48 protein-coding genes and 2 pseudogenes (1 of these 50 running past the window's edge) are annotated in these 57671 nt (G+C 52.1%); 21 read left to right on the top strand and 29 right to left on the bottom strand.

Going from position 1 to position 57671, the window contains the following annotated elements; translation table 11 throughout:
* Positions 1 to 31 precede the first annotated feature (31 nt).
* The 6 genes from hupB to bolA all read right to left on the bottom strand — a co-directional run bounded on the left by hupB (position 32) and on the right by bolA (position 7601).
* Complete coding sequence (gene hupB / locus HP572_RS02985; protein ID WP_005976031.1) at positions 32 to 304, bottom strand: nucleoid-associated protein HU-beta; 273 nt, start codon at positions 302 to 304, stop codon at positions 32 to 34.
* A gap of 197 nt (positions 305 to 501) precedes the next feature.
* On the bottom strand, positions 502 to 2883 hold the full coding sequence (gene lon, locus HP572_RS02980; protein WP_205552797.1) for an endopeptidase La: 2382 nt from the start codon (positions 2881 to 2883) through the stop codon (positions 502 to 504).
* A gap of 192 nt (positions 2884 to 3075) precedes the next feature.
* Positions 3076 to 4350, bottom strand: coding sequence for an ATP-dependent protease ATP-binding subunit ClpX (gene clpX, locus HP572_RS02975; protein WP_205552798.1), 1275 nt, complete (start codon positions 4348 to 4350; stop codon positions 3076 to 3078).
* A gap of 163 nt (positions 4351 to 4513) precedes the next feature.
* Positions 4514 to 5137 carry an ATP-dependent Clp endopeptidase proteolytic subunit ClpP gene (clpP, locus tag HP572_RS02970; protein WP_240584747.1) on the bottom strand — a complete coding sequence of 208 codons (624 nt, stop codon included), beginning with the start codon at positions 5135 to 5137 and terminating at the stop codon, positions 4514 to 4516.
* A 530-nt stretch (positions 5138 to 5667) separates the two neighbouring features.
* Entirely contained in the window at positions 5668 to 6972 is a 1305-nt protein-coding gene (tig, locus tag HP572_RS02965; protein WP_010304174.1) for a trigger factor, read from the bottom strand.
* Between the two features lie 314 nt (positions 6973 to 7286).
* Positions 7287 to 7601, bottom strand: coding sequence for a transcriptional regulator BolA (gene bolA / locus HP572_RS02960; RefSeq protein WP_010304170.1), 315 nt, complete (start codon positions 7599 to 7601; stop codon positions 7287 to 7289).
* Between the two features lie 325 nt (positions 7602 to 7926).
* Between bolA and HP572_RS02955 the strand changes: the two genes are divergently transcribed.
* The 8 genes from HP572_RS02955 to HP572_RS02920 all read left to right on the top strand — a co-directional run bounded on the left by HP572_RS02955 (position 7927) and on the right by HP572_RS02920 (position 17025).
* Positions 7927 to 8505: a lipoprotein gene (locus tag HP572_RS02955; RefSeq protein WP_010304166.1), complete on the top strand. Its 579-nt coding sequence runs from the start codon at positions 7927 to 7929 to the stop codon at positions 8503 to 8505.
* A 59-nt stretch (positions 8506 to 8564) separates the two neighbouring features.
* Positions 8565 to 10052, top strand: coding sequence for a muropeptide MFS transporter AmpG (gene ampG / locus HP572_RS02950; RefSeq protein WP_240584746.1), 1488 nt, complete (start codon positions 8565 to 8567; stop codon positions 10050 to 10052).
* 425 nt (positions 10053 to 10477) lie between these two features.
* A complete protein-coding gene (gene cyoA, locus HP572_RS02945) occupies positions 10478 to 11440 on the top strand; it encodes a cytochrome o ubiquinol oxidase subunit II (protein WP_240584745.1) in 963 nt (320 codons plus the stop codon).
* A gap of 4 nt (positions 11441 to 11444) precedes the next feature.
* A complete protein-coding gene (cyoB, locus tag HP572_RS02940) occupies positions 11445 to 13436 on the top strand; it encodes a cytochrome o ubiquinol oxidase subunit I (protein WP_240584744.1) in 1992 nt (663 codons plus the stop codon).
* Complete coding sequence (locus tag HP572_RS02935; RefSeq protein WP_039557136.1) at positions 13426 to 14040, top strand: cytochrome o ubiquinol oxidase subunit III; 615 nt, start codon at positions 13426 to 13428, stop codon at positions 14038 to 14040. Before cyoB ends, HP572_RS02935 begins: the two co-directional genes overlap by 11 nt.
* A complete protein-coding gene (locus HP572_RS02930) occupies positions 14040 to 14372 on the top strand; it encodes a cytochrome o ubiquinol oxidase subunit IV (RefSeq protein ID WP_039490482.1) in 333 nt (110 codons plus the stop codon). The genes HP572_RS02935 and HP572_RS02930 overlap by 1 nt, the downstream gene beginning before the upstream one ends.
* A 14-nt stretch (positions 14373 to 14386) precedes the next feature.
* A complete protein-coding gene (cyoE, locus tag HP572_RS02925; RefSeq protein WP_039557134.1) occupies positions 14387 to 15277 on the top strand; it encodes a heme o synthase in 891 nt (296 codons plus the stop codon).
* 383 nt (positions 15278 to 15660) lie between these two features.
* Positions 15661 to 17025: an MFS transporter gene (locus HP572_RS02920; RefSeq protein ID WP_240584743.1), complete on the top strand. Its 1365-nt coding sequence runs from the start codon at positions 15661 to 15663 to the stop codon at positions 17023 to 17025.
* 55 nt (positions 17026 to 17080) lie between these two features.
* Here the strand turns inward: HP572_RS02920 and HP572_RS02915 are convergent, their stop codons facing one another.
* Positions 17081 to 17572, bottom strand: coding sequence for a YajQ family cyclic di-GMP-binding protein (locus tag HP572_RS02915; RefSeq protein WP_205552808.1), 492 nt, complete (start codon positions 17570 to 17572; stop codon positions 17081 to 17083).
* A gap of 188 nt (positions 17573 to 17760) precedes the next feature.
* Between HP572_RS02915 and panE the strand changes: the two genes are divergently transcribed.
* Together panE and yajL are read left to right on the top strand one after the other, a co-directional pair.
* On the top strand, positions 17761 to 18669 hold the full coding sequence (gene panE / locus HP572_RS02910) for a 2-dehydropantoate 2-reductase (protein WP_240584742.1): 909 nt from the start codon (positions 17761 to 17763) through the stop codon (positions 18667 to 18669).
* Positions 18632 to 19222, top strand: a complete 591-nt coding sequence (yajL, locus tag HP572_RS02905; RefSeq protein WP_240584741.1) for a protein deglycase YajL — start codon at positions 18632 to 18634, stop codon at positions 19220 to 19222. Before panE ends, yajL begins: the two co-directional genes overlap by 38 nt.
* A gap of 36 nt (positions 19223 to 19258) precedes the next feature.
* On the opposite strand, the gene thiI is transcribed toward yajL, so the two are convergent.
* Positions 19259 to 20707 carry a tRNA uracil 4-sulfurtransferase ThiI gene (gene thiI / locus HP572_RS02900; protein ID WP_240584740.1) on the bottom strand — a complete coding sequence of 483 codons (1449 nt, stop codon included), beginning with the start codon at positions 20705 to 20707 and terminating at the stop codon, positions 19259 to 19261.
* Between the two features lie 252 nt (positions 20708 to 20959).
* On the opposite strand from thiI, the gene xseB reads away from it, so the two are divergent.
* The 3 genes from xseB to dxs are packed head-to-tail and all read left to right on the top strand — an operon-like array spanning position 20960 to position 24000.
* On the top strand, positions 20960 to 21208 hold the full coding sequence (gene xseB, locus HP572_RS02895) for an exodeoxyribonuclease VII small subunit (protein ID WP_010282080.1): 249 nt from the start codon (positions 20960 to 20962) through the stop codon (positions 21206 to 21208).
* Positions 21205 to 22116, top strand: coding sequence for a (2E,6E)-farnesyl diphosphate synthase (gene ispA / locus HP572_RS02890; protein ID WP_240584739.1), 912 nt, complete (start codon positions 21205 to 21207; stop codon positions 22114 to 22116). Before xseB ends, ispA begins: the two co-directional genes overlap by 4 nt.
* A gap of 18 nt (positions 22117 to 22134) precedes the next feature.
* Entirely contained in the window at positions 22135 to 24000 is a 1866-nt protein-coding gene (gene dxs, locus HP572_RS02885; RefSeq protein WP_205552816.1) for a 1-deoxy-D-xylulose-5-phosphate synthase, read from the top strand.
* A gap of 235 nt (positions 24001 to 24235) precedes the next feature.
* On the opposite strand, the gene pgpA is transcribed toward dxs, so the two are convergent.
* The 6 genes from pgpA to nrdR form a co-directional block, all read right to left on the bottom strand.
* Positions 24236 to 24772 (bottom strand): phosphatidylglycerophosphatase A, encoded by a 537-nt coding sequence (gene pgpA / locus HP572_RS02880; RefSeq protein WP_010299080.1) that lies wholly within the window; start codon positions 24770 to 24772, stop codon positions 24236 to 24238.
* A complete protein-coding gene (gene thiL / locus HP572_RS02875; RefSeq protein WP_095993932.1) occupies positions 24747 to 25727 on the bottom strand; it encodes a thiamine-phosphate kinase in 981 nt (326 codons plus the stop codon). Before thiL ends, pgpA begins: the two co-directional genes overlap by 26 nt.
* A 68-nt stretch (positions 25728 to 25795) precedes the next feature.
* Positions 25796 to 26215, bottom strand: coding sequence for a transcription antitermination factor NusB (gene nusB, locus HP572_RS02870; protein WP_205552817.1), 420 nt, complete (start codon positions 26213 to 26215; stop codon positions 25796 to 25798).
* 24 nt (positions 26216 to 26239) lie between these two features.
* Positions 26240 to 26716 carry a 6,7-dimethyl-8-ribityllumazine synthase gene (ribE, locus tag HP572_RS02865; RefSeq protein WP_010282064.1) on the bottom strand — a complete coding sequence of 159 codons (477 nt, stop codon included), beginning with the start codon at positions 26714 to 26716 and terminating at the stop codon, positions 26240 to 26242.
* A 110-nt stretch (positions 26717 to 26826) separates the two neighbouring features.
* Positions 26827 to 27963, bottom strand: a complete 1137-nt coding sequence (gene ribD / locus HP572_RS02860; RefSeq protein WP_240584738.1) for a bifunctional diaminohydroxyphosphoribosylaminopyrimidine deaminase/5-amino-6-(5-phosphoribosylamino)uracil reductase RibD — start codon at positions 27961 to 27963, stop codon at positions 26827 to 26829.
* Positions 27964 to 27998: 35 nt separating this feature from the next.
* Positions 27999 to 28448, bottom strand: a complete 450-nt coding sequence (gene nrdR / locus HP572_RS02855) for a transcriptional regulator NrdR (RefSeq protein ID WP_010282042.1) — start codon at positions 28446 to 28448, stop codon at positions 27999 to 28001.
* 218 nt (positions 28449 to 28666) lie between these two features.
* Here nrdR and HP572_RS02850 point away from each other — a divergent pair, with 218 nt between their 5' ends.
* Positions 28667 to 29236, top strand: a complete 570-nt coding sequence (locus tag HP572_RS02850; RefSeq protein WP_205552822.1) for a DUF3251 domain-containing protein — start codon at positions 28667 to 28669, stop codon at positions 29234 to 29236.
* Between the two features lie 72 nt (positions 29237 to 29308).
* Here the strand turns inward: HP572_RS02850 and secF are convergent, their stop codons facing one another.
* The 5 genes from secF to queA all read right to left on the bottom strand — a co-directional run bounded on the left by secF (position 29309) and on the right by queA (position 34936).
* The gene (gene secF, locus HP572_RS02845; protein ID WP_240346531.1) at positions 29309 to 30220 is read right to left on the bottom strand and encodes a protein translocase subunit SecF; all 912 of its coding nucleotides are present in this window, start codon (positions 30218 to 30220) and stop codon (positions 29309 to 29311) included.
* A gap of 72 nt (positions 30221 to 30292) precedes the next feature.
* Positions 30293 to 32140: a protein translocase subunit SecD gene (secD, locus tag HP572_RS02840; RefSeq protein ID WP_072012398.1), complete on the bottom strand. Its 1848-nt coding sequence runs from the start codon at positions 32138 to 32140 to the stop codon at positions 30293 to 30295.
* Between the two features lie 27 nt (positions 32141 to 32167).
* Complete coding sequence (gene yajC / locus HP572_RS02835) at positions 32168 to 32500, bottom strand: preprotein translocase subunit YajC (protein ID WP_010282033.1); 333 nt, start codon at positions 32498 to 32500, stop codon at positions 32168 to 32170.
* Positions 32501 to 32626: 126 nt separating this feature from the next.
* Entirely contained in the window at positions 32627 to 33772 is a 1146-nt protein-coding gene (tgt, locus tag HP572_RS02830) for a tRNA guanosine(34) transglycosylase Tgt (protein ID WP_010299058.1), read from the bottom strand.
* A gap of 96 nt (positions 33773 to 33868) precedes the next feature.
* Positions 33869 to 34936: a tRNA preQ1(34) S-adenosylmethionine ribosyltransferase-isomerase QueA gene (gene queA, locus HP572_RS02825; protein WP_240584737.1), complete on the bottom strand. Its 1068-nt coding sequence runs from the start codon at positions 34934 to 34936 to the stop codon at positions 33869 to 33871.
* A gap of 236 nt (positions 34937 to 35172) precedes the next feature.
* Between queA and HP572_RS02820 the strand changes: the two genes are divergently transcribed.
* The 3 genes from HP572_RS02820 (at position 35173) to HP572_RS02810 (ending at position 38066) form a co-directional block, all read left to right on the top strand.
* Positions 35173 to 35754, top strand: coding sequence for an ACP phosphodiesterase (locus HP572_RS02820; protein WP_039472344.1), 582 nt, complete (start codon positions 35173 to 35175; stop codon positions 35752 to 35754).
* 211 nt (positions 35755 to 35965) lie between these two features.
* Positions 35966 to 36568, top strand: coding sequence for a peroxiredoxin C (locus HP572_RS02815; RefSeq protein ID WP_010299049.1), 603 nt, complete (start codon positions 35966 to 35968; stop codon positions 36566 to 36568).
* Positions 36569 to 36791: 223 nt separating this feature from the next.
* On the top strand, positions 36792 to 38066 hold the full coding sequence (locus HP572_RS02810; RefSeq protein WP_240584736.1) for a mechanosensitive ion channel family protein: 1275 nt from the start codon (positions 36792 to 36794) through the stop codon (positions 38064 to 38066).
* 274 nt (positions 38067 to 38340) lie between these two features.
* Here the strand turns inward: HP572_RS02810 and proY are convergent, their stop codons facing one another.
* The 6 genes from proY to phoB form a co-directional block, all read right to left on the bottom strand.
* The gene (gene proY, locus HP572_RS02805) at positions 38341 to 39717 is read right to left on the bottom strand and encodes a proline-specific permease ProY (RefSeq protein ID WP_240584735.1); all 1377 of its coding nucleotides are present in this window, start codon (positions 39715 to 39717) and stop codon (positions 38341 to 38343) included.
* 141 nt (positions 39718 to 39858) lie between these two features.
* A complete protein-coding gene (gene brnQ / locus HP572_RS02800) occupies positions 39859 to 41178 on the bottom strand; it encodes a branched-chain amino acid transport system II carrier protein (RefSeq protein WP_205552832.1) in 1320 nt (439 codons plus the stop codon).
* A gap of 477 nt (positions 41179 to 41655) precedes the next feature.
* Positions 41656 to 42762, bottom strand: coding sequence for a cobalamin-independent methionine synthase II family protein (locus tag HP572_RS02795; RefSeq protein WP_193397573.1), 1107 nt, complete (start codon positions 42760 to 42762; stop codon positions 41656 to 41658).
* A 246-nt stretch (positions 42763 to 43008) separates the two neighbouring features.
* Positions 43009 to 43947 carry a PstS family phosphate ABC transporter substrate-binding protein gene (locus HP572_RS02790; RefSeq protein ID WP_240584734.1) on the bottom strand — a complete coding sequence of 313 codons (939 nt, stop codon included), beginning with the start codon at positions 43945 to 43947 and terminating at the stop codon, positions 43009 to 43011.
* Between the two features lie 15 nt (positions 43948 to 43962).
* A complete protein-coding gene (gene phoR, locus HP572_RS02785) occupies positions 43963 to 45285 on the bottom strand; it encodes a phosphate regulon sensor histidine kinase PhoR (RefSeq protein WP_240584733.1) in 1323 nt (440 codons plus the stop codon).
* A 27-nt stretch (positions 45286 to 45312) separates the two neighbouring features.
* Entirely contained in the window at positions 45313 to 46002 is a 690-nt protein-coding gene (gene phoB / locus HP572_RS02780) for a phosphate response regulator transcription factor PhoB (RefSeq protein ID WP_005975981.1), read from the bottom strand.
* Positions 46003 to 46296: 294 nt separating this feature from the next.
* Here phoB and sbcD point away from each other — a divergent pair.
* Both sbcD and HP572_RS02770 read left to right on the top strand, forming a co-directional pair.
* Positions 46297 to 47536: pseudogene (gene sbcD / locus HP572_RS02775) on the top strand (exonuclease subunit SbcD).
* Positions 47533 to 51217 (top strand): annotated as a pseudogene (locus HP572_RS02770) (SbcC/MukB-like Walker B domain-containing protein). The pseudogenes sbcD and HP572_RS02770 overlap by 4 nt, the downstream one beginning before the upstream one ends.
* Before the next feature lie 18 nt (positions 51218 to 51235).
* Here the strand turns inward: HP572_RS02770 and mak are convergent.
* Positions 51236 to 52147 (bottom strand): fructokinase, encoded by a 912-nt coding sequence (gene mak, locus HP572_RS02765; protein WP_240584732.1) that lies wholly within the window; start codon positions 52145 to 52147, stop codon positions 51236 to 51238.
* A 289-nt stretch (positions 52148 to 52436) separates the two neighbouring features.
* On the opposite strand from mak, the gene rdgC reads away from it, so the two are divergent.
* Positions 52437 to 53366: a recombination-associated protein RdgC gene (gene rdgC, locus HP572_RS02760; RefSeq protein WP_205552842.1), complete on the top strand. Its 930-nt coding sequence runs from the start codon at positions 52437 to 52439 to the stop codon at positions 53364 to 53366.
* 108 nt (positions 53367 to 53474) lie between these two features.
* Here rdgC and HP572_RS02755 read toward each other — a convergent pair whose 3' ends face one another.
* Complete coding sequence (locus HP572_RS02755; protein ID WP_240584731.1) at positions 53475 to 55265, bottom strand: methyl-accepting chemotaxis protein; 1791 nt, start codon at positions 55263 to 55265, stop codon at positions 53475 to 53477.
* Between the two features lie 536 nt (positions 55266 to 55801).
* On the opposite strand from HP572_RS02755, the gene HP572_RS02750 reads away from it, so the two are divergent.
* Positions 55802 to 56548, top strand: coding sequence for a GntR family transcriptional regulator (locus HP572_RS02750; RefSeq protein ID WP_205552846.1), 747 nt, complete (start codon positions 55802 to 55804; stop codon positions 56546 to 56548).
* On the opposite strand, the gene HP572_RS02745 is transcribed toward HP572_RS02750, so the two are convergent.
* Both HP572_RS02745 and HP572_RS02740 read right to left on the bottom strand, forming a co-directional pair.
* Positions 56522 to 57499 carry a PfkB family carbohydrate kinase gene (locus HP572_RS02745; RefSeq protein WP_240584730.1) on the bottom strand — a complete coding sequence of 326 codons (978 nt, stop codon included), beginning with the start codon at positions 57497 to 57499 and terminating at the stop codon, positions 56522 to 56524. The two genes, HP572_RS02750 and HP572_RS02745, sit on opposite strands and share 27 nt — an antisense overlap.
* Positions 57499 to 57671, bottom strand: partial view of an ADP-ribosylglycohydrolase family protein gene (locus HP572_RS02740; protein WP_240584729.1) — the 3' portion only. Its footprint extends 829 nt past the window's final position; 173 of the gene's 1002 nt are visible here — the last part of the coding sequence; the start codon falls outside the window, past its right edge — the gene reads right to left on this strand; the stop codon is at positions 57499 to 57501. The genes HP572_RS02745 and HP572_RS02740 overlap by 1 nt, the downstream gene beginning before the upstream one ends.

Here is a 57671-nt window from a genome sequence, read left to right as displayed (position 1 = left end):
GTGGTTATCCGCCAAACCTGTGACGTAATAATCAGTTAACGGCGTCTTTCAGCGTTTTACCAGCACGGAATCCTGGTACTTTCGCCGCAGGGATACTGATTTCCTTACCAGTTTGCGGGTTACGGCCGGTACGAGCAGCACGTTCACGCACTGAGAAAGTACCAAAACCGACCAAAGCAACATCATCCCCTTCTTTCAGGGATTCGGTAACGGAACCAATAATTGCATCTAACACACGCCCTGCTGCCGCTTTGGAAATATCAGCATCTGCGGCAATTTTGTCGATCAATTGTGACTTGTTCACTCTGTCATCCCCTCTGGAATTCTCTTATCGCGCTTCAATGTCCCAAGACGCGACACGTAACTTATTATCAATGCTGTCATGCTTAGCCAGTTACGGCTAAAACTAACAGTGCTCTAACTTAGCGGTACAAAAAAAAGCTGGCAAGCACGATTTCACTCACCAGCCCTGATTTTCTCAAGGGTTTTTGCGACAGGTCACTATTTTGCCTTGGCTTTGGTCTTGGCTTTAGGCGTAGAGACCACTTGCATGCCAGAAGGCGCATTCTGCAACGCTAACGCTAACACTTCCTCAATACGTTTCACCGGGTGGATTTCCAGATCGGCAATCACGTTCTGTGGGATATCCTCCAGATCGCGCTTGTTGTCATCAGGAATCAATACCGTCTTGATACCGCCACGGTGTGCAGCCAGCAGTTTCTCTTTCAGACCACCAATCGGCAGTACCAGACCACGCAGGGTAATCTCCCCCGTCATCGCCACATCGGCACGCACCGGATTACCGGTCAAACAAGAAACCAGCGCGGTACACATCGCGATACCCGCACTCGGACCGTCTTTCGGCGTCGCACCTTCTGGAACGTGAACGTGGATATCACGCTTCTCGTAAAAATCAGCATTGATGCCTAATTTTTCCGCTCTGGCACGAACCACGGTAAGTGCAGCCTGAATCGACTCCTGCATGACTTCACCCAGTGAACCGGTATAAGTCAGCTTACCTTTGCCCGGTACGCAAGCCGTTTCAATCGTCAGCAGATCGCCGCCCACTTCCGTCCAGGCCAGTCCGGTCACCTGCCCTACGCGATTTTCATCGTCCGCACGACCATAGTCAAAGCGCTGTACCCCAAGGAAATCCTTGAGGTTATCGCCCGAAATCTGGATATGCTTAGTGGATTTATCCATCAACAGCGTTTTTACTGCTTTACGGCACAGCTTGGAGATTTCACGCTCCAGACTACGTACGCCCGCTTCACGCGTGTAATAACGGATAATGCCAACAATCGCGCTGTCTTCCACCGACAGCTCGCCATTTTTCAGCGCATTACGTTCAATCTGTTTCGGCAGCAGATGCTGTTTAGCGATATTCAGTTTTTCGTCTTCGGTATAGCCGGAAAGACGAATGACTTCCATACGGTCAAGCAACGGTGCCGGGATGTTCATGGAGTTAGACGTCGCAACAAACATCACATCGGACAGATCGTAATCGACCTCCAGATAGTGATCGTTAAACGCCACGTTCTGCTCAGGATCGAGCACTTCCAGCAAGGCAGAAGCCGGATCGCCACGCATGTCAGAAGACATCTTGTCGATCTCATCCAGCAGGAATAGCGGGTTTTTCACACCAACTTTTGCCATTTTCTGGATCAGTTTGCCCGGCATGGAACCGATATAGGTACGGCGGTGGCCGCGGATTTCCGCTTCGTCACGCACGCCACCCAGCGCCATACGCACATACTGGCGTCCGGTCGCTTTGGCGATAGACTGACCGAGCGAGGTTTTACCCACGCCAGGAGGCCCCACCAGACACAGAATCGGCCCTCTGATCTTGCTGACTCGGCTCTGTACTGCGAGATATTCGAGGATGCGTTCTTTCACGCGATCCAGACCATAGTGGTCGGTATCCAACATTTCCTGCGCTTTCAGCAAGTCTTTCTTCACTTTGCTGCGCGCATTCCACGGCACCTGCACCATCCAGTCGATATAGCTGCGCACCACCGTCGCTTCCGCTGACATCGGTGACATCATTTTCAGCTTTTGTAATTCTGCTTCGGCTTTCTCACGCGCGTCTTTCGGCATTTTCGCCGCTTCAATCTTGCGTTTTAACGCTTCGTGTTCATCCGGTGCGTCATCCATCTCACCCAGCTCTTTCTGAATGGCTTTCATTTGCTCATTCAGATAGTACTCACGCTGGCTTTTTTCCATTTGTTTCTTAACGCGGCCACGAATCCGTTTTTCTACCTGCAACAGGTCGATTTCGGATTCCATCATCGCCATCAGGTACTCCAAACGTTCAGTGATATCGAACATTTCAAGTACAGACTGCTTATCAGCCAATTTCAGCGGCATGTGCGCAGCAATGGTGTCGGCTAAACGCGCCGCATCATCAATGCTGTTCAGAGATGTCAGCACTTCCGGCGGGATCTTTTTGTTCAGCTTGATGTATCCCTCAAACTGATTGATCGCCGTGCGCATGAGCACTTCTTGCTCGCGCTCATCAATCGCTGGGGAATCAAGATATTCTGCGTGTGCAGCGAAATGCTCACCGCTGTCAGAAAGCGTCGTAATACGCGCACGCTGTAACCCTTCGACCAGCACTTTTACCGTGCCGTCCGGCAGTTTCAGCATTTGAAGAATTGAGGCTACCGTCCCTACCGAGAAAAGATCGTTAATACTTGGCTCATCCGTTGAGGCTTCTTTCTGTGCCACCAGCATGATCTTCTTATCATGATCCATTGCGGCTTCAAGGCACCGAATCGATTTCTCCCGACCAACAAACAACGGAATGACCATGTGCGGATAAACCACCACATCGCGCAATGGCAATACGGGGATTTCTATGCGTTCGGAACGCTCAGGGTTCATAGAGCTCTCTCTTAGTTTCGTTTCCGCCAGGTTATGGGAATCTCGTGAAACGCGGTTTTCACGGGTTTCATCAAATAGGTATTTGAGTATATGGGGATAAATATCTCACATTCAACGACCAGCATGCGTGTAAAAAACAAATGGGGGATAAAATCCCCCATTTTTATTTTTTGATACGGCCAAATTGATTAATTATTCGCCGGACGCCTGCTGTGTCTCAGGCTTGCCATAGATCAGCAATGGTTCAGATTGGCCCGCAATCACGGATTCATCAATGACGACTTTATCCACGCTTTCCAGCGATGGCAGGTCATACATGGTATCCAGCAGAGCAGCTTCAACGATAGAACGCAGACCACGTGCACCGGTTTTACGCGCCATCGCTTTCTTGGCAATCGCCGTCAGCGCTTCATCGCGGAATTCCAGCTCGACGCCTTCGAGATTGAACAGCGCCTGATACTGCTTGGTCAGCGCATTCTTCGGCTCACGCAGAATCTGAATCAGTGCTTCTTCGCTCAGTTCTCTCAGCGTAGCCACTACAGGCAGACGGCCGATAAACTCAGGGATCAAACCGAATTTAATCAAATCGCCCGGTTCAACCTTGCCTAACAGTTCACCTTCAGTCGCTTTATCCGAGGTGCCTTTAACCGTTGCGTTAAAGCCAATGCCGCGCCCCGTGTCGGTACGCTGCTCGATCACTTTGTCCAGGCCAGCAAACGCACCGCCGCAGATAAAGAGGATCTTGGAGGTATCAACCTGCAAGAACTCCTGCTGCGGATGCTTACGCCCACCCTGCGGTGGAACCGCGGCAATCGTACCTTCGATCAGCTTCAGCAGCGCCTGCTGCACGCCTTCACCAGATACGTCACGAGTGATCGACGGGTTGTCTGACTTACGAGAAATCTTGTCGATTTCATCGATATAGACAATGCCGCGCTGCGCTTTCTGCACATCGTAATCGCACTTCTGCAATAGCTTCTGAATGATGTTCTCGACGTCTTCACCGACGTAACCGGCTTCGGTCAACGTAGTGGCATCAGCCATGGTGAACGGAACATCCAGGAAGCGTGCCAGCGTTTCAGCCAGCAGCGTTTTACCACTACCGGTCGGACCGATCAGCAGAATGTTACTTTTACCCAGTTCGATCCCGTTGCTGCTGTCACCATTACGCAAGCGTTTATAGTGGTTATATACCGCAACGGCCAATACCTTCTTGGCCTGCTCTTGGCCGATAACGTAATCGTCAAGGTGGCGGCGAATTTCGTGTGGCGTCGGCAACGCACTGCGCTCACGGTGGGGCGCCACTTCCTTAATTTCTTCGCGAATAATGTCGTTACACAAGTCAACACATTCATCGCAGATATACACCGACGGCCCGGCAATCAGCTTACGCACTTCATGCTGGCTTTTGCCGCAAAAAGAGCAGTACAGTAACTTTCCTGAACCGTCTTTGCGCTTATCTGTCATGAGTTAAACCTCTTTTTCGTCTTTTGCCCGCAGGCCAACCACAGCGATACCGCTACAACGAACGCCGATACTTATAGCCAATACGCGTAAAACAACCTCGCACAACAGACTATCGGTCGAACACTGATTTTTAGCTACACCAGACCGCTACGATGGCGAATGATTACCCGCGGTTAGTGAATACGGAGTCTACCAAACCGTAGTCTACTGCCTCACTGGCAGAGAGGAAACGATCGCGCTCGGTGTCTCTCTCTATCGCTTCAAGAGGCTGACCCGTATGTTTCGCCATCAGCTCATTCATCTTGGCTTTCACTTTCAGTATTTCTTTGGCATGGATTTCAATATCCGTTGCCTGCCCTTGGAAGCCGCCCAACGGCTGGTGAATCATGACTCGCGAGTTAGGCAAGCAAATACGTTTGCCTTTGGCCCCAGAGGCCAGCAGGAACGCGCCCATGGAACAGGCCTGTCCCATACAGATCGTGCTGACATCCGGCTTGATAAACTGCATGGTGTCATAGATGGACATACCGGCAGTAATAACGCCACCTGGAGAGTTAATGTACAGATAAATGTCTTTTTCTGGGTTTTCGGCTTCCAGAAACAGCATCTGTGCCACAACCAGGTTCGCCATGTGATCTTCGACCTGACCAGTCAGGAAGATTATCCGTTCTTTTAGCAGACGGGAATAGATATCGTAAGAACGTTCCCCACGCGAGGTCTGTTCAACCACCATCGGCACTAATGCCATATGAGGTGCTTGTCTTTCTTGTTCGCCACTGTATGACATTCACGTCTCCTAGATAAAATGCGTCCGGCACTCTTAGCGTTGTTCAATCATTGCGCTGTTCAATCATAGTATTACTCAATTCTACTAGAGATAGAGAGGGATGACTATGGAACCCTGCCCCACCCCAGTTGAACAACCCATACGGCCGGGAATCCTTACCTGCTGTGCCCACTTTTCCTCTTCAGTGAGTGGGGGCACACGCATTGTATTTCAAGCTTACACTATCAATCGTTCTCTATTAAAGAGCCAATTATTTTATTCTTAACACGTTATCGGCACGGCAACATTGTGGTTTAACTCGTTGCCTGACCTAACAAATTCTCTACCTGAGTTAATAATAGTGCAATTTCAGGCGACCATATCTCGTCGATTCACTGGCGGAGGCGCTAAACGCCGGAGTTAAGTACTGCCTAAACGAAAATCATCAATATTGCGAACGCTACAAGCAAAAAGCCCGCGCCATAAGGCACGGGCTTTTGATAGGGAAGTATCCCCCGCTACGCAATAAACAATGTTGATATCAACAAGGTTTATGCCGTAGTCGTTTGATTCATCAGTTCGTTGAAGCTTACTGATTTCTCAACAACTTTCGCTTTAGCAAGTACGGTTTCTACCGCTTGCTCTTCCAGAGCAACGTTACGCATGTTGTTCAGCAGCTCTTTGTTTTTGCTGTAGAACTCGATAACTTCCTGCGGATCTTCGTAAGCAGAAGCCATCTCTTCGATTAGCGCATTAACGCGTGCTTCGTCAGCTTTCAGCTCATTGGTGCTGATCACTTCGCCCAGCAACAGACCGATAACAACACGGCGTTTAGCTTGCTCTTCGAACAGCTCACGCGGTAATTCCTGCGCTTGCTTCTCGTTGCCGCCAAAACGCTGTGCAGCCTGACGGCGCAGAACGTCGATTTCGCCATCGATCAGTGCAACTGGCACATCGATTTCGTTAGCGTTGATCAGTCCGTCCAGAACCTGAGTTTTCACACGGTTACGCACCGCGCCTTTCAGCTCACGTTCCATATTTTTACGAACTTCAGCACGCAGACCTTCCTGAGAACCATCAGCCACGCCGAAACGTTTGATGAATTCTTCAGTCAGTTCAGGCAGCTCACGCTCTTCAACTTTCTTCAGGACGATAGCGAACTGAGCCGCTTTTCCTTTCAGGTTTTCAGCGTGGTAATCTTCTGGGAAGTTCACGTCGATAGTGAATTCTTCACCGGCTTTGTGTCCAACGATGCCATCTTCAAAGCCTGGGATCATGCGGTTCTGGCCCATTGCCAGAACGAAGTCGGACGCTTTTCCGCCTTCAAAGACTTCACCGTCGATAGAGCCAGTGAAATCGATCGTTGCACGATCTTCCGCTGCCGCAGCGCGGTCGGTTTCTTTCCAGGTTGCCTGTTGCTTACGCAGCGTGTCCAGCATGGTATCAACGTCAGCATCAGTCACTTCAACAACCGGTTTTTCAACTTCGATCGCATCCAGACCTTTCAGTTCGATTTCCGGGTACACGTCAAACTCAACAGAGTAAGTGAAGTCGCCGCCTACAGCATATTCGCCAGGGATATAGTTAGGCGCGCCAACCGGATTAATTTTTTCTTTGATGATCGCGTCAACAAAGTTGCGCTGCATCAGGTCACCCAATACGTCCTGACGCACGGAGGCACCATAACGCTGAGCAACAACATTCATCGGCACTTTGCCTTTACGAAAACCGTCAATACGTACTTTTTTGGCCGCGTTGACCAGCTCGCTCTTCACCGCACTCTCAATGATGTCAGCAGCAACGGTAATCGTTACGCGACGTCCCAGACCTTGAGTGGTTTCAACTGAAACTTGCATCTTGTTACCTCAAAAAATCACAGTGATCGGTCAACCCCAAAACTATTCTCGCGACGAAAACTCTCACGACAGCAGGGCTGATTCAGCGCTGGCACCAAGGCGCACAGGCTTAAATAAACCTCGCAGAACCGGGAAATTGCCAACCCCGTCCCTGTAGTCAGAAGCGTCCCGAATACATTCAGGAAAAATAGACGCAGCATTATAGCGATATAGAGGGGATGAGTCGAGAACGGCGGGCAGACTATTACAGCAACAGATTCACACTTTTGTCAGTAACCCGCCCCGATATGTCAGGAACGGGCCATATTAATGACTTAAGAAAGGATGCCAGCGCCACCACAAGGCGGTGAAGAAGGTACGGCATTTTGCAAGCTGACCCACTCTTTTGTCGAATAGGTATGTAACGCTAACGCATGCACCGAACCTGCCAGTTCCTCAGCCAGTACGGCATAGACTGCGCGATGCCGCCCAATCACACGTTCGCCCGTGAATTTATCGCTGACCAGCACAACTTTAAAATGACTTTCCGCTCCCGCAGGCACGTTGTGGCGATAGCTCTCATCAGTCACTTCTAAATGAACGGGTTCAAAACCCACACGCAGCTTTTCTTCTATCGTTTCACGCATCATACAACTACCCTTTCGGCTTGGGGAAAATGTGATATCAACGCGACATTGCTGTCATTCACCGATGTCCGAATCAGTATAACCTTAGCGTTTTTTCAATCTGTTATGCGTCAGGGCGGCATAACTAAAGAAGAAAAAGGGTCGCGAAGGGTGGATATATCATCGGCGGTATTGATGTGATAAAAACGTTTTTCCGGGTCAACGGCATGAAAAAGATGAATTTCAGGACAATTTACCTGCTATCGGCTCTTTTTCCTGCCTGTGGCGATGATATGATATCAACAATATTTGTCAGCTCACCACACTAATCATTACTGAGAAAATACGAATGTTAAAAAAATTATTTTTCCCTCTTCTGGCCGTCATTCTGCTTGCAGGATGTGCAGCAAAAAGCAACACGCTGAACATCACCCCCAAAATCAGCGTGCCTTCCCAGGACCCAACGCTGATGGGCGTAACGATTAGTATCAATGGTGCAGACCAACGCGCCGATCAGGCTCTGGCGAAAGTGAATCGCGATGGCCAACTGATTACGCTGACGCCTTCTCGCGATCTGCGTTTCCTGTTGCAAGAAGCGCTGGAGAAACAAATGACCGCGCGTGGTTACATGATCGGTACTGGTGGCCCAGTAGCTTTGCAGATCGTGGTTAACCACCTGTACGCCGATGTCTCCGAAGGCAACCTGCGCTACAACATCACCACCAAAGCGGATATCTCCATCATTTCTCAGGCGGCAAATGGCAACAAGCAGGTGAAGAACTACCGCTCAACCTATAACGTTCAGGGCGCGTTTACTGCCAATAATGAGAACATTACCAATGCCGTTAACACGGTGTTAGGCGATGTCATCAACGACATGGCGCAAGACACAACCGTAAGTAGCTTTATCAAAGAAAACGCCCGTTAATTTCTGTACGCCGCTTCCCTTGCTCCTGAACGCTCACGGAGCAAGGGAAAGGACTCTTCATGTTTAGTCGCATCATTGCTTTGTTCAGCCAACGTAATTCGCTTTTTATGCTGTTGCTTGGCTTCGCTTCCGGTTTACCACTGGCATTGACATCCGGCACATTGCAAGCCTGGATGACCGTCGAGAATGTCGATCTGAAAACCATTGGGTTCTTCTCTTTGGTTGGTCAAGCCTACGTATTCAAGTTCCTGTGGTCTCCGCTGATGGACCGCTACACCCCACCATTTCTCGGCCGACGCCGCGGCTGGCTGATACTCAGTCAACTTCTGCTGATTACTGCCATTATTGGTATGGGATTTATGAACCCGGCTCGCGATCTCTGGTGGCTGGCTGCGCTGGCGGTTCTGGTTGCGTTCTGCTCCGCGTCTCAGGACATTGTTTTTGATGCTTATAAGACGGATTTACTTCCCCCAGAAGAACGCGGTACGGGCGCAGCCACCTCGGTATTAGGTTATCGTTTGGCGATGCTGGTTTCAGGCGGACTGGCGCTGTGGATGGCCGATCGCTATTTCGGCTGGCAGGCCACCTATTGGTTAATGGCAGGACTCATGCTAATCGGTGTGTTCGCGACCCTGTTCGCACCGGAACCACTGAATAGCCAGCCAGCGCCGCGCAGTATGGAGCAAGCGATTGTTGCCCCCCTGCGAGATTTCTTCGCACGCAACAACGCCTGGCTCATTCTTCTGCTTATCGTGTTATACAAGCTCGGTGACGCCTTTGCGGTCAGCCTGACGACAACCTTCCTGATACGCGGCGTTGGTTTCAATGCTGGTGATGTCGGGCTGGTTAATAAGACGCTTGGACTCTTCGCCACCATCGTGGGAGCCATTTACGGCGGATTATTGATGCAGCGGCTCTCCTTGTTCAGAGCGCTGATGCTGTTTGGTATTCTTCAGGCCGTGTCTAACGCGGGGTACTGGCTGCTGGCTATCACTGCCAAAAATCTGTTCACCATGGCTACCGCTGTTTTTCTGGAAAATCTCTGCGGCGGTATGGGGACAGCAGCATTCGTCGCACTATTGATGACGCTGTGTAATAAGTCGTTCTCAGCCACACAGTTTGCTCTGCTTTCCGCCCTTGCCGCCGTCGGACGGGTTTACGTTGGCCCTATCGCAGGCTGGTTTGTCGAATCCTACGGCTGGGCATGGTTCTATCTGTTCTCGATTTTGGCCGCATTACCGGGCCTGGCCATCCTGATGATTTGCCGTGAGACGCTGGAATTCACCCAGAAAACCGACACCTTTCAGTTGCGTACACACTTCCAAAATTATTACAGGAAGGCCTTACATGTGTTGGGATTGGGGGTGCTCGTGCTGGCATTGTGGCTCATGCTGCTGATCAGCAATGCGCTGGAATGGTCCTCACTGCCAGAGCTGGCAGAATACCTGCTCGCCGCAGGCGGCGCACTCGTTCTGCTGGGCATTTTCGTCGGTAGCTTGTTGGATTACCTGTCACTCAGGCGGGCGTCAAAACCGTCAGTACACTGACTACTATTCGTTCAGGCAGTGCTCATCTGCTGCCTGAATCTATTACATCGTTCCTTTATTTAATTATTTTTCCCATAATTATCTTGCTAGCGGGAATTTTATTTCCTCGTAAAATCCGTCAGAACTAATTTCATTTGTCATCAAAAACGCAGATTGAACAAAAATTTTCACTAAATCGGAAATAGAAAATAAGCGTTACGATGAGTTGTAATTTCTTATTATCCATCCATACTCTTATCGGGGTGGCCTCTTAATTTGCTGTTTTTCAATACCATTTTTATTTTGGCTATCTTTGTGACATTAAGGGCAAAAAACAGCAACAAACGGCTGACATAACCTTAATCATGTTTACAGTACAGTAACCTTCCCGTAAAATGCCCGCTCGCGTAAAATGACAATAGAGCCCTTGTTATTGAGGTCGCTAGATGAGACTCAAGAAATACAATACAATTTTTGGGATGCTGTCTTTATTTGCAGCCACTGCTCTACTGAGCGGTTGCGATATGGCGCTGATGAACCCCAAAGGAGAGATCGGGTTAGAGCAAAGATCGTTAATACTGACTGCCATCGGGCTGATGTTGATCGTTGTGATTCCCGTTATCGTTATGACGATAGCTTTTGCCTGGAAGTTCCGTGCTTCCAATGAAAAGGCAAAATATACCCCGAACTGGTCACACTCCAATAAGATAGAAGCAGTAGTTTGGACTGTACCAATTATCATTATCGTCATTCTTGGCACGATTACCTGGAAGACGACCCACTCGCTTGATCCCTATAAGCCACTGGTGTCAGACGTCAAACCTATCAATGTCGAAGTTGTTTCGCTTGACTGGAAATGGCTGTTTGTTTACCCGGATCTGGGTATCGCGACGGTTAACGAACTGGCTTTCCCTGCCAACGTACCTGTTGCGTTCAAGATTACATCCGACTCCGTGATGAACTCCTTCTTCATCCCTCGTCTTGGCGGACAGATCTATGCCATGGCCGGAATGCAGACGAAGCTCCACCTGATCGCTAACGAACCGGGCAAATATGACGGTATCTCTGGCGGCTATAGTGGTAAAGGCTTCTCTGGTATGAAGTTCACCGCAATTGCTACGCCAACTCAACAAGAGTTCGACCAGTGGGTTGCGAACGTTCGGTCGTCCCCTAAGACACTGAATACCACGGATGAATTCAACGCTTTGGCTAAACCAAGTGAATTCCATCCTGTCGAGTACTTCTCCAGTGTCCAGCCGGATTTGTTTAATAATATTATTCGCAAATTCACAGGCAGCGACATGAACATGCAACATCATGGTGAAGGCATGAAGCCCGACGAAAACATGCAACACGGTGAGGGTATGAACATGGGCGAGCATAGCTCGCACAAAGGAGCCGAGGGATAATACGATGTTCGGAAAACTTACACTCGATGCGGTTCCGTATCACGAACCCATTATTATGGTCACCGTGGCGGCGATCATCGTTGGCGGCCTTGGGCTGCTGGCGGCAATAACCTATTTCGGTAAGTGGAAATGGCTGTGGGCCGAATGGTTCACCTCCGTAGACCACAAGAAAATCGGTATCATGTACATCATCGTCGGTCTGGTGATGATGATACGTGGTTTTGCCGATGCCATCATGATGCGTGGCCAGCAGGTGCTGGCCTCTGCCGGGCAAGAAGGCTTCCTAAACGCTCACCACTACGATCAGATTTTCACCGCGCACGGTGTCATCATGATCTTCTTTGTGGCGACACCGTTTGTCGTTGGTCTGATGAACCTTGCGGTTCCTTTGCAGATCGGTGCGCGTGACGTTGCTTTCCCCTTCCTGAACTCCCTCAGCTTCTGGCTGTTTGTTGTCGGCGTTATCTTGATCAACCTCTCTCTTGGGGTCGGCGAGTTCGCACAGACGGGTTGGGTGGCGTATCCGCCGCTGTCAGGGAAGGAGTACAGTCCCGGCGTCGGGGTCGATTACTGGATATGGAGTCTACAGATATCCGGTATCGGTACTACGCTGACGGGTGTTAACTTCTTCGCTACCATTCTGAAGATGCGTGCGCCTGGCATGACGCTGATGAAAATGCCAGTATTTACCTGGACAGCACTGTGTACCAACGTGCTGATCATCGCCGCATTCCCGATATTGACCGTTACCATTGCGCTGCTGACGCTTGATCGTTACCTCGGCACCCATTTCTTTACCAATGATATGGGTGGCAACATGATGATGTACATCAACCTGATTTGGGCATGGGGTCATCCTGAGGTTTACATTCTGGTGCTACCGATCTTTGGTGTTTACTCCGAAGTGGTTGCCACCTTCTGTAGGAAACGTCTGTTTGGCTACACCTCACTGGTATGGGCAACCATTGCGATTACGGTTCTGTCGTTCATCGTTTGGCTGCACCACTTCTTTACCATGGGGTCCGGCGCGAACGTCAACGCCTTCTTTGGTATAGCCACCATGATTATTTCAATCCCGACTGGGGTTAAAATCTTCAACTGGCTGTTCACCATGTATCAAGGCCGTATCCAATCCCACTCTACGATGCTGTGGACCACAGGCTTCATCATCACCTTCACCATCGGTGGGATGACCGGGGTTCTGCTGGCCGTACCGGGCGCGAACTTTGTCCTGCACAACAGCCTGTTCCTGATTGCTCACTTCCATAACGTGATCATCGGCGGCGTGGTGTTCGGTTGCTTCGCGGGTATTACTTACTGGTTCCCGAAAGCCTTTGGCTTCACCCTGAACGAAACCTGGGGTAAGCGCGCGTTCTGGTTCTGGATTATCGGCTTCTTCGTTGCATTTATGCCGCTGTACGTCCTCGGCTTCATGGGGATGACGCGTCGTCTGAGCCAGCAAATCAACCCTGAATTCCACGCCTTACTGGTCGTGGCTTCCATCGGTGCGGTCTTGATCGGTATCGGTGTGCTGTGTCAGGTTATCCAGTTCTACGTCAGTATCCGTGACCGTCACCAGAACCGTGACCTGACGGGCGATCCGTGGGGTGGACGTACGCTGGAGTGGGCAACCTCTTCTCCTGCGCCGTTCTACAACTTCGCTGTCGTGCCGCATGTTGACGAGCGTGATGCGTTCTGGGAAGCGAAAGAGAAAGGTGAGGCTTACAAGCGACCTGCCAGCTATGAAGAGATTCACATGCCGAAGAACACCGGCGCCGGTGTGATTATCTCCGCATTCAGCCTGGTATTCGGTTTTGCCATGATCTGGCATATCTGGTGGCTGGCCATCGCTGGCTTCGCTGGCATGATTGTGACCTGGATTGTGCATAGCTTTAATCAAGACGTGGATTACTACGTGCCGGTTAAAGAAATTGAGCAAATTGAGAATCAGAATTTTGATCAACTCAGTAAGGCAGGCGTGAAACATGTCAACTGAAACTCTGACTAACCACAATACTGCCCATGCCGAGCATGGGCACCACGACGCAGGAGCCAACAAAGTATTCGGCTTCTGGGTCTACCTGATGAGCGACCTGATCATTTTCGGGTCACTGTTCGCAACCTATGCGGTACTGGTTAACGGTACTGCGGGTGGCCCAACCGGGAAAGAGCTTTTCCAACTGCCTTTCGTGCTGGTGGAAACGTTCGCGCTGTTGTTCAGTAGTATTACCTACGGCATGGCGATGATCGCCATGAACAAGGGCAACAAATCTCAGGTTAATACCTGGTTAGGCGTGACCTTCCTGTTCGGTCTGGTGTTTATCGGGATGGAAATCTATGAATTCCATCACCTGATCGCTGAAGGCTATGGCCCGGATCGCAGCGCGTTCCTGTCTGCCTTCTTCGCACTGGTCGGCACCCACGGGCTGCACGTAACTGGCGGTCTGATTTGGTTGGTCATCATGATGATTCAGGTCTCTAAACGTGGCCTGACTGCAACCAACAAAACACGTCTGATGTGTCTGAGTCTGTTCTGGCACTTCCTCGACGTGGTATGGATCTGTGTCTTCACCGTTGTTTATCTGCTGGGGGCAATGTAATGAGTCATTCAACAACCGATCATGCAGGTGCCAGCCACGGCAGCGTGAAGTCATATGTGATAGGTTTTGTTCTGTCTGTAATTTTGACAGTGATTCCTTTCAGTATGGTCATGAGCGGCACAGCCTCACATAGCGCCATTCTTTTCACAGTGGTGGGATGTGCAGTGGTTCAGATTCTGGTACATCTGGTGTACTTCCTGCACCTGAATACGTCCTCAGAAGAGCGCTGGAACGTGGTGGCTCTTGTGTTTGCCGTCCTGATTATCGCTATTGTCGTCGTGGGCTCCATCTGGATTATGATGAGCGCACACCACAATATGATGATCCAGTAACAGAGCCGTAAAAGATGATTAAGCAATACCTGCAAGTTACTAAACCAGGAATTATTTTCGGAAATCTGATTTCCGTTATCGGTGGATTTCTCCTTGCGGCCCAAGGCCGCATTGATTATCCCCTGTTTTTCGCCACCCTCGTGGGTGTGTCGTTCGTCGTTGCATCTGGCTGCGTGTTTAACAACGTCATTGACCGCGACATCGACAAGAAAATGGAGAGAACCAAAAATCGGGTTCTGGTAAAGGGACTGATTTCGCTGAAGGTAACGCTGGTTTACGCATCGCTGTTAGGTATTGCGGGCTTTGCTCTGCTCTACATCGCGGCTAATCCGCTGGCCATGTGGCTGGCGGTGATGGGCTTCGTCGTGTATGTCGGTGTGTATAGCCTGTACATGAAGCGGCATTCTGTTTATGGCACGCTGATTGGCAGCCTGTCGGGCGCGGCACCACCGGTTATCGGTTACTGTGCCGTCAGCAACCAGTTCGACGCTGGCGCGTTGATTCTGCTGCTGATCTTTAGCCTGTGGCAGATGCCGCATTCATACGCGATTGCGATTTTCCGCTTCAAGGATTATCAGGCCGCCAACATCCCGGTACTGCCTGTTGTGAAAGGTATCTCCGTTGCGAAACACCACATCACGTTGTACATCGTGGCGTTTGCGGTAGCGACCCTGATGCTGTCTCTCGGCGGCTATGCTGGCTATAAATATCTGATCGTTGCCGCAGCAGTTAGCGTCTGGTGGTTGGGTATGGCGCTGTCAGGCTATAAAAATGCGATTGATGACCGTGTATGGGCAAGAAAACTGTTTGTTTTCTCGATTGTCGCGATTACCTCACTGAGCGTCATGATGTCCGTGGACTCAATGGCACCAGCGCATGAAATCATGCTGACCTACCTGCGTTAATCACAAGCAGCGTTACATGCATTAATAAAAACAGGTGGCTTGTCCGCCTGTTTTTTTATGTCGTATTTTCTGCACGCCCCCTTCACGGCCGTCACAAGCAATGTTGGAAAACGCTCCCTGCGTTTTTTTATGTCGAGCTTCCTGCTCTCCCCCCTTCGGGCCGTCGCAAAAGCGACGTTGAAAAACGCTCCCTGCGTTTTTTTATGTCGAGCCTCCTGCTCTCCCCCCTTCGGGCAGTCGCAAAAGCGACGTTGAAAAACGCTCCCTGCGTTTTTTTTCTTTCCTCCCCTACTTTTTCCTCCGCCAAATCACGTAACAAACCTATCGTTTACTGTCTGACCAAGAACACACTAAAATAGGGCAATTGCTTTTCAGAGGTACACATGAACGATAATAAAATGACCCCAGGCGAATTACGCGCCACATGGGGCTTGGGAGCCGTTTTTTCACTACGCATGCTTGGCATGTTTATGGTGTTGCCCGTCCTGACAACTTACGGCATGGCCTTACAGGGTGCCAGTGAAGCGCTGATCGGTATTGCAATTGGCATTTATGGCCTGATGCAGGCTATTTTCCAGATTCCCTTCGGCCTGGTCTCTGACCGCATCGGCAGAAAACCCCTGATCGTAGGGGGGCTGCTGATTTTTGCGCTCGGTAGCGTCATCGCTGCACTGAGCGACTCTATCTGGGGCATTATCCTTGGCCGGGCACTGCAAGGCGCGGGAGCCATCTCCGCTGCCGTTATGGCGCTGCTTTCCGACCTGACGCGTGAGCAGAACCGAACCAAAGCCATGGCGTTCATCGGTGTGAGCTTCGGCGTCACCTTTGCTATCGCGATGGTCGTTGGGCCTATCGTTACCCACGCCTTCGGTCTACAGGCGCTCTTCTGGGGCATCGCCCTTCTGTCACTCGCAGGTATTGTCATAACCCTGACGCTGATTCCTTCCGCACCTGAGCACGTTCTGAATCGAGAATCGGCGATGGTGCGTGGCAGTTTCCGCAAAGTGCTCAGCAATAGCCGCCTGCTGAAACTGAATATCGGCATCATGTGTCTGCATATTTTATTGATGTCGAGCTTCGTCGCCCTGCCGCGCGTAATGGAATCGGTGGGGCTGGCACCGCAGGACCATTGGAAAGTCTATCTGACCACGATGCTGATCTCTTTTGCCGGCGTCGTGCCTTTCATCATTTATGCTGAAGTGAAAAGACGCATGAAGCGGGTCTTCATCGGCTGCATCGTGGTACTGATCGCGGCAGAGGTGGTCTTATGGGCGGCGGGTAACCATCTTTGGCAAATTATCATCGGCGTACAGTTGTTCTTCCTCGCCTTCAACGTCATGGAAGCGCTGCTGCCTTCGCTGATTAGCAAGGAATCACCTGCGGGATATAAAGGCACCGCAATGGGAGTTTACTCCACCACGCAGTTTATCGGTGTAGCCATTGGCGGGAGCCTCGGCGGCGGACTGTTTGAACTTTATGGTGCCTCTGCCGTATTCATGGCTGGCGCGGCCATTGCAGCCATCTGGCTGCTCGTCAGCTTCACCATGCAAGAACCGCCTTATCTCAGCAGCCTGAGAATTACCCTGCCTGATTTAGCGCTGCGCGATAGTGAATTGGAACAGAAAATACGTACCCAACCCGGCGTTGCAGAAGTTGTCGTCGTGCCGGATGAACAGAGTGCCTATGTGAAGATCGATAACAAAAAGACCAATCGGCAGCAGTTAGAGCAGTTGGTAGGACAGAACTAAATAGAAAGGCCAGCTTTCGCTGGCCTTTTTGTTCATCGGCGGCTGACTAAAAGTATCAATCGCGGAAGTTGGTAAACTGGAACGGTTGCCCCAGATTCCCGCCGCGAATCAACGCCATCACACCCTGCAAATCATCGCGTGATTTACCGGTGACGCGAACCTGTTCACCCTGAATCTGCGCCTGCACTTTCAGTTTGCTGTCTTTGATCAGCTTGACGATTTTCTTCGCCTGCGTGGTCTCAATGCCCTGCTTCAGCTTCGCTTCCACGCTGTACGTTTTACCGCTATGCTCGAACTCTTCCGGGACGTCTAACGCACCGCCTTCAATCCCGCGTTTCAGCAACTTTTCGCGCATAATATCAATCAGCTGTTGCACCTGAAAATCAGACTCGCTGGCCACTTTGATACTCTGTGATTTCTCATTCAGTTCAAAGCTGGCCGGAACATTACGAAAATCCCAACGGGTGCTCAGATCGCGTGTCGCATTTTCCACCGCGTTACGGACTTCCTGCATATCAATTTCCGAAACAATATCGAAAGATGGCATAATTCGCTCTCCTGACAAATTTGGCTGGCGAGCATAATAACCGCTCTTCTGCGATAAGCAAGATGCCAGATACAATCCCGATTTTTACTCGTCATCCGGCAAACAGGCCGAATAACACAAGATCGTGACATGAATGATAGCCTATGATGGCAGAACGACAGCGCCCGCATCAAATAGGGGAGACGTACATGAAAATCACCGTTCTTGGCTGTGGCGCGCTGGGTCAACTTTGGCTCGCCGCGTTACATCAGCAAGGGCATGATGTCCAGGGATGGCTGCGCATTCCGCAACCGTATTGTCCAGTCAATGTCACGATGCTGGACGGTCAGCACTGTAATCTCAACCTGACAGCGAACGACCCCGATCATCTTGCCCAAAGCGAACTTCTGCTGGTGACGCTAAAAGCCTGGCAGGTTTCCGATGCCGTTACCGTGCTGTTGCCACAGCTCAATCCACAGTGCACGATTCTGCTTTTACACAATGGGATGGGCACACGGGAAGAATTACCACTTCTGCAACAGCCGCTAGTGCTCGGTATCACCACCCACGCCGCCCGACGCGACATCAATAACGTCGTACACGTTGCGGCAGGCACAACGCATATTGGCACATTTAACGGTGACAGCAGCCAAAGCCATTTAGCTGAAGTGCTGCATCAGGCGTTGCCTGATGTGGCCTGGCACACCAACATTAGTGCCACCTGCTGGCTGAAACTGGCGGCTAACTGCGTCATCAATCCGCTGACAGTGAAATATCATTGCACCAATGGCGAGCTTTCTGCCTACCCGGAACTGATTGTGTCACTTTGTCAGGAAGTGGCCAGCGTCATGGAACGAGAAGGCTTCCACACATCGCCAGATAGCCTGCTGCTCTACGTGAACCAAATTATTCAGAACACTGCGGCAAACACTTCATCGATGTTGCAGGACATCATCGCTCAGCGGCATACCGAAATTGATTACATTACCGGGTATTTACTGCACCGTGCGCGTCTCCACGGTCTGACGCTCCCCGAAAATGCCCATCTGTTTGACTACATTAAGCAAAAGGAAAATGATTATGACCGCATCGGCACTGGTGTGTCTGGCACCTGGTAGTGAAGAAACTGAAGCCGTCACGACCATCGATTTGCTTGTCCGGGCAGGTATTCAGGTCACGCTTGCCAGCGTAGCCAGCGATGGAAATCTTGAAATCGTCTGCTCACGTGGGGTAAGGCTGCTGGCGGATGCCCCGCTGGCTACCGTCGCCGATCGGCCTTTCGATGTGCTTGTGTTACCGGGCGGCCTGCAAGGTGCGGAGTGCTTCCGCGATAGCCCAATACTGGTGGAATGCATTCGACAAGCGCATCTGGAAGGGAAAATTGTCGCCGCGATGTGTGCAACGCCTGCGCTGGTGCTGGAATATCATCAGCTGTTCCCCGTCGGAAACATGACGGGCTATCCTGCATTTAAGGATAAGATTTCGCCAGAAAAATGGATGGAAAAGCGTGTCGTCTACGATCCGCGCGTGAATCTGTTAACCACACAAGGGCCAGGCACCAGCATGGATTTCGCACTGAAGATCATCGATTTGCTGCTGGGAAAAGAAAAAGCCGCCGACGTCGCCGCACAGCTCATCCTACCGCCGGGAATTCATAACTATCGCGATTAGCGTAAATGAGAAAGGCGCTTACGCGCCTTATTCCTATTACGGACGGTATACCTTCACATTGGTAAAACCTTGCTCACGCAGATACAGCGCCTGCAAGCGGCTCATCACGCCACGCTCGCAGTAAAGCAGATAGGTTTTGCTCTGATCCAAATCGCCAAACTGCGTACCCAGCTTGTAGAACGGTAAGGATTTGATTTCGATCTGATCCAGCTCAAGCGGTTTATCGTCCTGTTCATCCGGCGCGCGGATATCCAACAGCACGTCAGTTGGCGCAAACGACGCGACCGTTTCGACTTCAACCACCTCTTGCTTGGTCTGCTCGGCGATCTCACGGATATCAATATTCCGTGCTTCACTCACCACGCGATCCAGGATAGCAAAATCAAAGTGGCCTTCTTCGGCCTCAATCTTCGCTTTCACTGCCTTCACCGTCGGGCTTTTAGAGATCACACCACAGTATTCCGGCATCGTTTTGGCGAAATCTTCCGTCCCCAGCTCACGAGCCTGTTTGATAATGTGCTCTTTATCATGAGAAATCAGCGGACGCAGAATCAGGGTATCGGAGGCATTATCGATCAAACGCAGGTTGGTCAGCGTCTGGCTAGAGACCTGCCCTAACGCTTCACCAGTCACCAACGCCTGAACACCGTAACGCTCCGCAACTTTGGAGGCCGCGCGCACCATCATGCGCTTCAGCACGACGCCCATTTGGCCGTCGTCGATCTTCTCGAGAATTTCGCCCACGACAGGTTCGAAGTCGATAGCAATAAAGCGCACCCGATGTGAGCTACCAAAGCGGTTCCACAGATAGTGTGCGACCTGTTTCACTCCAATCTCATGTGCTGCACCGCCAAGGTTGAAGAAGCAGTAATGCACACGGCATCCGCGACGCATCAACATATAGCTGGATACGCCGGAGTCGAAACCACCGGAAATCAGTGACAGCACATCTTCCTGCGTACCGATCGGGAAACCGCCAATGCCTTCATAGCGTCCTTTAATCAGCAGCAGACGGTCCTGCTCGATTTCCAGATGCACGGTGACCTGCGGTGCAGTGAGGTTGACTCGCGCCGTTTCAATGTGCTGGTTCAAACCGCCGCCGACGTAGCGTTCTACGTCCTGCGAGCTGAATTCATGCTTACCGCGGCGTTTCACTCGCACACAAAACGTCTTACCTTCCAACCGCTCACGGTACAGCGCCAGCGCTTGTTCAAAGATATTGTGCACGTCGGTATAGGCGTGATCTTCAACTTCCAGAATATGGTGAATGCCGGGAATTCTTGTCAGCGCATCACGAATCGCCTCACGCTGGCTTTCGTCTTTGGCCCGAACTTCGATATGATCCCAGTGACGGACAACCGCCAGCGTTTCATCATAGTGTTTTAATACGTTGCGAATGTTTCCGGTTAGAATCTTGATAAAGCGCAACCGCACAGATTGGCTCTTGATGGTGATTTCCGGGAACAATTTAATGATAAACTTCATGGTGGCTGTCATTACTTGGTCAGAAAGGCGTAAATAAATTTACCCTGAGCACTAAAATCACGTTATCGGTAAAATCAGCCAGAACACGGATGATTTTACCAATAGCATCCAGGGCGCGGAGTATATCATTATATGAAGATATACTGTGCGCTTTAACCGTATAATTGTTGCGCATCCACGGATGACCACACGCAACACCACGCTCTGCCGCCACAAGCCAACGGCGTATAACACCAGGATTCTGAAACCACTATGCCTAAGAAGACCGAGCAGCCAGTCAGCTTTGAAAGCTCTCTGAACGAACTGGAAAAAATCGTTACCCGCCTCGAATCAGGCGAACTGCCGCTGGACGATGCGCTAAATGAGTTCGAGCATGGCATCCAGCTCGCTCGCCAGGGTCAGCAAAAACTGCAACAGGCAGAACAGCGCGTACAAATCCTGCTGAGCGACGATCCCGAAGCGCCGCTGTCACCGTTTACGCCGGATAACGACTCGCTATGACTGATTTCAGCACGAAACTGAATGCACATTACCAACGCACTAACCGTATGTTGGGACATTTCATCGCCGACCTCCCCTTTCAGAGTAGTCCACTGGTCAATGCGATGGAGTATGGCTCACTCTTAGGAGGCAAACGCCTGCGCCCGTTTCTGGTTTATACTACTGGCGAACTGTTTGGCATGCCGTTAGAGAGTCTGGATGCGCCTGCTGCGGCAGTCGAATGTATCCATGCCTATTCATTGATTCATGACGATCTGCCGGCGATGGACGACGATGATTTACGCCGCGGGCAGCCGACCTGCCACATCAAATTTGGCGAAGCCAATGCCATTTTGGCAGGCGATGCATTGCAAACGCTGGCGTTCTCCATTTTGGCCGATGCGCCGATGCCACAGGTCTCTGACCGCGATCGGCTGGCGATGCTCTCAGAATTGGCTCACGCCAGTGGCGTAGCAGGCATGTGCGGTGGTCAGGCTTTCGACCTGGAAGCAGAAGGTCATCAGGTCGATCTGGCCGCGTTAGAGCGGATTCACCGCCACAAAACCGGTGCCTTGATTCGCGCCGCTGTCCGACTAGGCGCATTAGCAGCCGGTGAAACAGGCCGCGCCGCTTTGCCTCATCTGGATCGCTACGCTAACGCGATTGGGCTCGCTTTTCAGGTTCAGGACGATATTCTCGATGTTGTTGGCGACAGCGCGACAACAGGCAAACGTCAGGGTGCAGACCAGCAGCTAGGTAAAAGCACCTATCCCAGTTTATTGGGGTTAGATAACGCACGAAAAAAAGCACAGGAGCTCTATCAGGAATCACTGGCATCGCTTGACGATCTCGTCGCATCCAGCTCAATTCCCCTGAATATTGCCCCATTACAAGCGCTGGCGAATTTCATCGTTGAACGCGATAAGTAATTACCTAATGAGTCTCTAATGAGTTTTGATACCGCGAAGTACCCTACATTGGCGTTAGTGGAAACACCGGATGAACTTCGGTTGTTGCCGAAAGAGAGCCTGCCAAAGCTGTGCGATGAGCTGCGCCAATATCTGCTGGACAGCGTCAGCCGTTCAAGCGGTCATTTTGCTTCAGGGTTAGGGACGGTTGAATTAACGGTTGCACTGCATTACGTCTATAACACTCCTTTCGATCATCTGGTGTGGGATGTCGGCCATCAGGCTTATCCGCACAAGATCATTACTGGCCGTCGCGATCGTATTTCAACGATTCGTCAAAAAGGCGGCTTGCACCCTTTTCCATGGCGTGATGAAAGCGAATATGACGTATTAAGCGTCGGGCATTCATCCACCTCAATCAGTGCCGGACTCGGCATGGCCGTTGCGGCCGAGCGTGAAGGCAAAGGCCGCCGTACCGTTTGTGTGATTGGCGACGGCGCGATTACCGCAGGCATGGCCTTTGAGGCGATGAACCATGCGGGCGACATCAAATCCGATCTGCTGGTTGTGCTGAACGACAATGAAATGTCGATTTCAGAAAACGTCGGCGCACTGAACAACCATCTGGCGCAGCTGCTATCCGGCAAGCTCTATGCCAGCCTGCGCGAAGGCGGTAAAAAGGTCTTATCCGGCCTACCGCCTATCAAAGAGCTGGTGAAGCGCACCGAAGAACACCTTAAAGGCATGGTCGTGCCGGGCACACTATTTGAAGAACTGGGTTTTAACTATATCGGCCCGGTTGATGGTCATGACGTTCAGGCGCTGGCGCATACACTGAAAAATATGCGCAGCCTGAAAGGCCCGCAGCTCCTGCACATCATGACGAAGAAAGGCAAAGGTTACGCCCCTGCCGAACAGGATCCGATCAGTTGGCACGCCGTGCCGAAATTCGATCCGGCCAGCGGCACATTGCCGAAAAGCAAAGAAGGTGCCCAACCCACCTATTCCAAAATCTTCGGTCAATGGCTGCAGGAAACGGCCGCCAAAGACAGCAAGCTGATGGCAATCACGCCTGCAATGCGCGAAGGCTCGGGCATGGTGCAATTCTCCCGCGACTATCCACAGCAGTATTTTGACGTCGCGATTGCCGAACAGCATGCCGTCACGTTTGCTGCCGGTCTGGCGGTTGGTGGCTATCATCCGGTTGTCGCCATTTACTCCACTTTCCTGCAGCGTGCCTACGATCAGGTCATCCACGATGTGGCGATCCAGAATCTACCGGTTCTGTTTGCTATCGATCGCGGCGGTATTGTTGGTGCGGATGGGCAAACGCATCAGGGCGCGTTCGATCTCTCTTTCTTACGCTGTATCCCGAACATGATCATCATGACGCCCAGCGATGAAAATGAGTGTCGCCAGATGCTGCACACGGGCTATCACTACCAGAAAGGCCCTACGGCAGTGCGCTATCCGCGCGGAAATGGTACGGGTACGGAGCTGACGCCACTATCAGAACTGCCAATCGGTAAAGGCGTGGTGCGTCGTCAGGGCGAAACGATCGCGATTCTGAACTTCGGGACGCTCTTGCCGGAAGCCCAGATTGCCGCGGAGAAATTAAACGCCACGCTCGTCGACATGCGTTTTGTGAAACCGCTGGATGAAGCATTACTTGAAGAGCTGGCGCAGTCCCACAGCACGTTTGTGACGCTGGAAGAGAATGCGGTCATGGGCGGCGCAGGGAGCGGCGTGAATGAATTCCTGATGGCGAAACGCCTTGCCGTCCCGGTGCTGAACATTGGGCTACCGGACGTCTTTATCCCACAAGGCTCGCAGGAAGAAATCCGTGTCGATCTGGGCCTCGATGCCGCAGGTATCGAACGCAGAATCACGCAGTGGATGGAATAAGCGACTCACGATAACCGGGGCACATGGCCCCGGTTATCGTGGCTGAAAAAATCTGTCGAGCGGGAGTAACGGATAGATCGTAAAGACGCGATAAACACATCCCTGTGCGCTCGGCTTGCGCCATCCCTGGCGCAAACGCTTTACTCTTCTATTCCGTTACTCCCGTTTTCATTCGGTCAATAGGTTTGTCGGTTCTGAGCGGGGCACATAGTCCCGGTTCAATAGCGTTGTGACGTCAGAATATCGGCCAGTGATAGCCGATAAAGTAGATAATCCCCGCAGAGATCACCCCCGCAACGATATCGTCGATCATGATCCCCATGCCGCCATGCACGTTGCGGTCGAACCAGCGAATCGGCCAGGGTTTCCAGATATCCAGACAGCGGAAGACGACAAACCCAGCTGCTACCCATTGCCACTTATCCACCGGAATCGCCATCAGGGTAATCCACATGCCGACAAATTCGTCCCAGACGATGCTGCCGTGATCGTGAACGCCCATATCTTTCGCGGTCTGATGGCACAGGTAAACACCGATACAAATGCTCAGCATGACCAACAGCGAATACAATTCAAGCGGCAGGAACGACATGAGGTACCACAGTGGAATCGCCGCCAGCGACCCTACCGTACCCGGCATCCAGGGAGACAGACCGCTGCCAAATCCGGTTGCCAGCAGGTGCCACGGGTTACTCAGCCGTAAGCGGCGTTTTGCCACTTCAGCACCCTTCGCCTTGTTCGCAGAGTCAGTTTTGCTCGCTAAAATGGTCATACCCCTTCCAGTTCAGCTCGGTCGCTTTATTATCTCTGAAAAAGCGTAGCCCTTCAGAGGAAGGCCCGATTTGCCCGATGCAGGTGTAGTCAGCGCCGAGATGACCCAAGGCCAGTTCCAGCGCACCACGGTTAATTTCCGGCACGGTAAAGCACAACTCATAATCTTCGCCGCCAGATAGCGCCCAACGCAACGCCTGTTCTTCATCGACGCAGCCCCGCAGCCAATCAGATTGTGGGATCGCATCCAGATTAATACGCGCACCACACTCGCTGGCTTTAAGTATATGCTGTAGATCGGAGATGAGGCCGTCGGAAAGATCGATAGCTGAGCTGGCAAGATCGCGCAACGCCTGACCTTGCAGGATTCTCGGCTGAGGACGAAGGTGGCGTTGGATCAATCCCTGACGTGCCTTTTCATCATCAACGTGTAGTGTATTCTGGAGAATAGCCAGACCGGCCGCGCTGTCGCCTAATGAACCAGTAACATAAATCCAGTCACCAATTCTGGCCCCGCGACGCGTCAACGCCCGACCTGCTGGGACCAAACCGTGGATAGTCAGCGTCAGGCTCAGCGGGCCGCGCGTCGTATCACCACCCACCAATTGCATACCATAGTAATCAAGCAGCTCAAACAAGCTGTCGCTGTAGGCGGATAGCCACTGGCTATTGCTTTTAGGTAAGGTAATGGCCAGAGAAAGCCAGGCAGGATCGGCGCCCATTGCAGCCAGATCGCTTAAATTGACCGCCAGAGATTTGTAACCCAAATCGGCGGGATCGATGTCAGGTAGGAAATGAACGCCGGATACCAGCGTGTCGGTACTTACCGCCAGCATCTGTTTATCTGCCACCGTCAGTAACGCACAGTCATCACCGATGCCTAACTCAACATCGCGACGTGAACTTCGGACCCGATTAAAATAGCGGGCAATAAGGTCAAACTCACCTTCAACCATAACCTTTCCAGCCAGCCTATCATTCAAAAGCGATCAGGGCCGGATATCCGGCCCTGATTCGATTCATTTTACTTCTTGCCTTTCCGTACACTCGGAGCAGCTTTGTCTAGCACGCCATTCACAAACTTATGGCTATCTTCAGCACCGAAGATTTTAGCCAGTTCGATGGCCTCGTTAATCGCCACCTTGTAAGGAACGTCTTCGCGCTTGCTCAGCTCAAACATCGCCAAACGCAGAATCGCTTTTTCAACCTGTCCCAATTCCTCAATTTGACGAGACAGGAAAGGTGCCATCAGTTGATCAAGCTTCTCAGCCTGAGTGGCAACACCCGCCAGCAATTCACGGAAATAGGCAATGTCGACATCTTTGACATCCTGCTCGCTCAGGAATTGGTGTTCAACATCGGCAATATCATTTTTAGATATCTGCCAGGAGTAAAGCGCTTGAACCGCACATTCACGAGCGCGGCGACGAGCAGCAGGTTTCACGGAATTCCCCTTACTTAATCAGGCTTACTTAATCGCTTTCAATACATTAATCATTTCTAGCGCGGTCAAAGCAGCTTCAGCACCTTTGTTCCCCGCTTTCGTACCGGCACGCTCAATCGCCTGCTCAATGCTTTCCGTCGTCAGAACGCCGAAAGCAACAGGGATTTCACTGTCCATCGCAACAGAGGACAGGCCTGAGCTACATTCGCCAGCAACAAATTCAAAATGCGCTGTTCCACCACGGATGACCGTTCCCAGAGCAATCACGGCATCATATCCGCCATTTTTCGCGCTTTTGGTCAGTGCACGAACCGTCAATGGCAGTTCATAAGCACCCGGCACCCAGACAACGGTGATGTTTTCGTCTTTAACCTGACCGATGCGTTTCAATGCATCAATCGCACCGTCCAGCAGGCTGTCGTTAATAAAATGGTTAAAACGCGCAATCGCAATCGCCACACGGGCATCAGGAGTAGCAACAACACCTTCGATAACGTTCATAGCTTTCCTTGTATCTGGTCTTTATGGCCCGCAGGGGGGCGGATTCTATCATAATTTTTGTTGGCACGTATCCGGTTTTGTCGGACCTGCACCACGTATTTACATACACATCAGAATTTAGGTTTCAGGCGTAATCGCAAATCTGGGCCAACCTGGCGAACGTCTGCGATATCAAATTCTGGTGCCTGAGACAGCTGATCCAGTCCGGGCAAGAGGCATAGCGAACGGGCATTTTCACCCAACAGTTTGGGGGCAAGATAAACGATAAGTTCATCAACAACGCCAGCATTAAGCAGCGCACCGGCCAGACTGGCCCCGGCCTCGACCCAGACGGAGTTAATCTGCCGTCTCCCCAGTACCATCATCAACGCCACCAGATCAACACCGCCATTGTGCTGCGGTAGCATCACTTGTTCAACGCTCTGCGGCCACGCTTGTTCATCCGCCTGCACGCGCGCCAGCCAGGTCTCACCCGGTTGGCTAACAATCCGATGCTTTGGTGTGACGCGCTGCTGGCTGTCCACAATCACCCGCACGGGTTGCCTGAGATCTTCTTCTGAATAACGTTTCTGCACATCGTCACCCAGCTCTGACCAGCGTACAGTGAGAGAAGGATCGTCGGCTAACACCGTCGCACTGCTGCTCAGAATCGCTGCGCTCTGCGCACGAAAACGCTGCACATCCTGACGCGCCTGCGGTGAGGTAATCCACTGGCTTTCTCCCGACGCCATCGCAGTACGCCCATCCAAAGACGCCGCCATTTTGAGCTGCACGTAAGGAAAGCCCGTCCGCATACGTTTCAGGAAGCCTACATTCACCTTCTCAGCTTCAGCCATCATCAAACCATGACTGACGGCAATCCCCGCTTGCTGTAGGCGATGTAAACCACGCCCCGCCACCTGTGGATTCGGATCCTGCATCGCAGCAACCACGCGGGAAACGCCAGCAGTAATCAACGCATCGGCGCAAGGTGGCGTGCGGCCATAGTGGCTACACGGTTCCAATGTGACGTAGGCCGTCGCACCACGTGCGCGTTCCCCCGCCATTCTCAGCGCATGCACCTCCGCGTGTGGCTCACCAGCACGAAAATGATAGCCTTCACCTACAATTTCGCCATCACGAACAATCACGCAGCCAACATTAGGGTTGGGTGCGGTCGTGAAACAGCCACGGCGCGCCAGCTCTAACGCGCGCGCCATGTATAATTCATCCTGCGGCAAGTGGCCGTTTTCCTGAAAAGCGCTCATTCCCGAACCTCTTATCTCTATTGCACCGACGCGACTTAATCCTGCAAACGCGCAATCTCTTCGCCAAATTCGCGGATATCTTCAAAGCTGCGATACACCGATGCAAAGCGGATATAAGCCACTTTATCGAGCTTTCTCAACGCTTCCATCACCAGATTCCCCACCATTTTGGTGGTAACCTCGCGTTCTCCGGTAGCACGAAGATGAGATTTAATGTGATTAAGCGCCATTTCGACGTCATCAGAACTAACCGGCCTTTTTTCCAGCGCCTTCAGCATACCGCTACGCAATTTATCCTCATTAAAAGGCTCGCGTACTTCATTGCTTTTGATGACTCGCGGCATCACCAGTTCAGCCACTTCAAACGTGGTGAAGCGTTCATGACAAACCAGACACTGCCGACGACGACGTACTTGCGAACCTTCGCCGACCAGACGGGAATCAATGACTTTGGTATCAACAGCGGAACAAAACGGGCAATGCATGATGTGTCCTGACCAGTAATCCTTAAACGTAGCGACAGTTTACCCTGAATTAACGGACTAACCAAAACTCCTGATCCACGTTGCGAAGGGTTTCGCATCTTTCCGGTAATAGGATGAAAAAAGCTGTCTCACCTATGACTTAGGCTTAATCGCAGCTAAACTCAGCAACAGGGATCAACGGATCAATGAATAAAAACATCGAAAGGGGAACCACAGATATGAGAACCCGATATCGCGTACTGGCCTTCCTGCCGGCGCTAATTTTGCTCGCAGGGTGCGCTGAACAGCGCCAGATGCCCAAATTGCAGAATCAGATAGGCCAGCTCAATCAGCAGTTACAAACGCTGACCGATCAGGCCACGGCGTTAGAGCGACAAAATGCGTTGAATTCCCAGTCCACCTCCGGCGTTTACTTACTGCCAGCAGCACAAACCAGCACCGTACTGGAAAGCAGTATCGGCAGACTCAACGTATCGTTACGCAACATCGAGACTGAAGCGAATGGAACAAGCGCGTTGCTGCACATTCGCACGCTTGATGCGAAGGGGCTACCGGCCTTTGGTGCACAGCTTGACTGGGGACGGCTCGATCCTGTGAGCGGGAAGCCTTTAGCTGGCGACACGCAAACACAGTCGTTTGTCGTCTCGCCTACTCTGTTACCAAAAGCCGAAGCGATTATTGAATTGCGCCTGAGCGGCCTGTCGCCAGAAGAACTCGGCTTTGTTCGTTTACATCAGGTTCAGGAAATACAGAGTCCGCCACCCGTTGCCGCAACTGAGTCCCCTTAGTAAACGTATTTCCCAACGCTAAGATGCAAAAAACCCCGCAATGCGGGGTTTTTTATGTTTACAGTCAGCAGATTAAGGCAGGATAGACGGTTGGTCCGCCCCTTCTTTTTCCACTTTCTGAACGATCAGGTGTTCACGCTTCATACCCAGTTTCAACGCCAGAGCGGAAGAAACGTAGATAGAAGAGATCGTACCGATGATCACACCGATAAACATCGTCAACGAGAAGCCATGTAACAATGCACCACCGAAGACCATGAGAATCACAATCATCGCCAGCGTGGTCGCTGATGTGATGATGGTACGGTGCAACGTCTGTGTCAGAGAGATGTTGGTAATCTCGTAAGGTGTACCACGACGAACCTTGCGGAAGTTCTCACGAATACGGTCAGATACTACGATCTTATCGTTAAGTGAATAACCAATTACCGACATCAGCGACGCAATGATCGTTAGGTCAATCTCAATAGAGAACAGAGACAGCAGACCCATCGTGATGATCGTATCGTGCGCCAAAGCCAGTACGGCCCCCATCGCCAGACGCCATTCAAAACGAAAACCGATATAAATGAGGATAGCAATCAGCGCAGACATCAGCGCCAATGCGCCCGCCTGTGCCAAATCACTCCCCACGCTCGGTCCGACAAACTCAATACGTTTTACCGTTGCATGCTGCTGGAAGGTATCGTTCACCACCTTCAGCACTTTGTTACCGAGCGCTTCGTTCTCGCTGCCAGAAACGGGTGGCATACGTACCATCACGTCACGGCTGCTACCGAAATTCTGTACCTGCGGCTCTGAAAACCCAGAGGTCTCTAATGAACTACGCAGGACATCGAGATCGATCGGATTCTCAAGGTTAATCTCAATAACCGTACCACCGGTAAAATCGAGTCCCCAGTTGAAACCACGCACACCCATAATCGCGATAGAAGCGATGATCAGCAGACCGGAAATGGCAAATGCCAATGTGTCCCAGCGCATGAAATCATAGACTTTACGTCCATGATTGAGTTGTTCAATGTTGTATTCCTGTTCCTGTGCCACAACGCACTCCTAGATAGACAGCTTGTTGATACGTTTACCGCCGTAAAGCAGGTTAACGATGGCACGAGTACCGACGATCGCCGTAAACATTGAGGTCGCAATCCCAATCGCAGTCGTGATAGCAAACCCTTTGATAGAACCGGTACCAACCGCATACAGGATGATGACTTTAATCAACGTCGTGACGTTCGCATCAACAATCGAACTGAATGCACCTTTGTAGCCCTCATGAATGGCCTGTTGCACGGAGCGACCATTACTGAGTTCTTCTTTGATACGTTCGTTAATGAGTACGTTAGCATCGACGGCAACCGCCAGCGTAAGCACGATACCCGCGATACCCGGCATGGTCAGCGTCGCCCCTGGTAGCAGTGACATCACGCCGACAATCAACACCAGGTTAGCAACCAGCGCACTGGTCGCGATGACACCAAACTTCTTGTAGAAGAAGACCATAAAGAGGATCGATGCGATCAAGCCCCACAAACAGGCTTCCAGACCCTGAGTGATGTTTTGCATCCCCAGCGTTGGCCCAATGGTACGTTCTTCAACGATCTGGATCGGCGCAATCAGCGCACCCGCACGCAGCAGCAGAGAAAGCTGACGCGCTTCGTTCGGGTTATCAATACCGGTAATACGGAAGCTGTTACCCAGTCGCGACTGAATCGTCGCTACGTTGATCACTTCTTCGTGTTTTTCCAATATCGAACGGCCGGTCGCATCTTTTTTGCCGCTGTCTTTGTATTCCACAAAGAGCGTCGCCATCAGCTTACCGATACTGTCTTTGGTGAAGTTGGACATGGTGTTGCCACCCGCGCTGTCCAGAGAAATATTCACCTGAGGCTGGTTATATTCATCCGTACTCGATGTCGAATCGGTAATATGGTCGCCCGTCAGAATCACACGCTTGAACAACACCACTGGTGAGCCGTCACGCATGTTCTTCACTTCAGAGTCGCCCGGCACACGGCCGTTCGCCGCTGCGGTTGCATCAGCATTACTGTTGACCAGACGGAATTCCAGCGTAGCGGTTGCACCAAGAATTTCTTTCGCGCGCGCCGTGTCCTGAATACCCGGTAACTCAACGACGATGCGATCGGCACCCTGACGCTGTACCAGCGGCTCAGCAACACCCAATTGGTTCACACGGTTACGCAGGATATTGATGTTCTGCTGTACGGCGTATTCACGTGCTTCACGCAGACGTTCGTCAGACATCACTGCGCGCAGCAGATTGCTGCCGCTGCTGCTGAGAACCAGATTGCGGTGACGAGTGGTCAGATAGTTGATGCCCTCATCACGCGTTTGAGCATCACGGAAACGAATTTCGACACCGTAATTATCAATTTTACGCACGGAGGCATAAGGAATGTTCTTCTCACGCAGATCGCTGCGCAAAGAGTCCATTGTTTGTTCTTGTAGTTTACCCAGCGCCGTATCCATATCCACTTCCATCAGGAAGTGAACGCCGCCGCGCAGGTCAAGCCCCAGTTTCATCGGTTCAGCGCCCAACAACCGCAGCCAGGTTGGCGTAGCAGGTGCCAGGTTAAGTGCAACGACGAACTTTTCGCCCAGCTCATTAACGAGCGCTTCACGCGCACGGAGCTGAATATCAGGGTTAGAGAAGCGAGCCAGAATTGCACCGTTTTCCAATGCAATCGACTTACTGGTAATGTTCTGTTCTTTTAAAACATTCTGGACTTGGATCAGCGTCGTTTCGCTGGCGGCGGTTCCCCGCGCGCCAGTAACTTGTACCGCCGGATCCTCACCATATAGGTTAGGAAGTGCGTAGAGCAGGCCGACAAACAACACCACGACCAGCATCAGGTACTTCCACAAAGGATAACGATTTAACACGGCAGTTCCCTTCGGGAAAATCGGAAATTACAGGGCCTTAATCGTGCCCTTCGGCAGCACGGCAGCCACGAAATCACGTTTGATAACCACTTCATTGGTCTCGTTCAACGCAATCGCAATATAGCCAGTTTCGGATACTTTGGTTACGCGACCAACCAGACCACCGGTCGTTAAGACTTCATCGCCCTTGCCGATAGAATCCATTAACTTTTTGTGTTCCTTAGCGCGTTTTTGCTGAGGACGCAGGATCATAAAGTAGAAAATCAGACCAAAAACGGCCAGCATAATAACCAGAGAGTACGGGCTTCCCTGAGCCGGAGCGCCGGTTGCAGCTACAGCATCGGAGATGAAAAGACTCATTTAAATATCCTCTTTTTTGTCAAAAGATAAGCTATCAAAAAGATAAGTTATCAACCTTATAATCGTAAAAACGCTTCACAACAAAATACAATTCATAACAAAATACAATGCATAGCAAACGGACTATCAGCTGCTTGCGGCAACGTCTTTTTCAGCAAGCGGCGGAATCGGTTTGCCTATACGTTGGTAAAAATCCACCACAAAGTGCTCTAATTTACCCTCTTCAATGGCCTGACGTAAACCTGCCATTAAACGCTGATAATAACGCAAGTTATGAATGGTATTGAGTCGTGCTCCGAGTATTTCGTTGCAACGGTCAAGATGATGCAAGTAGGCGCGGCTATAATTGCGACACGTGTAGCAATCACAGTGTTCATCCAGCGAGCTGACGTCATCTTTATGCTTCGCATTACGGATTTTCACTACGCCATCAGTCACGAAGAGATGCCCGTTACGTGCGTTGCGCGTTGGCATCACACAGTCAAACATATCGACACCGCGGCGGACACCTTCGACTAAGTCTTCCGGCTTGCCAACGCCCATCAAGTAGCGCGGTTTATCTTCTGGAATCTGCGGGCAAACGTGCTCCAGAATACGGTGCATATCTTCTTTCGGCTCACCGACAGCCAAACCGCCCACAGCGTACCCATCAAAGCCAATGTCTACCAGCCCTTTTACGGATACATCACGTAAATCTTCGTAAACACTTCCCTGAATAATACCGAACAGCGCATTTTTATTCTCCAGCTCATCAAAACGCTGACGGCTGCGTTTTGCCCAGCGCAGTGACATCTCCATCGAGCGCTTGGCGTAATCCCAATCGGCAGGGTACGGCGTACATTCATCAAAGATCATGACGATGTCGGAACCGAGATCGTGCTGAATCTCCATCGATTTTTCCGGGCTAAGGAAAATAGAGTCCCCGTTGATCGGGTTACGGAAATGCACGCCCTGTTCGGTAATCTTGCGAATATCGCCGAGGCTGAACACCTGAAAACCGCCGGAATCCGTCAGAATCGGGCCGTGCCAGTTCATGAAGTCGTGCAGATCGCCATGCAGCTTCATGATTTCCTGACCGGGACGCAGCCACAGATGGAACGTATTGCCGAGCAGAATCTGTGCGCCGGTCTCTTTCACTTCTTCCGGCGTCATGCCTTTCACCGTGCCGTACGTCCCCACGGGCATAAAAGCCGGGGTTTCTACGACGCCACGTTCAAAAATCAATCTACCGCGTCGCGCACGGCCGTCCGTTGTTTGTAATTCGTACTTCACTTAGCCTCCAGCATCAGAAAAACAGTCTGATGGTAATGATGTATTAACGCCTGACAGAGCGTGGTCTGTGGCGTTCCTATTATGTGGAAAGTGGATTTATCCCACGCTTTCCTGCTCGGCCATCGGGTTGTGCGTAATAAACATCGCATCACCGTAGCTGAAAAAACGATATTGCTCTGCCACCGCCTGACGGTAGGCAGACATCGTGTTCTGGTAACCGGCAAAGGCCGACACCAGCATGATTAACGTCGATTCGGGTAGATGGAAATTGGTCACCAGCGCATCGATAATGCGGTAGTGATAGCCCGGATAGATGAAAATTTTGGTATCGCCGAAGAACGGTTCAATCGCCGCGTTCTGGCTGGCCTGCGCGGCACTTTCCAGTGAACGTACCGAAGTGGTACCAACGGCAATCACGCGGTTTCCCCGCGCTTTGCACGCCAAAACGGCATCAACGACATCTTGCGGCACTTCAGCATATTCGGCGTGCATGATGTGATCTTCAATCGTATCGACACGTACAGGCTGGAAAGTCCCCGCCCCCACGTGCAGCGTCACGAACGTCATGTCGATGCCCTTCTCGCGCAATGCGGCCAACATCGGCTCATCAAAATGTAAGCCCGCCGTCGGTGCCGCTACGGCACCCGGACGTTGGCTATACACCGTCTGATAAAGCTCACGGTCGGCGTCTTCATCGGGTCTGTCGATATAAGGTGGCAACGGCATGTGGCCAATATCATTCAGGATCGACAGAACATCGCGAGAATCATCGAAATGCAGCTCGAATAGCGCATCGTGGCGAGCGGCCATCGTGGCTTTGACGCTTTCGTCATCGCCCAGCAGCAGTTCCGTACCCGGTTTTGGCGCTTTTGACGCCCGAACGTGCGCCAGCACGCGATGGTCATCCAACACACGCTCGACCAGCACTTCCAGTTTGCCGCCGCTGGCTTTACGGCCAAACAGACGAGCAGGAATCACGCGCGTATTGTTGAACACCAGCAGATCGCCGGGATTCAGTTTATCCAGCAAATCGGTAAACACGCCGTGCGTCAGATTTCCCGTCGGCCCGTCCAGCGATAGCAGGCGACAACCACTGCGTTCCGCTTGTGGATAATGGGCAATCAATGATTCAGGAAGTTCAAACGAAAAATCGGTAACACGCATGGCAATTCACTTAGCTGTAATACATTAAAAATGGGCGGCCTAGTCTAGAGCCGCAAGCGCATGGCTGCAAGAAATAAGCACCTGAGTCGTGGAATGCATTATACCCAATAGATTTCGAGATACAGGAAGGCGGCAACTGAGGGAGTCCCCAAGAGCTTACATCAGTAAGTGACTGGGGTGACCAAGGGCAGCCAACGAGCCTGTAACTCGAAAGATGAAGGGTATATACTAGCGCCATGAATTTTCTTGCTCACCTTCACCTGGCCACGCTGGCCGACAGCTCCCTATTAGGTAATCTGATGGCGGATTTCGTGCGCGGCAACCCGCAGGACAGCTACGCTGACGAGATCGTCGCGGGTATTCGTCTGCATCGTCGCGTTGATTCGCTGACCGACAGCCTGCCGGAAGTCAAACAGGCGCGTCAGTATTTCAGCGATGAATTCCGCCGCGTTTCGCCGATTACGCTAGATGTCCTGTGGGATCACTATCTTGCGCGTCACTGGCTACAGCTGGTGCCGGATACGCCCTTGCAAGCCTTTATCGACGATGCGCAATCACAAATCGAGCCGCATCTGGCGCACACGCCGGAACGCTTTCAGAACCTGAATCGCTATCTGTGGCCGGAACGCTGGATGACCCGTTACGCAGAGCTGCCGTTTATCGCCGATGTGCTGCACAGAATGTCGGTACGCCGTCCGAAACTCGCTGCGCTGTCCGGCTCTTTTCAGGATATCGAGCAGCACTATCACCAATTTGAAATACTCTTCTGGCAGTTTTACCCACGGATGATGCAATTAGCGAAAGCGCAGCAGCTATAAGATCGCGATTTTTCCGTTTTTCTACGCGACGTATTGCCCTTTCCGTCAAAAGGGATAATGTAGCCCCTTGAAAGGAAATAGCGATGAGTTCAATAGACAGAAGCTATCTCATTGATTGGTCTCTTTGCCTGTATTCACTCAGGTAGAGTCCCTATACTAGTCGCTGTTTTTTATATCATCCGATCATTAACCGCTATCTACAGGAGTAATTATGGTCCTGGTAACTCGTCAAGCCCCAGACTTCACCGCAGCTGCCGTTTTAGGCAGTGGCGAAATCGTCGAAAATTTCAACCTGAAGAAGCACATCAACGGTAAAGCTGCCGTGATCTTCTTCTGGCCGATGGACTTCACCTTCGTTTGTCCGTCAGAGCTGATTGCTTTCGATCACCGCTATGCCGAGTTCAAGAAACGCGGTGTAGAAGTGGTTGGCGTTTCCTTCGACTCCGAGTTTGTTCACAACGCATGGCGTAAAACCCCTGTGGACAAAGGCGGCATCGGCGAAGTGCAATACGCGATGGTTGCTGACATCAAGCGCGAAATCCAGAAGGCCTACGGCATTGAGCACCCAGAAGCTGGTGTTGCACTGCGTGGTTCTTTCCTGATCGACAAAAACGGCGTAGTTCGTCACCAGGTGGTGAACGATCTGCCGCTGGGTCGTAACATCGATGAAATGCTGCGTACCGTTGACGCCCTGCAATTCCACGAAGAGCACGGCGAAGTGTGCCCGGCGCAGTGGGAAAAAGGTAAATCCGGTATGGGCGCGTCACCAGACGGCGTAGCAAAATACCTGTCTGAGAACGCAGACAAGCTGTAATTCCTCATCCTGCCGACATGGCAATATGATGACCAAGCCAGTTGCGATGCGACTGGCTTTTTCTTTGTCCGCAAGTTATCCCTCTGCTCTTCTTCACCTCTCACCACCTCTTCCCAGCGATATCTTAAATAATACAAAAGGTTGACTAGGGGCGCTAAATCCTTAGCCTTAAAGCCACATCGTGTTAATACACGACAGATTCACTGGAATAAAAGGAGAACGCATGCAACAAAATCTCGCGCTGTGGCTGAGAGAAGCTGGAATACAACACGCTAGCATCATTGCGTTACTGATTGTTCTTGGGCTGATATTGCTCATTTCTGCCGTCATCCACCTGATTTTTCATCAGGTGGTGCTGAAAAGAATGGTACTGCGCTCACTCAATAAACCGGGAAAAACCGAGGGACACGGGTGGAAACAGGCGCTGACGCAGCACAACTTGTTTAACCGTCTTGCCTTCTTGCTACAAGGGGTGATCCTGAATATTCAGGTTTTTGTGTGGCTTCCCACGCAGAGTGAAACCCGCGAAGCGCTAATCATCTGTTCCCAGGTGTGGATCATGGTTTTTGCGCTGCTGTCCTTGTTCTCGCTCCTCGATGTTCTGCTCAACGTTTCCGCCCGAACCAAAGTCGCGGCTCAATTGCCGCTGCGCGGTATTTTCCAGAGCCTGAAGCTGATCGCCACCATCGTCATCAGCATTATGGTCGTGTCACTGCTCATCGGGAAATCGCCGCTGATTCTGATTAGCGGATTAGGCGCGATGGCCGCCGTCCTGATGTTGGTGTTCAAAGACCCGATTATGGGATTGGTCGCGGGCATCCAACTCTCCGCCAACGACATGTTAACGCTGGGCGACTGGCTCGAAATGCCGAAATACGGCGCTGACGGGGCCGTTATCGATATCGGACTGACAACGGTAAAAGTGAGAAACTGGGATAATACCGTCACCACCATTCCCACCTACGCGTTAGTCTCCGATTCTTTTAAGAACTGGCGTTCGATGTCCGAATCAGGCGGACGGCGCCTCAAGCGCAGCATCAATATCGATACCACCAGCGTGCATTTCATGACGGAAGACGAACAGGCGCGATTGCTGCGCAGCAAGTTACTGTCACCTTATATTCAGAACAAAAAGAGCGAGCTAGAGCAGCACAATACACAGTCCGATTGCGATCTGACATCCCCGCTGAACGGCCGTCGTTTGACGAATTTAGGCACGTTCCGCGCCTACCTTCAGGTTTATCTGCGCACCCATCCGGGTATTCATAAAGGGATGACGCTGATGGTGCGGCAGCTTGCGCCAACGTCAGAAGGGGTACCGCTGGAAATTTATGCGTTTACCAACACGACCGCTTGGGTCGATTACGAAAGCATTCAGTCTGATATTTTCGACCATATCTTTGCGATCTTACCAGAGTTCGATCTCCGTATTCATCAAATCCCAACCGGCCACGATATGCGGATCATGGCGCAGCAAATGACGGCTCCGAAAGCGTAATATCTCATGCAAAGGAACGAACGCCGCTGACACCGAATGAAAACGGGAGTAACGGAATAGAAGAGTAAAGCGTTTGCGCCAGGGACAAAAACGTCAGGAACGTTTTTGAACGTCGTTTGCGACGGCCCTGCAAGGGTGAATCTCAGGGATGAGATTCATATTGCGCAAGCCGAGCGTACATGGACGTATTCACAGCGTCTTTACGATCTATCCGTTACTCCCGCTCTGCGGACTTTGTCAGCAACCTCGCTTCTTCTGATAACAAGCGACTAGCTTAATTCTGTGCCGCTACCGCGTTCTGACGCTTCTTCTTCCAGACATAGCCCACTAACAGCAGCACTATCCAAATGATGCCGACATACAGCGACACACGCGTGTCCGGGAAGTAGCCAATCAAACCAATGATGAAGAACAGGAAGACGATGCCGAACACGGAGGTCACGATGCCGCCGCGCAGTGGGAACGCCAGCGCTTTCACTTCATCCGGGCTCAGACGACGGCGGAAGGCGATCTGAGAAAACAGAATCATGATCCACACCCACACCGTTGCAAAGGTTGCCAGTGAAGCAATCACCAGGAAAACTTTACCGGGCATAATGTAATTCAGGTACACCGCCACTAGCAGCGCCGTCATCATTACAACAACCGTGACCCACGGGATACCACGCTTGGAAATACGGCCAAACACCTTCGGTGCATGCCCCTGCTCCGCCATCCCATGCAGCATTCGGCCAACGCCGAAGACATCGCTGTTAATCGCCGACAGCGACGCGGTAATCACAACGAAGTTCAGGATACCTGCCGCCGCCGTAATGCCCATATGCTGGAACGTCAGCACGAACGGGCTCCCGTTGGTGCCAACCTGATTCCACGGGTAAATCGACATAATGACGAACAGCGTACCGACATAGAACACCAGAATACGCCACGGCACAGAGTTAATCGCACGAGGGATAGACTTCTGTGGGTCTTTGGCCTCACCGGCCGTAATCCCGATAATCTCCACGCCGCCATACGCAAACATCACCAGCTGCAGCGAGAGAATCATCCCCATCACACCGTTACTGAAGAACCCGCCATTGGTCCAGAGGTTGTGGATACCCGTCGGTTCCCCCCCGTTGCCAATACCCCAGATGATGATGCCGATCCCGGCCGCGATCATGATGATAATGGTGGCAACTTTGAAGAAAGAGAGCCAAAACTCCAGTTCACCAAAGGCTTTCACATTCATCAGGTTAATGGCACCAATGATGAGCACCACACTCAGAACCCACACCCAGTGCGGCACGGCAGGGAACCAGACGCCCATGTAGATGCCAAACGCGGTCACATCGGCAATGGCGACAATCAGCATCTCAAAGCAGTAGGTCCAGCCGGTGATATACCCCGCCAATGGCCCGAGATAATCCTGCGCATAGCGGGAAAACGAGCTGGACTGCGGGTTGTGCACCGACATTTCGCCCAGTGCGCGCATGATGATATACGCGACAACCCCGCCGATCAGATAAGCCAGCAATACACTGGGGCCAGCCATTTGGATCGCACTCGCGGAACCATAAAACAGACCGGTTCCGATCGCCGAACCAAGGGCGATAAAGCGGATATGCCGCGTGCTTAACCCACGCTTGAGCTTGGAGGATGGTTGTTCCATTGATAAGCAACCCTGTCTTATATAAAGGAAAACATTACAAAAAGAAAAACCACAGGCAAAGACCTGTGGTGCAGAAAACCAACGTTGTGCTGGAGCGGCACGCTATCCCTACCGCTCCAGTGCTATCAGGTATTAACGGTATTATTGATGTACCGTCACTTCCTGACGACCACAAAGTCTGTCGTAAATCACTGCAACCAGCAAAATCAGCAGTGACGGCGGCAGCCAGGCCAACCCTTGTTCGCTCAGCGGCAGGTTGAGGCTCCACTCCGGCAACAGCGATTTGAAGGCCGACGATTTTACACCATCAATCATGCCAAATAACAGACTGACTAACATGACGGGGGCCACAATACGTGAAGCGCTATTCCACCAACGCAGCGTAAAGCTCAATAAAACCAGAATGATACACGGTGGATAAATCGCCGTCAGTACAGGAATGGAAAGTTGAATCAGATGGCTCAAGCCCAGATTAGACACCACCATCGAGAACGTTCCCAGCACAAACACCAGCGTGCGGTAAGACAACGGCAGGTATTGCGCAAAGAATTCAGCACAGGCACAGGTCAGCCCCACCGCCGTCACCAGACACGCGATAAAGATTAACAACGCCAGGAAGCTGCTTCCCATGTTACCGAACGTGTGTTGCACATAAGCATGGAGAATCTCGGCTCCATTCTGCGCTTGCGGCACCAGTTCACCACTGACGGAACCGAGCTGGAACAGGCTCAGATAGACCAGCGTCAGACCGATACCAGCAATTAATCCTGCCCATACAGTGTAACGCGTCAGCAGTGCTGAACTTGTGACCCCGCGCGAGCGCGCAGCATTCACGATCACGATACCAAAGACCATTGCGCCCAACGTATCCATCGTCAGATAGCCGTTGACGAAACCATTAGAGAACGGCAGTTGCTCATACGTTTCTGTCGCCGGGATAGGCGAACCAGCAGGCCACAGGACCGCAGCAATACCCAGTACTGCCAGCGCAATGATCTTTAACGGTGCCAGCACATGGCCGACCGTATCCAGCAGTTTGCCCGGATACAGGGAAATCGCGATCACAATGGCAAAATAAATCAGACTATAAATCAGCAGCGGAGAGGCTCCGTTGCCGACCAAAGGAGCAAGACCGACTTCAAACGAGACGGTTGCCGTGCGCGGCGTTGCGAACAGTGGCCCAACAGCCAGATAGCACACGGTCGCCAGAACAACACCGGCCTTTTTACCAATCGGCGAGCTCAGCGCATCAACGCCACCGCCAACCCGGGCAAGCGCGATCACGGTCAATACAGGTAGACCAACCGCCGTCAGCAGAAAGCCAAGCGCTGCGGTCCAAACGTGCTCTCCCGCCTGCAATCCCACCATCGGCGGGAAAATAATATTTCCTGCCCCCACGAACAAAGCAAAGGTCATAAAACCTAATGCCACGATATCTTTGGAAGTTAAACGATGACTCATAGTTATGTCGTGTTGCCTGTATCAAATCGATAAAAAGAAAACGGTGCCGTTTATCGCCGCCAGAAGCCATTCACAAAGGGCTAGCCCGAAGCTGACGCCAACACTCTGGAGACGCGAAAGATGGTGAGCATAGAGGAGTTATTTTTTGCACAGCCATATTGGGTGCTAAGTAAAACGTTTATAGCGTAAAAAGACAAGCGGAGATCCAAAAACCAGAGTATCAAGCCTAACTATGCCAAAAAATAAGAATATAAATTGGTTTATCCTGATTTGCATAACACATGATTTGCGCATTTATCGATATTTCATTGCAATAAAACTGACAAAAACCGGAATAAAATGCGTTGTTCGATCATAAAAAAACATATTTCACAAAAACGTCGCGGGTAGAAGGCAAGATTGCGGCCACAAAAAAGGCCGGATCGTATGATCCAGCCTCTGTATATCCACTGCGGGGATAAGTTTACTTCACCGGTATCACCACACGCGATTGGCGATATCCACAACAAGTTTCAGCTTATTCCACTGCTGCTCTTCCGTCAGGCTGTTGCCCTCTTCCGTTGAAGCAAAGCCACACTGTGGGCTCAGGCAAATCTGGCTGAGATCGACATATTTTGCCGCTTCCGCGATGCGCGCCTGCACCACCTCTGCCTCTTCCAGTTCACCGTTCTTCGTGGTGATCAGTCCCAGCACCACCTGCTGATGGCCCGGCTTCACAAAACGCAGTGGCTCAAATCCACCCGCTCTCTCGGTATCGTATTCCAGGAAGAATGCATCAACATTCACTTCGCCAAACAGTATTTCTGCCACAGGCTCGTATCCGCCTTCAGAAATCCAGGTCGAGCGGAAATTACCGCGACAGACGTGTAATCCGATAACCAGATCCGCAGGCTTATCAGCCAGCGCTTTGTTCAGCACATCCGCATAGGTTCGCGCCAGCTGTGCCGGATCTTCACCACGCTCACGGATCTGGCGTTTTTGATCGTCAGAGCACAGGTAGGCCCATACGGTGTCATCCAGTTGCAGGAAGCGGCAACCAGCGTCATAAAATGCGTGAATCGCATCGCGCCAGGTTTGTGCCAAATCGTCGAAATAGTCCGCTAAATCGGGATAAACCGTCGCATCAATCGCTTTGCGGCCGCCACGGAAATGCATCACGCTAGGGCTTGGAATCGTCATTTTAGCGACGGCATCGCCAGAAATGCTGTTCAGGTAACGGAAATGATCGAGCATCGGATGCTGAGGATTGAAACTCACTTTATCCACGACGCGAATCGCATGGGATTTGGTCTGAATACCGTTGAATTGAATACCGTGATCGGCTTCGTAACGCTCCACGCCGTTCAAGTCGGCAAAGAAATCGAAGTGCCACCAGGCACGACGCAGTTCACCATCCGTCACAACCTGCAGGCCCGCTTCACGCTGCTTTTCTACCACCCGCAGAATCTCGCGATCTTCAATGCTACGCAGCGCAGCATCATCAATCTCGCCCGCCTGATGCTGAAGACGTGCTTCCTTGATCGCTGCCGGACGCAAGAAACTGCCGACGGTATCAGCACGGAAAGGGGATAAGGTATTCGCCATATGTCGCTCCTGACATGTTGCCAGCACCGCTCTTCAGGAAAGAAGCATGCTGACAGATAGTTTCAATGTGAAATATTTGCCCAGAGGGATAGTTACATTTAACCTTATTTAGCCATCTGGACGTCTAAATTTAAAACTATCCTGTCACGGGGCGAATCACAGGGCAATGGAAGAATTTTCACGTCACATGAAGAAAGTTCATCTAACGTGAAAACATCGCAAACTCGTAGGAGGAAATCGGAAGAATTATTCTGGCAGACCAATCTGCTGACGTGCATGGCGACGCGTTGCTTCCGGCAGTGGCAAATAGCCATCCTGATTCACCAGCGCCTGCCCTGTGTCAGACAGCACTCGCGCTAAGAATGCCGCCGTCAGCGCTTCCAACGGCTGGCTGGGCGCTTTATTCACATAGATATAGAGATAGCGGGTGTAAGGGTATAAACCGCTGCGGATATTTTCAGTCGAGGGGTAGATGTAGTCGGTGCCTTGTGCAGCTAACGGCAGCATTCTCACGCCGCTGGTACGAAAGCCCACGCTGGCATAGCCAATGGCATCGGTTGACGCCGCAACCGCTTGTACGACAGATGCCGAACCGGGCAGTTCATTAACCTGAGGAAGGAAATCGCCACGGCACAGCGCCTTTTGCTTAAAGAACCCATAGGTTCCCGACGCAGAATTTCGCCCATAGCGCAGTAGCGTGCGTTTTTCCCAACTGCCGTGCAGGCCGAGATCGCCCCACTGTTTTATCGGCTGGTGGTTACCGCAGCGCTGCGTAATCGAAAAGATGGCGTCCAGCTGCGACAAGTTCAGCCCAGGCAGCGGGTTATCCTGATTGACCAGCACGACCAGCGCATCCATCGCCACCGGCACCGCCAGCGGCGGGTAACCATAATGCTGGACGAATGCCTCAATCTCGCTGGCCTTCATCGCCCTGCTCATCGGCCCAAGCTGTGCGGCACCCGATGCCAGAGAGGTCGGCGCAGAGGACGACCCAGCGGCCTGAATCTGTAAATTCACGTTCGGGTAATGCTGGCTGAAATCCGCCGCCCAAAAGGCCATCAGGTTAGCCAGCGTATCTGACCCTGCGCTGGAGAGGTTACCTGCCAGCATCTGACGAGGTTGTGCGGAGCACAACGCGCTGAACAGCAGTAAAAAAGCGCCCGCAATGCGAGTGGCGGATGTCATAGATAGCGTTTTCCGTCAGGCTGAAGGTTTCACCGTATTTTCAGCCAGAGAGGCGGGGACAATCAACCGATTCGGCAACGTAAAGACGAAACGCGAACCCAGACCATCCTCACTCATGATCTCCAGACGGGAATCATGATGGCTGAGCGCATGCTTAACAATCGCCAGCCCCAATCCGCTGCCGCCTGTTTGTCGTGAGCGCGCCTTATCCACCCGATAAAAGCGTTCTGTCAGGCGCGGCAAGTGCTCGGCCGCAATGCCCGGCCCGTTGTCGCTGACCTGAAATTGCGCGCCCTGCGGGATCTTCTGCCAGCAGACTTCGATACGCGTTCCCGCTGGCGTATGGTTGACTGCGTTATACACCAGATTGGATACCGCACTGCGCAGCTGTTCTTCATTACCAAACACGCGGAGGCTTTCGTTCACACGAAAGACGATCTCATGACGCCCCTGACTCAGCGTCTGCGCTTCACGCTGCAATACGCGCAGCATCAACGGAATATCGACCTTTTCATTCAGATCGATTGCCGTCGCCGCCTCAATACGGGACAGGGTCAGCAGCTGTTTGACCAGCCCGTCCATACGTCGGGTCTGTTCCTGCATGGTATTCAGCGCTTTTCCGCGTAGCGCCGCATCCAGCGTTTCTTCCTGCATCATTTCCAGATAGCCCTGCAACACCGTCAGCGGCGTACGCAGTTCATGGCTCACGTTGGCAAAAAAGTTACGTCTGGCACCTTCAAGCTGGTGCATTTGCGTAATATCACGCGCCACCATCAATAACTGGCCTTCGGAATAGGGCATCACGCGGAATTCAACATGGTGGGAATTATTCAACTGCAGCGTGAGAGGACGGCTAAAATCCTGTCCTTTCATGTAATTCGTGAATTCGGGATAGCGCAATAAGTTGAGGATATTCTGACCGTTATCTTCCGGCCAGCGGAAATTCAACAGGTGCTGCGCCAGATGGTTACACCAGAAGATGGTGCCATCTTCGGTGGTGATCACCACCGCATCGGGCAAAGACTCAGCACCGCTGCGAAACCGCTTGATCAGAAGCGCCAGCTCACGGCGTCGGCGTCGGTTACGCAACTGCATCTGATAGAGCCCGTAAAACAGCGGCTCCCAGCTCCAGCGGCCGGGCGGTGGCGTCATGCTGCGGTCAACCCACAGCCAATAAGAGAGTTTTAGCTGGTTATAAAAATTCCAGCACAGCAAGCCTAATACGGCGACCAGCAGAAACCAGGGCAGATAGCCAAAAATCAGCCCCAGCAGTAAAGCGGGTAAACAAAAAAAAGCTAGCTCCAATGCCAGCCTTTTCCAGGATAAACGTTCTAGCACGTTAATGTGTCTCCGGTTACGATCACCTCAGTAACGCGTTGAAAAACGGTAGCCCGTTCCCCGAACGGTTTGCACCATTTTGTCATGTCCGCTGGTTTCCAGCGCTTTACGCAGGCGACGAATATGGACGTCGACAGTACGATCCTCAACATAAACGTTAGTGCCCCAAACGTGATTCAGCAACTGTTCCCGGCTATAAACACGTTCAGGATGCGTCATAAAGAAATGCAGCAGTTTAAATTCCGTCGGTCCCATGTCCAACGCGTGCTCTTCGGTCGTCACGCGATGTGAGGAAGGATCGAGGCTCAGGCCACGCATTTCAATCACTTCTTCCACTGCCATCGGTGAAATGCGGCGCATGACGGCTTTGATACGCGCCACCAATTCTTTGGGTGAAAACGGTTTGGTAATGTAATCATCCGCTCCCACTTCAAGCCCGCGCACGCGGTCTTCTTCTTCGCCACGCGCGGTCAACATCATCACCGGGATATCACGCGTCAGCGCTTCGCGCTTCATATGTTTGATGAATTGCAGGCCCGACCCGCCTGGCAGCATCCAGTCCAATAACACCAGTTCCGGGAATGGCTCCGACAGTTGCGTTACCGCGCTGTCATAGTCTTCAGCTTCAACAGGTTGATAACCATTTTGTTCCAGTACAAAGCAGACCATTTCACGAATTGGTGCTTCATCTTCCACGACTAATATGCGTTTTGCCATTGTTAATCCTGTCGTTAATCATCGTCGCTGTTAGCAGGCGGAGGCATTATGCGTCAGTTTTATGACAGATTTATGAAAAACGCACGGACCTCTCTGCGCGATTGTTACAGCGCGTACATCCGATTTTTCGAGCCGCTTTCCAAACGTCTGATTCCACCGCGACAGCCGCCATCCCTGCTATATATAATCATGGCATTACGATGACAAAGCACCATGGCGACGACACACCCTTTCACATAATAAATAATGACAACGTCATCCACCGCCACGCGGCATGAATATCGAGAGAACACGATGCGCATTATCCACACCGCCGATTGGCATTTAGGGCAATATTTTTATACCAAAAGTCGCGCTGCTGAGCATCAGGCTTTTCTAAACTGGCTTATCGTTCAGGTGGAACAACATCAGGTCGATGCCATTATCGTTGCTGGCGATATTTTTGATAACGGTTCGCCCCCCAGCTATGCGCGGGAAATGTATTATAGCTTCGTGGTCGCGCTACAGCGCACAGGCTGCCAGCTCATCGTTCTCGGCGGTAACCACGATTCTGTCGCGATGCTAAACGAATCCCGCGAGCTGCTGGCCTGCCTGAACACGCGGGTGATTGCCTGCGCCAGCGACGATCCAGCCCAGCAGGTGCTCCTGCTGGAAAACCGTCATGCGGCAACCCGGTGCCCTGCTCTGCGCGATTCCTTTTTTACGTCCACGTGATGTGTTGACCAGCAAAGCCGGGCAATCCGGGGATGAAAAACAGCTGGCGCTACAGGAAGCGATTACCGCGCACTACCAGCAGTGTTACCAACTGGCTTGTCAAAAACGCGACGAACTTGGCCTGCCGCTGCCGATTATTGCAACCGGGCACCTGACGACGATTGGCGCAACCGCCTCAGAATCCGTACGCGACATCTATATTGGTACGCTCGATGCCTTCCCTGCTCAGGCTTTTCCTCCTGCGGATTATATCGCGCTCGGCCATATTCACCGCCCGCAGCGCGTGACCCAAAGCGAGCATATTCGCTACAGCGGTTCGCCCATCCCGTTGAGTTTTGATGAGCTAAACAGTGAGAAATCCGTCTGTCTGGTGAGCTTTGCATCTGATGCATCACCGCAAACACCTCCGCAGATAGACATCCTGCCGATTCCCATGACTCAGCCGATGCAGCTGATTAAAGGCAGCCTGAGCGATATTGAAAAACAGCTGGCCGCCTTCCAGAGCTATCAGGGCGACAAGCCCGTGTGGTTGGATATCGAGCTCAACACGCAGGATTATCTGAGCGACATGCAAAAACGCATTCAGGCGATGACCGAGAACCTGCCCGTGGAGGTGCTGCTGCTGCGCCGCACGCGTGAACAGCGCCTGCAGGCGATAACCCGACAGGACAAGGAAACGCTGAACGAATTGAGCGTACATGACGTTTTTGAACGCCGTCTGGTCACGGAGACAGACATGGAAGACAGCCGCCAGCAGCGTGTTCGCTCGCTGTTTAATCAGGTTATTGATGAACTGGAAAATAGCGAGACGGCCAAATGAAGATTCTCAGCCTGCGCTTAAAGAACCTTAATGCGCTGAAAGGCGAATGGAAGATCGATTTCACGCAGGAGCCGTTTTCCAGCAACGGCTTATTTGCCATTACCGGCCCGACCGGCGCGGGAAAAACCACGCTGCTGGATGCGATCTGTCTGGCGCTGTATCACGAAACGCCACGGCTTGGCCTACTTTCCGCCAGCCAGAATGATCTGATGACGCGTAATACCGCAGAGTGCCTTGCCGAGGTCGAGTTCGAGGTTAAAGGCGTCGGATATCGCGCCTTCTGGAGCCAGCGTCGGGCAAGAAATACCCCGGACGGCAACTTACAGTCTCCCAAGGCCGAACTCGCGCTCATTGAAGACGGCAAAATTCTGTGTGAAAAGCTCAATGATAAGAAAGAGATGATCACGCAGCTCACCGGACTGGATTTCGGCCGCTTCACGCGTTCCATGATGCTGTCGCAGGGGCAGTTTGCCGCCTTCCTCAACGCCAAAGCAGACGACCGAGCAGAACTGCTGGAGGAGCTGACTGGCACGGACATTTACGGTCTGATTTCCGAACGCGTCTATGACAAGCACAAACAGGCAAACGTCGCGCTGAACACGCTACAGGCGCGCGCATCAGGCATTCAATCTTTTAACCGATGAGCAACGCCAGCAGGTGGAAGAACAGCTTGCCGAGTTGCTCCAGCAAGAGCAACGGGGCAACGTTGAACGTGAGCAAGCGCTGACTACGCTGCGCTGGTTTGAGCAACTGACGCAGCAGCACGCGCAGAAAACCAATACGCAGGCGCAGCATGAAAGTGCCGAATCCGCCATTCAGCAGGCTAAGCCGCAGCTCGACAGGTTAACTCACAGCGAACCGGCAGAAAAACTGAGGCCGCTACATCAGGAACGAGAGCGCTATCGACAGGAATCTCTCACGCTGGCACAGCGTATTGAACAGTTGACCGGGAAGCAGGCCGCCGAGCAGGTGACGTTAACCGCGCTACGCCAGCAGGAAGAAAAAGCAGAGCTGGATGTTAGTGAGCACAAACGGGTACGGCAGCAGCAAGAGCAGGTGATCAACGAACAGGTTGTGCCACTTGACCATCGCATTGCCACGCTGGTGCAGCAAAAAACGCAGCAGCAAGACGAACTGGCAAAAACGCAGGCTCGTCTGCACGCTGATGAAAGCAAACAAACCCAGACGGCGGCGGAACAGCAGCAGGCTACACTGCAGCTTGAACAGATCCAGTCTTACCGCCAGCAACACGCGCATCATCAGCAGTGGGGAGAACAACTTCCTCTGTGGCGCACCCAGTTCCGGCAATTGCGCCAGCTTCAGGACGAGCAAGAGAAGCTGAAGCAAAAACAGACGCAGCACACCGCACAGTCGGCAGTGCTACAGCAAGAGACGGTGACGCTGGCGGCAGAGCAGCGTGAACAACAAGCGGTCGTTGATGCCGCCCGTCAGCAGTTCATGCAACACGATGAGACACAGCAAAAACAGGAAGCGCACCAGTCGCTTTCCACCCTGCAACAGCAGTTTAATCAACGCATTGACCAGCGCGCTGAACGCCAACGGCTCGCGACAATCAGCGACCAGTTCCAGCGTCTGCATGTCCGCAAGCAGCAGTACCTCGCCAAACAGGATGAGGTACAAGGGCATATCAGCCAGTTAGAAATTCTGAAGAAACAGCAGCAATCTGAGTATGAGCAGCGAAGCCAGCATCTGGTCGATCTGGAAACGCTGCTCCGTCAGGAAGAGCGTATCGTTAAGCTGGAAGCCGAACGCCAGCGGCTACAGGCTGGAGACGCATGCCCGCTATGTGGTTCAACCGAGCATCCCGCTATCGAACGCTATCAGGCGCTGCAACCGTCTGAAACCCAAAGCCGCCTGACTGCGCTACAGCAGGACGTGAACCAGTTAACGACAGCGCTGGCGAATACGACTGCACAGTTGGCCTCGCTAGAGCAACAGCGCGAACAGCTGCAACAGGAAATCGCTCAGCTCGAGAGCGAACATCACGCCCTACTGCAACAGTGGCAAGATGTCAGTGAGCGCTTACAAGTTAACTACACGCTGGAACAACCGGATGAGATCGCAGCCTGGCTGGCGCAAAATGAAGCCGAAGAACAGGCTATTCGACAGCATATTACCGCACGCGAGCAATTGCAAAAACAGTGGCAGGAAAGTAAGGATTTACTGACTGCCACAGAGGCATTGCAGCGGGAACTCGACCAGAAAATCGCGCTGAATACCCAGCAGCAAGCCTCGCTAAGCGTTACGCAGCAAGAAATCGAGCAGTCGCTGCAAAACATGCACCAGCAGATCACGCTGCACACTCAGGAAATCACGCAGACGCTGTCAACCCTAAGCCTTGTTCTACCTGAGGCCGACGCACAGAATGACTGGCTGGCTCAGCGCGAGAACGAGTGGCAAGACTGGAAAGCCAAAGAGCAGGAGCAATCTCGCTTAGTTCCTCTGTTAGCCACGCTGGAAAGCGATCTTCAGCATTTGAATCGCAGCGTGGCCGAGGCAAAACAGCAGCTCCAAACGCAGCAACAGCATCTGGAACAGTACCTCGCGTTGCTCAACGCGAGCCAACAGGAACGACAGGCACTGTTTGGGGATAAGCAGATCGCCGCCGTGCGCGAACAGCTACAGCAAACCAGCCAGCAGTACGACGATGCGCTCAGGCTAGCCCTGTCAGCTCGTCAGCACACCGAAACGACGCTGAGCCGTCTGACGGGAGAGCTGGCTAGCACGCAACAGCAGTATGAACAAAGCACGCGCCAACATGAGAGTGCGACCAAGCACTTTAGTCAGGCTTTGCAACAAAGCACTTTCGCCGATGAAGCCACGTTCCTCAATGCGCTGCTTGATGAACAGGAGCGCCAGACGTTGCAGGCATGGAAGGAAGAACTGTATCAGCGTTTGCAGCAGGCAGCGGCCCTTCACCAGCAGGCCGAACGTGAGCTGCTCGCCCATCAACAAAAGCGCCCCGCTTCCCTAACGGAAGATGCCACGCAGGAAGCGGTACAGCAGCAGTTGGCAGCGCTGGATGAAACGCTGAAAGCGAACCTGCGGCAGCAGGGTGAATTCCAACGTCAGTTGGCTGACGATAAACAACAGCGCCAGAACCAGCAGGATTTACTCAATGAGATAGCCCAAAGTCAGCAAATGTATGACGACTGGAGCTGTCTTAATACGCTCATCGGCTCACAAAGCGGGCATAAATTCCGTAAGTTTGCTCAGGGGCTAACGTTGGATCATCTGGTTTATCTCGCCAATCTCCAGCTTTCCCGCCTGCACGGGCGCTATATGCTGAAACGGAAACCCGGTGACGATCTGGAGCTGCTGGTGATGGATACCTGGCAAGCGGACGCCGAGCGTGATACGCGTACGCTGTCCGGCGGCGAGAGCTTCTTAGTAAGTTTGTCGCTGGCGCTGGCGCTATCCGATCTGGTCAGCCACAAAGCCAGCATCGACTCACTGTTTCTGGATGAAGGCTTCGGCACGCTGGATGCCGAGACGCTGGATATCGCGCTGGATGCCCTCGATAACCTGAACGCCTCCGGTAAAACCATCGGCGTCATTAGCCATGTCGAAGCCATGAAAGAGCGTATTCCGGTACAGATCAAAGTGCAGAAGGTTAACGGGCTGGGCGTCAGCCGGCTGGCACCGCAGTACGCCGTTTAGCCATCATTCGATCTGCAATTACTTCGTCTTCGGCCAAAGCCAGGCGGCTCCGCGTACCCCGCTGGAGTCGCCGTGTATGGCCTGAAGCACGGGCGTTTCGCACTCGCCGCCGAAGATCCACGGTTTAATCTTTTCTGGCACGGTCTGATAAAGACGAGCAACGTTGCTCATTCCGCCCCCCAGCACCACGACATCAGGGTCGAGCAGGTTAATCACATGCGCCAGCGATTTTGCCAGACGGTGTTCATAGCGCTGTAACGCCAGTTCTGCCATGGGATCGCCCTGCTCCGCTAAGGCAATAACGGCCTCGCCCTTGTGCGGTTGGCCGCTCAGGCGCTGGTAATCCACGGCAAATCCGGTGCCGGAGATAAACGTTTCAATACAGCCAGACTTACCGCAGTAGCAGGGAACCGTCTGCCGATAGCGCAGCTCATCGTCATCCATCCAGGGCAGCGGATTATGTCCCCATTCGCCCGCAATACCGTTGCCGCCGACGTGAGCCTGACCATTCAGCGCAATGCCAGACCCGCAGCCGGTTCCGATGATGACCGCGAAGACGGTCTGCTTCCCTGCCCCGGCACCGTCAACCGCTTCTGAAACCGCGAAACAGTTTGCGTCATTGGCAACCCGCACAGGCCGATTCAGCAGCGTGGCGAGATCAAGATCCAGCGCCTGACCATTGAGCCAGGTGGAGTTGGCATTTTTTACCTTACCAGTAAACGGCGACAGCGTACCGGGGATCCCTACACCGACGCTACCGCGAGAGCCGGTCGCTTTTTCAGCCATCTCCACCAGCGTGGCGATAGTCCGCAGCGTTTCCGGATAATCATTCCTGGGCGTCGGCATACGCTGCCGAAAGCGTTCCTGCCCTTCATCATCCAGCGCAATGACTTCCGTTTTCGTCCCGCCTAGATCGATACCGATTCTCATGATGTCTCCCCGCGTGTTGTAAATAGGCCAGAGTCAATTCACTACCGACCTGAAAACGTTCTGATTTATAGATAGAAACCCTAAATAATTCGAGTCGTGCAGCCAACGCACATGCCGCTTGAAGTATGACGGGTATAACCAGAGAAACCAATCCGCTGCCATTCAAAGCGTGATAGGTATTCCTCTGAATCCCGGTATTTTATTCCACATAACCGTCTCGAATTCGTTATCATGCGCGCAACATTACAAACCCGCGTGCAAACCTGCGCGCCCAGTCAGGGATAACACCATGTTGTGGTTTAAGAACTTAATGATTTACCGCCTAAGCCGGGACAGCGTGCTGTCCAAAGATAACGTTTTGTCTGCGGATGAACTGGAAAAACGGCTCAGCGCTTTCACGTTCACCCCGTGCGGCAGTCAGGATATGATGAAAACGGGTTGGGTCTCGCCGATGGGATCCCATAGCGATGCCTTAACGCACGTCGTTAATGGGCAAATCGTTATCTGCGTCCGCAAAGAAGAAAAAATCCTGCCGTCCCCGGTCATCAAGCAAACCCTTCAGGCCAAGATTGAACGTCTGGAAGCGGAACAGCACCGCAAGCTGAAAAAAACCGAAAAAGACTCGCTGAAAGATGAAGTGCTGCATAGCCTGCTGCCGCGTGCATTCAGCCGTTTCAGTCAGGTTTGGCTGTGGATCGATACGGTTAACGGCCTGATTATGGTCGATGCCGCCAGTGCCAAAAAAGCGGAAGATACGCTAGCGCTGCTGCGTAAAACGCTGGGTTCGCTGCCTGTTGTGCCGCTGACGATGGAAAACCCTATCGAACTGACGCTGACCGAGTGGGTTCGCTCCGGTGAGCCGGCGGCAGGTTTCGCGCTACAGGATGAAGCAGAACTGAAAGCCATTCTGGAAGACGGCGGCGTTATCCGCTGTAAAAAACAGGATTTGGTCTGCGATGAAATCGCCGTACACATTGAAGCGGGCAAACTGGTCACCAAGCTGGCGCTGGACTGGCAGGAACGGGTTCAGTTGGTCTTGTCTGAGGACGGTTCGGTAAAACGCTTGAAGTTCTCCGATACGCTGCGGGAACAAAACGACGATATCGATCGGGAAGATTTTGCTCAGCGATTTGATGCCGATTTTATTTTGATGACCAGCGAGCTGGCGGCATTGATTGCAAATCTGATTGAAGCGTTGGGCGGAGAAGCTCAGCGTTAATGCTGTCGATTGTTAATACTGTTGACTGTTAATACTGTCGATTGTTAATGCAGTCGGTGATTGCCCGCCAATGTTCGGCGGGCAATACCACTTCACTGCCTGACCCCGTTAGACCCGGAATGCCCCGACAACGGCGTTCAGTTCTTCAGCCTGTGTCTGCAACGCACCCGACGCAGCAGCAGATTCCTGCACCAACGCGGCGTTTTGTTGCACCATCGAATCCAACTGCGCGACCGCTTTGTTGATCTCGTTGATGCCACGCATTTGCTCATCAGCCGCATGCGTGATTTCAGACATCACCGAACTCACCGTAGAGACGCCGCCGACAATTTCATTCATCGTGTCGCTGGCCTGACGAACCTGCACGGAGCCAGAGGTCACGCTGGAGACCGTCGATTCAATCAGCTCTTTAATTTCTTTTGCAGCCTGCGCACTGCGCTGCGCCAGACTGCGAACTTCACCGGCAACCACAGCGAAACCGCGGCCCTGTTCGCCCGCTCGCGCCGCTTCTACCGCGGCGTTAAGCGCCAGAATGTTAGTCTGGAATGCAATGCCATCGATCACGCCGATGATATCGCCGATTTTGCCAGACGCGACCACGATCTCTTCCATCGTGACAATCACATCGGACACCACTTTTCCGCCCGTACCAGCATCTTTCGACAGCAGCAGCGCTTTCGCATTAACCTGCTGTGCAGAACCTGCCGACTGTGTGACCGCCGCAGAAATTTCTTCCAGCGAGGCCGCGGTTTGCTGAATGCTCGATGCCGCAGATTCAGTACGCGCAGAGAGATCGTTGTTCCCCGCCGAGATTTCATCCGCCGCAACCTGAAGCGATGCGCTGATATCGCGAATCTGCATCATTACCTGACTGATCTTATCGACAAAGATATTAAACGAGCGGGCAATTTGCGCCACTTCATCATGACCTTCGTCCGGCAAACGCTGCGTCAGATCGTTATTACCGTTGCTGATATCATCCATTGCGTCGCGGATTTGCAGCAGACGCTTGAGCGCTGACGCAATGATGAAACCAATCACCAGCGTACCCAGCAGCGCGATAACAACTAGCGTGACGACAGAGGTAGACAGCAGAGAACGCATGCCCGCTGTCGCTTCAGCTTTGTCCAACGCCACCAGCATGAACCAGTTCGTGCCAGCAATCGGTTTTGCCACCACGAGCTTTGTCACGCCAGAAAAATCCACATCACGGGCGCTATCGGCTGAAAGAATGTCGTTCAGATCAATCCCAGGAGCAATGTCGGTGATATTTTTCAGCGTCAGCTTTTCATCTGGGTGAGCAATGATCAGACCGCTACGCTCGATGAGAACGCCGAAGCTATCTTTGGCTGGGTTAATCGCTTTGACGTTTTCAATCACACTTTTCATCGTGACGTCGCTACCGACGACGCCTCTGACCGTTCCGCCTTCCACCACGGAAGCAACGAAAGAAACCACCAGCGTATTCGTCACCGCATCAACGTAGGGGGCAGTGACCAGCGGTTTACCCTCTTTCACCGCCTGCTGATACCAGGGGCGGATCGTTGGGTTGTAATCGGGAGGGATACCGCCAGAATCGGCAAACTTGGCCGTGCCATTGGCATAACCCATGTACACATTCAGGAGACCGCCAGATGCCGCAATCTGTTTAAACAGCGGAATCGGATCCTCATCGGTTATGACACGGTCATGCAACGCAGAGATCATCAGCGTCTTAGAAGCAACCCAGTCACTAATCGCAATACTATGACTCGTTGCTACCGCATTCAGCGTATTCTGGATCGATTCCTTATTGGCGTTATTGGCGATGGTGTAATTAAGAAAGGTATTGATAACAAGTGAAAGCACAACAATGGTAGAACAGGCCGCAAGAATGCGGGATCGCGTCGTTTTCAGCATAAAATACTCTTTGCGTAGAATAGTTATACTATCCATAACGGCAGAGAAAAATAAAACTTGAATGTGATCACATTCAACAATCGCTATTTATCTTAAAACGCAGAAAAATAGTTACTACGTTCAACCACACTCTTATAAAAAAAAAGACATCAAATGGATCTCCAATCGGTAATTCAACACAAACACCCAAATTAAAGAAAATAAATAAAATAAAAAACTTACTTAATCACATAATATAAAATTATTATCACATGCCGTAATGTGTTGCATTTTAACAATTCAGGGATTATTCCTAATAATCGTGACATTCTTTTACTCTGTTAATTAATAAAAATCATTAAATAAAATAACTCATATATGGAATTAATGATTAGCGCTCCAAAGAATAGATGACATTTTCATGACAGAGTAAAACTCTAAAAATTACTAAAAATATTTTATTTTATGTGGAAATACGCGATTGCCATTTTCAGTATAGAGGTAATAAGACCAGTGGTATTATGGCGTCTACGCAGGCCGATCAGGATCAGAGAAGAATGGAACACGCGCATACTCGATTAATAGAACAGCTTACGCAGCGCTTTGCGGCAACAGACAATACTCCACTCTACCTAAAATTTGCCGAAACGGTAAAAAACGCAGTGCGCAGCGGCACATTGGAACATGGCAATATTCTGCCGGGAGAACGTGACCTGAGCCAGCTGGCTGGCGTATCGCGCATTACCGTGCGTAAAGCGATGCAGACGTTGGAAGAAGAAGGCGTAGTGACCCGCGTGCGCGGCTACGGGACGCAAATCAATAATATTTTCGAATATTCGTTGAAAGAGGCGCGCGGATTTTCCCAGCAGGTCGTGCTGCGGGGCAAAAAGCCCAATACGCTGTGGGTAAACAAACAAATCGTAAAAAGCAGCAAGGAAGTGGCCGAGCAGTTGGCTATTGCGCCAGATACCCCCGTTTTTCTGTTGAAACGTATTCGCTATGTAGATGAGGACGCCGTTTCGATTGAAGAATCGTATGTTCCTGTTGATCTGATCGCTGACGCTGAGGATATCGGCGTCTCGCTTTATGACTATTTTCGCAGCCAAAACATCAATCCGCAGCGTACGCGCAGCCGCGTCAGTGCCCGTATGCCCGATGCCGAGTTTCAGTCACACATTCAGCTTGATAATAAAGTACCGGTTCTGGTCATCAAGCAAATTGCGCTCGACCCACAGAACCGGCCTATTGAGTACAGCATCAGCTATTGCCGCAGCGATCTATACGTTTTCGTCTGCGAGGAGTAACCGCATACGCAGTTCATCCAGCGTAGGCGCACAGTCTCCGCCGCGGTGGCTCACGACATACGCCGCAACGGCGTTCCCCAGCGTGACGGCATCGGCCAGCGACCACCCAGCCGCCAGGCCAGCCAGCGTTCCGCCCGCGTGGCTGTCCCCTGCCCCGATGGTATCCACCACCGTTGTCGGAAACGGCGCGATGATGCCTTCAGAAGCCGCGTCGAAATACCACGCTCCCGCTTTGTCCTGACGAATAATCACTGGGGCACGATATGCCGCCCGCCAGGCTCGTCCCAGCGTTTGTACATCAGCCGACACGCCGAGCATATCCGCCGCCACGTCCGCCTCCTGACGATTAAGGGAAACCACGGGGTGAAGCGCCATAATGCGCGCCATCAGACTTCCCGGTATATCGGCAATACGTGGGCCAAAGTCGATGAATGGCGTGACGTTATGCAAGTTTTCCAGCCAGCTCACCAGACGCTCACCGCACGGTGCCGCCAGTTGATAGCCAGAAAGGTAGACCAAACTCCCCGATGCGACGGATAACGAGGCCAGCCAACTGTCGCTCCACTGGTTCTCGACCCCGCTGAAGGACATAAAAGTCCGTTCGCCGTCCGGTTCAACCAGCGCCAGACACCAGCCGTTGTCTCCCGAGTCGGTTTGTACCACCGTGGTGATATTCTGCTTTTCCAGACTATGACGAATGATATCCGCCCACACGCCCTGCCCGACAGGCAAGGCGTTTTGTGCGGCTATCCCAAGGCGTTTAAGCGCAATGGCAATGTTCAAGGCACAGCCGCCAATATTCACGCTTTGCTGCTTCAGTTCGATATCACACCCGCGATACGGCAGGGCGTAAGCATCGGCAATCACGTCAATCACCGCCGCCCCGATGATGGTTAGCGGCTGACGTGTCGTTAGCCCATCCAGTTTTGCGGCAAGTTCGCTGGCCTTCATCACGCCTCCCGTGCGGAGCGGTATTGCTGGAGCAGGCTGGCATAGCGGCAAAAATCAAGCTGGTTAATGTCATCCAGTTCCTGCTTCAGCGCGGCATCAATGGCCGTGACCCCGTGCAGCGCACCGCATATTGCGGTCGCCATCGCCCCGATAGTGTCGGTATCCCCTCCGA

The organism is Pectobacterium sp. PL64 (genome assembly GCF_022477975.1).
GTDB lineage: Bacteria > Pseudomonadota > Gammaproteobacteria > Enterobacterales > Enterobacteriaceae > Pectobacterium > Pectobacterium jejuense.
Note: the sequence above shows the minus strand (reverse complement) of the source record. Positions and strands in the feature narration are given on the sequence as shown.

Excerpts from the sequence above, each read along its gene's own strand:
- lon (WP_205552797.1), bottom strand. The coding sequence starts at position 2,883 with ATGAACCCTGAGCGTTCCGAACGCATAGAAATCCCCGTATTGCCATTG.
- clpX (WP_205552798.1), bottom strand. The coding sequence starts at position 4,350 with ATGACAGATAAGCGCAAAGACGGTTCAGGAAAGTTACTGTACTGCTCT.
- clpP (WP_240584747.1), bottom strand. The coding sequence starts at position 5,137 with ATGTCATACAGTGGCGAACAAGAAAGACAAGCACCTCATATGGCATTA.
- tig (WP_010304174.1), bottom strand. The coding sequence starts at position 6,972 with ATGCAAGTTTCAGTTGAAACCACTCAAGGTCTGGGACGTCGCGTAACG.
- bolA (WP_010304170.1), bottom strand. The coding sequence starts at position 7,601 with ATGATGCGTGAAACGATAGAAGAAAAGCTGCGTGTGGGTTTTGAACCC.
- HP572_RS02955 (WP_010304166.1), top strand. The coding sequence starts at position 7,927 with ATGTTAAAAAAATTATTTTTCCCTCTTCTGGCCGTCATTCTGCTTGCA.
- ampG (WP_240584746.1), top strand. The coding sequence starts at position 8,565 with ATGTTTAGTCGCATCATTGCTTTGTTCAGCCAACGTAATTCGCTTTTT.
- cyoA (WP_240584745.1), top strand. The coding sequence starts at position 10,478 with ATGAGACTCAAGAAATACAATACAATTTTTGGGATGCTGTCTTTATTT.
- cyoB (WP_240584744.1), top strand. The coding sequence starts at position 11,445 with ATGTTCGGAAAACTTACACTCGATGCGGTTCCGTATCACGAACCCATT.
- HP572_RS02935 (WP_039557136.1), top strand. The coding sequence starts at position 13,426 with ATGTCAACTGAAACTCTGACTAACCACAATACTGCCCATGCCGAGCAT.
- HP572_RS02930 (WP_039490482.1), top strand. The coding sequence starts at position 14,040 with ATGAGTCATTCAACAACCGATCATGCAGGTGCCAGCCACGGCAGCGTG.
- cyoE (WP_039557134.1), top strand. The coding sequence starts at position 14,387 with ATGATTAAGCAATACCTGCAAGTTACTAAACCAGGAATTATTTTCGGA.
- HP572_RS02920 (WP_240584743.1), top strand. The coding sequence starts at position 15,661 with ATGAACGATAATAAAATGACCCCAGGCGAATTACGCGCCACATGGGGC.
- HP572_RS02915 (WP_205552808.1), bottom strand. The coding sequence starts at position 17,572 with ATGCCATCTTTCGATATTGTTTCGGAAATTGATATGCAGGAAGTCCGT.
- panE (WP_240584742.1), top strand. The coding sequence starts at position 17,761 with ATGAAAATCACCGTTCTTGGCTGTGGCGCGCTGGGTCAACTTTGGCTC.
- yajL (WP_240584741.1), top strand. The coding sequence starts at position 18,632 with ATGACCGCATCGGCACTGGTGTGTCTGGCACCTGGTAGTGAAGAAACT.
- thiI (WP_240584740.1), bottom strand. The coding sequence starts at position 20,707 with ATGAAGTTTATCATTAAATTGTTCCCGGAAATCACCATCAAGAGCCAA.
- xseB (WP_010282080.1), top strand. The coding sequence starts at position 20,960 with ATGCCTAAGAAGACCGAGCAGCCAGTCAGCTTTGAAAGCTCTCTGAAC.
- ispA (WP_240584739.1), top strand. The coding sequence starts at position 21,205 with ATGACTGATTTCAGCACGAAACTGAATGCACATTACCAACGCACTAAC.
- dxs (WP_205552816.1), top strand. The coding sequence starts at position 22,135 with ATGAGTTTTGATACCGCGAAGTACCCTACATTGGCGTTAGTGGAAACA.
- pgpA (WP_010299080.1), bottom strand. The coding sequence starts at position 24,772 with ATGACCATTTTAGCGAGCAAAACTGACTCTGCGAACAAGGCGAAGGGT.
- thiL (WP_095993932.1), bottom strand. The coding sequence starts at position 25,727 with ATGGTTGAAGGTGAGTTTGACCTTATTGCCCGCTATTTTAATCGGGTC.
- ribE (WP_010282064.1), bottom strand. The coding sequence starts at position 26,716 with ATGAACGTTATCGAAGGTGTTGTTGCTACTCCTGATGCCCGTGTGGCG.
- ribD (WP_240584738.1), bottom strand. The coding sequence starts at position 27,963 with ATGAGCGCTTTTCAGGAAAACGGCCACTTGCCGCAGGATGAATTATAC.
- nrdR (WP_010282042.1), bottom strand. The coding sequence starts at position 28,448 with ATGCATTGCCCGTTTTGTTCCGCTGTTGATACCAAAGTCATTGATTCC.
- HP572_RS02850 (WP_205552822.1), top strand. The coding sequence starts at position 28,667 with ATGAGAACCCGATATCGCGTACTGGCCTTCCTGCCGGCGCTAATTTTG.
- secF (WP_240346531.1), bottom strand. The coding sequence starts at position 30,220 with ATGCGCTGGGACACATTGGCATTTGCCATTTCCGGTCTGCTGATCATC.
- yajC (WP_010282033.1), bottom strand. The coding sequence starts at position 32,500 with ATGAGTCTTTTCATCTCCGATGCTGTAGCTGCAACCGGCGCTCCGGCT.
- queA (WP_240584737.1), bottom strand. The coding sequence starts at position 34,936 with ATGCGTGTTACCGATTTTTCGTTTGAACTTCCTGAATCATTGATTGCC.
- HP572_RS02820 (WP_039472344.1), top strand. The coding sequence starts at position 35,173 with ATGAATTTTCTTGCTCACCTTCACCTGGCCACGCTGGCCGACAGCTCC.
- HP572_RS02815 (WP_010299049.1), top strand. The coding sequence starts at position 35,966 with ATGGTCCTGGTAACTCGTCAAGCCCCAGACTTCACCGCAGCTGCCGTT.
- HP572_RS02810 (WP_240584736.1), top strand. The coding sequence starts at position 36,792 with ATGCAACAAAATCTCGCGCTGTGGCTGAGAGAAGCTGGAATACAACAC.
- proY (WP_240584735.1), bottom strand. The coding sequence starts at position 39,717 with ATGGAACAACCATCCTCCAAGCTCAAGCGTGGGTTAAGCACGCGGCAT.
- brnQ (WP_205552832.1), bottom strand. The coding sequence starts at position 41,178 with ATGAGTCATCGTTTAACTTCCAAAGATATCGTGGCATTAGGTTTTATG.
- HP572_RS02795 (WP_193397573.1), bottom strand. The coding sequence starts at position 42,762 with ATGGCGAATACCTTATCCCCTTTCCGTGCTGATACCGTCGGCAGTTTC.
- HP572_RS02790 (WP_240584734.1), bottom strand. The coding sequence starts at position 43,947 with ATGACATCCGCCACTCGCATTGCGGGCGCTTTTTTACTGCTGTTCAGC.
- phoB (WP_005975981.1), bottom strand. The coding sequence starts at position 46,002 with ATGGCAAAACGCATATTAGTCGTGGAAGATGAAGCACCAATTCGTGAA.
- mak (WP_240584732.1), bottom strand. The coding sequence starts at position 52,147 with ATGAGAATCGGTATCGATCTAGGCGGGACGAAAACGGAAGTCATTGCG.
- rdgC (WP_205552842.1), top strand. The coding sequence starts at position 52,437 with ATGTTGTGGTTTAAGAACTTAATGATTTACCGCCTAAGCCGGGACAGC.
- HP572_RS02755 (WP_240584731.1), bottom strand. The coding sequence starts at position 55,265 with ATGCTGAAAACGACGCGATCCCGCATTCTTGCGGCCTGTTCTACCATT.
- HP572_RS02750 (WP_205552846.1), top strand. The coding sequence starts at position 55,802 with ATGGAACACGCGCATACTCGATTAATAGAACAGCTTACGCAGCGCTTT.
- HP572_RS02745 (WP_240584730.1), bottom strand. The coding sequence starts at position 57,499 with ATGAAGGCCAGCGAACTTGCCGCAAAACTGGATGGGCTAACGACACGT.